Consider the following 57,671-nt stretch of genomic DNA (forward strand, 5'->3'; position numbering starts at 1 on the left):
ATGCGGCAAGGGCAGCGCACAGCAAGAGGGCCGCGCCTGTTCCGGCTGCCACGCGAATGACGCTCATGCCACCTCCCATCTGGTGTCCACGTCTTTGTGTGTTTGCGCGAAACGAGAGCAGCCAGCGTCTCTCGGAAACGCAGCCGAGCTGGCCGATTTGGAGCCGTGGATTGCCTGAGCCGGCGGCCTGCCGCCCCACCGCTTTTCCGGCGTCTGTCCCATTCCCGAATGATCCTCCCCCGAACCGGTCTATGCGGCTTTGGAATAGGAGCATATGCTATTCAAACGCGAACACAAGACGGGCCACCGCACCACGCGGCAGGCCGGCATGGGGGAGAGAGACTTGTTCGAAAGCGGGGATCGCGCACGTTTCACGGCGCCTGCGCGGGTGCGCAACTGCGGGCTCGCGCTCCTGACCCTGACCGTTCTCGGCGCCTGCGTGGCCGCCGGCCAAATGGCTGAGGCCCCCGCGGGGGAAACGCTGACAACGCAGGTCGACGCCGCGACAATGCGCGAAGTCGATGCGTCCGCGCAGGCGGGCGATTGGCTGAGCCACGGACGGGACTGGGGCGAACAACGCTTCAGCCCGCTCAGGCAGATCAATGACAGCAATGTCGGCGAACTGGGCCTTGCCTGGTTCGATGATCTGGAAACGTCGCGCGGCGTGCAGGCGACCCCGCTGGTGGTGGACGGGGTGCTGTATAACGAGAGCATCTACAACGTCGTCACCGCCTATGATGGGGCGACGGGCGAGAAATTGTGGACCTTCGATCCGCAGGTCGGCCGCGAATGGGCACGGCTCGCCTGCTGCGGTCCCTCCAGCCGTGGGTTGGCGGCATGGGAGGGCAAGCTTTACATCGGTGCGCTCGACGGGCGGCTGATCGCCCTGGACATGGCGACCGGCAAGGAAGTCTGGACCACCCAGACCTTCGAGCGCGAAGGCCGCCTCAACGCCTATTCGATCACCGGTGCGCCGCGCGTCTATGATGGCAAGGTGGTGATCGGCAATGGCGGGGCCGACTACGGCGTACGCGGCTTCGTGTCCGCCTATGATGCCGAGACGGGCAAGCGCCTGTGGAAGTTCTATACCGTGCCCGGCAACCCTGCCGATGGACCGGACGGCGAAGCATCGGACAGCGCCATGAAGATCGCCCTGCCCACATGGCACGGCGAATGGTGGAAATATGGCGGCGGCGGCACGGCGTGGGACAGCTTCGCCTTCGATGCCGAGCGCAACCTTGTCTATATCGGCACTGGCAACGGATCGCCGCATATGTGGAAATTCCGCAGCGATGGAGCGGGCGACAATCTGTTCCTGTGCTCGATCGTCGCAGTCGATGCCGATACGGGCGAGTATCGCTGGCACTACCAGATGGTGCCCGAGGAAGAGTGGGATTACACCTGCACCCAGCCCATGATCCTTGCGGATATGCAGATCGACGGGCGGAAGCGCGACGTGATCATGCAGGCGCCCAAGAACGGCTTCTTCTACGTGCTCGATCGCGGCACGGGCGAGCTTATCAGTGCCAAAAGCTATGTTTCCGAGAACAGCTGGGCAAACCGGATCGACATGAAGACAGGCCGCCCGGTGCTGCAGCCGGGCGCGCACAACACCACCACGCCGCATCTGATGAATCCCAGCTGGCTCGCGGCGCACAGCTGGCACCCGATGAGCTGGTCGCCCCTTACCGGGCTGGTCTATTTCGCCGCGCAGGAACAGCCGGACATCTACGCCCGAGCGCAGGATGGCGAGTTCGACTTCGTCTATCACCGCTCCAACAGCGGGCAGCAGCGCCGCAACCAGCCCGATCTGCGCAAGCGCTTGATGGAAGAGGCGCGAGCAAAGGAGAAGGGTTACCTGCTGGCCTGGGACCCGCGAACGCAGAGGGAGGCGTGGCGCGTGCCCTATCCGCATCCCGGCTCGGGCGGCGTTCTCACCACGGCAGGCAACCTGCTGATCCAGGGCACGATCAATAAGACTGTTGCAATCTACCGCGCCGACACTGGCGAGAAGCTGTGGGAGATGGGCATCGACCAGGCACCGGTCGCCGGCCCCATCACCTACATGGCCGGCGGCCATCAATATATCGCGGTTAACGCCGGCTGGGGCGGATCTCCGGTGTACAATTTGAACAACGACGGGCCGTTCCGCACCGCCTCGGCCAAGCTGCTGGTGTTCCGGCTCGGCGCCAAGGGCGTGGAACTGCCGCCGATGGCGAAAGCCGCCAACGTGCCCCGCCCTCCCTTCCTGACCGCCACCGAGCAGCAGGTCTCGCGCGGACGCGACCTCTATAGTGAGACCTGCATGCGCTGCCATGGCGTGGACGCGATCGGCGGGGTCAAGGATCTGCGCTGGATGACTCCAGAGGTGCACGATCGATTCCTCGACATCGTCATCGGGGGAGCGCTGGAGGACAAGGGCATGGCGAGCTTCGCCGGTGTGCTGTCGGAAGAGGACGCCCGGGCAATCCACGCCTATCTCATCGCGCGCGCAAACGAAGACTGGCAGGACGCCGGGGGAGGACATTGAGAATGACACCGCATCGCCTGCTGCTTGCCACCCTTTCGGGGGTTTCCGCCCTTGCGCTCGCGCCCTCCGCCGCCGCGCAGGCACCGGGAGAGCCCAGCGCGGTCATCGCGCCCGAATGCGCGCGCGAATGCCTGATCGCGCTTGTGCGCCAGCATATGGCGGCGCTCGAACGGCGCGATGCGTCGGCCTTGCCGCTGACGCGTGATGTGCTGTTCACCGAGAATAACGTCCCGCTCGCACCGGGCGAAGGGCTGTGGGCAACCGTCACCGATGTCGACGATAGCGGGCTCGAGGCAGCGGACCCAATCACCGGGCAGGCTGCCTGGTTCGGCTCGGTCCGCGAGAACGGCAACCCGGCCTTCTATGCCCTGCGCATGCATGTGACGTCCCAGGGCCTGATCGACGAGATCGAAACGGTGGTGCACCGCAAGACCGCCCTGCCCGCCCCCTTCGGTGACTGGCAAAACATGGAGCACTTCCCCGAATACAACGCGGTCCTGCCCGAGACGGAACGCCGCCCGCGCGAGCGGATGCTGGCCATTGCCGATGCCTATTTCGACACGGTGGAGCTGAATGACGGGCAGGTGTTCGCCCCCTTTGCCGAGGATTGCTCACGCCTGGAAAACGGCATCAGCACCACCGCTGCACCGCAAGGCGGCAAAGGGGGCAATGCCGCCGCCATCGCCCAGGGGTGCGAGGAGCAGTTCCGGCTGGGCATCTACAAGATCAACAAGCGGATCCGGCGCCATCTGCCGCTAGTAGATGTCGAGCGAGGCGTGGTGGTGGCATCAGGCTTCTTCGACCACGCCAACGAGTTCGACAGGTATCGCCTGACCAACGGGCGCGAGATGCGCACTGTGCTCAAATGGCCCAATTCCATCACGCTCCTGGAAGCCTTCCGCATCCGCAATGCCGAAATCCAGCGGATCGAGGCGGTGTTCACCTATGTCCCCTATTTCATGCACAATCCCTTCTGGGGGCCGGGCTCACAGCCGCCCGAATATGCCGCGCGCCCGCGGGAATGCGATAATGGCTGCCTCAACGGGAATGTCCGCGCGCTGGTCAACGCAATGGCAGGCAGCGACGACTGGCGCGGGCTGAACTGGTCGGATCGGGTGGGCTATGCGGAAAACAGCGTGGGCATCCGCGTGGGTGAAGGCATCTGGGCGGCAGTCGATTCCGTGGATCGGAACCCGCTCGTGGTTTCGGATGCCCAGACCGGCAGGGCCGTCTGGATCGGCCGGATCGAGGAGCACGGCCAGCCGGCGTGGGCCGCGATCACGATGGAGGCCGATGGCAAGGCGATCGGCAATGTCGATGCGCTGATCCGCCGCTCCGAATACGGCCCCCCTTATGCGGCGCCGGATGAGGCCCCTGCCTTCGCCGCCCTGCCCGCGCCGCGGCGCACAAGCCGCGCCGACATGTCCACGGTCGCGACGCAACTCTTCGCGTCCATCGAGGCGGGCGATGCGCCGGATGTGTTTGCCAGCCAGTGCCGCTGGCATGTCAACGGGCAGCAAGTGGCGCAATGCGGGGAGGTGGCGGGTATGCCCGGTCTGCCGCGGATCGGGGCGGTGCGCGATCGCCGTCTCCTCGCCATGGACGAGGAAAGCGGCCTGGCGGTCTATCGCACGTTCGAGGATGCGCCCGCCACGCAGGGCCAAGGTTATCCCGCGAGCTTTCAAGTGGTGAATGTTCTGCGCTTCGAGAACGGCAAAATCGCTGAGGTACACGCCTTCACCTCGGAACTGCCCTACGGCATGCGCCCGCCAGGCGAGGCCGCCCTCCGCTAAGCAACGCACCCACCTCTGCTTTAGCTCGATTGCCGTTATCGGAGCAGCGCGCGCACGCTTCCGGAAAGGAAGGCGAGCCAGTGGATCAGTCGGGCTTGAAACGCGGGGGCACTGGCGAGCCGCCCCGCGTCGCCCCGGGTAGCCGCCAAAGGGGCGGCGACGGGGTCGGGGGGGAGCAGGCAGTAGCCCTCACCATAGATCGAGCGGATCAGCGCCCCGTCCTCTCCCAGAGCGGCGCGGAGGCGACTGATAGCCTTAGCGAGCGAGTTTTCGTGCACGATCTGGCCTGGCCAAGCCGTTTCGAGAAGGCGATACTTGCTCACTGGTCGGCCGCCTGCTTCGAGCAGGGCGATAAGCACAGCGAAGCTGCGCCGGTCGATCTGAAGCCGCTCTCCCCGATATAACACCGTGGCTGTACCGCGCTCGTAGGCAAGCGGGCCGACGACCAGCATTGCCGCTTGGCCGCGCTGCGGCTCCCCGTCGCACCCGGCATTCGCGGCGTGATATCCACCGGCGCGCGGCCTGTCTGCTCCGGTTCCCGCGCCACCACCGCCACCGTTCCCCCGGACACGCAGAGCGGAAAGGGCGGTGGGCCGCTCGCTTGCAGGAAAATAATATACGGATACATTCATGCGACCACGTCCCTCTTTGGTGCGAAGGGCTGGCCGTCTGACCCGCGCTGGGAGTTGCTTACGGACACCCGATCGCTCCGGACCGTGGTGCTAAGACAGAATTGGGTCGCGTCGCGACTACAATATTGTAGATATTGGCCGGTCGCCCCAGCCGGCAGCGGCAGCGTCAGCGGGAAGTCAGGTGCAGAGAGGGACGGGGATTGCCGAGATCGGGTGAACTCATGCAATCTGCAGGCCTCTTTCGGGAGGCGGCGCTCGGCCTCGTGCCTTGGGAGAATGCTCTCAACACCTTCGCCGACGCTCTTAATTCCCGCACCGGACAACTGATCGCCATCGGGCGCCGCTCGCTAGTGCCGCTCAACATCATGACTCGCTTGCCCAGCGAAGCGACCGGTGAGTTCCTCGCAGTGGGCGGCGGCGATCCGCACATCAATTCTCGCGTACGCGCGGGCCTCGCGGCCGGTGAGATGGAGTTCCGGGACCAAGGCGACTTCACGCCCGAGCAGGACCGGCTGCGCTCGCCCGAATTCGGCGACTGGATCGACCGGAACGGGATCGGCTACACTTGCATCACCAACCTGCGGAAACGCAGCGACGAACTGATCGGGCTGGCCGCTTTGCGCACGGTCGCACAAGGTGAGATGCATAGCGCTGAAAAACGCGCCTTCCGCCTGCTCTCCGGCCACGCACGCGCAGCGGTGATCCTGCGCAATTCGGTGGAGGACCAGGCGCTTCACGTGCTCGCCGCCACGCTCGACCAGTTGGAGACCGCCGCGGCAATCGTCGATATCGCCGGCAATGTGCGAGCACTGACCGAGCGCGGAGAAACGGTGGTGGCGGGCGGACGTTTCCTGCGGCTGGTGCAGGGGCGGCTGCATCCGCAGCGGCCGGAACACCGAGCCCAGTTCGACGCGATGCTGCGCCGCGCACTGCAATCGCGTGAAGGGGTGGATATCCCACCGCCCGGCCCGATGGTGCTGACCGACTGTGACGGGAGGGCGATGGCACTCGAGATCCTGCCGCTGCCGGGCGGACACAGCTTCACCTTCGCCGCCGCGGCGATGCTCGTTTTCCGCGGGGAGAGCCCAACCACACTGCGCCGAATGCAGATCGCCGCCGAGCTTTACGGCCTTACTCCTGCAGAATGCCGGGTGGCCGAACATCTCCTGCAGGGGCGTGCGCCAGTGGAGATTGCGCGTCTCGCGCATGTTTCGGTCGGCACCGTGCGCAATCACGTCCACCGCATCCTGGCGAAGAGCGGCTGTGCCAGCCAAGTGGAGTTCCTCGCCGCGATCGGCCGCTATGGCTGAGCGCGGGTTGCGCCGGCATAATCGAACTCGTTTGCGCTTTTCCTGCCACGCAGCCTGACGCAGACAATCGTCGGCTTCCGGGCACAATCTCCCTCGCGCATCGCGCTTGATCGCAAGAATGAGGATAAGACGATAGATGCTGTCTCGCTTCTCTCTGTATTTCGATGAGGTCGCGCGTTGCGGGTCGATCCGCCGGGCGTCGGATAATCTGAACATCACCCCCTCAGCTATCGATCGTCAGATCCTGTTGATGGAAGAGAAGCTCGGCGTCCCGCTCTTCGAGCGGATGCCCAAGGGTTTGCGGCTGACTGCCGCCGGAGAAGTGCTGGTCGCGGCAGTGCGCCGCTGGCGCCGCGATTTGCGCAACGTCGAGGCACAGATCGACGAGATGCGCGGTCTGCGACGGGGAGAAGTAAGTGTCGCGCTCGTCGAGGGCAGCGGCAATTTCGTCACCCGCAGCCTCGAGGAATTCGCAAGGCGCTATCCGGGGATCGTCTTTCATATGCACCAGATGATCTCGCAGGAGGTCGTCGATAGCGTCCTGAGCGGCGAAGCCGATATCGGTCTGGGCTTCAATCCGCCCGACCGCCATGACCTGCGGGTCGAGCAGGCAATGATTTACCAGGTCGGGGCAATCATGCGCCCGGATCACCCGCTGGCAAAAAAGGCAGAGGTGACACTCTCCGAATGCGGTGAACACCCGCTCGTCGGACCGGACAGGTCAAACGCAATGAGGACAATTCTCAACAATGCATGGTCCGCGAGCGTCGGCGAGCTTCCCCGCTTCAGCGCCGCGGCCAGCTCGGTCACGCTGATAAAGTCGCTCGTCATGCATGGCGCGGGTATCGGCTTTCTCACCCCGATCGAGGTCGAAGCCGAACTCGAGGCGGGAGAGCTCCATTTTGCGATGATCGCCCATACCAAACTACCGCTTTCCGCGCTGACCTTGATCAGCGCATCTGGCCGCGCGCAGTCCGCCGCAACATCCGTGCTCATCCAGCACCTGGCTGCAGCGATGATGAGGGGAAGCGCACCACATCTCGGGTAAGGCTCCCTGTGCAGTTTTTTCGAATGGCACCCCTAGCAAATTAAACTGGATTCGAACGCCTTTGTTGCGCAGCATCATCCCGCGGCAGGACGGCGGTTGGCGGCCGGACTGCACTGGGAGCATCCATTGCTGAATAACACGAGACGAGACTTGCTTCGTAACGCGCCGATGCTGGGCGCGGCGATGGCGTTGGGCGCCTGCGGGGGATCAGGCGCGGCCAAAGCGAAAGGCGGCACGCTTGGTCCCGTCCGCACGGTCACCTGGGCCGTCGGCACCACCGGTTCGGACTTCGTGACGGATATTTCAGTGGGTGCCGCCGATGCCGCGGATATGCTCGGCTGGCGCTTTGACCGGATCCTCAATGCGCTGGCGACACCGGATGCGCATATCAACGCCATTCGCACGGCGGTGACCTCGCGCGCCGACGTGGTCCTCACAGTGGACTGGTATCAGGCCGTGATCGACGAGATTGCTGCCGGGCAGAAGGGCGGCACCCATTTTGCCGTCGTAAATTCTGCCAACAATCCCGCGGAGCTCGAGAAGCTGAATGTGCCCTTCGTGGGCCTGACGCCAAAGATCACTGGCAAGCTGATGGGGCGCCATATCGCTGACGAGCTGGCGGCCCGGGGCATTTCCCAAGGAAGCGTGCTGGTGGGTAATCCATTTCCCGGCTCGCTCAACGTGGAAGAGCGCATTGCCGGCGTGCGCGAGGGGCTCGCGGAAGTCACGGGCGGCTTGCGGATGGTGACCTTCCCCGACAATGCCGCGACCGATTCCGCCCTCGCAGTCGGCCTCTACAAGGCCAAGATCACTGAGACCGCCGATGTGGTGGCACATGCGGCGGCAGGGGGCGAAATGTCCACCATACCCCTGACCAAGGCGCTCGCCGAACTCGGTAAACGAGCGTCCGGCACGGTGGTTGGAGGCTGGGTCAGCAGCCTCAAATCACTCACTCTGCTCAAGAATGGCGAGCTCACCTTCGCGCTCGATGAGAACCTGTATTACCAAGGGTTCCTGGCCGTCCTCGCATCATGGTCGATGCTTGAGCGTGGCATGCCTGCGGGAGACATCTCCCCCGGCTTTCAATGGGTCACACCCAAAAGTGTCGACGCGGTGATCGACAGCTATCAGCGCCGCAAGGCGGCGGCGGAAGCTTATGGCTTATCATGACTTCACCGACCCCGCGGGCGCAGCCGTGGCGAGCGGAGGCCACAGGCTCATGACCCGGTCTTCCGAGCCCATCGTCAGCGTGCGCAATGCCTCGCGCCATTTCGGACATGTCACCGCGCTGGACGACGTTTCGCTCGATCTCCACACAGGCGAAGTTACTGCTTTGCTAGGCGACAACGGCGCCGGCAAATCGACCTTCATCACCATGCTTTCCGGAGTGTTCCCGCCGAGTTCGGGCGAGATCCTGCTGGAGGGGCGCTCCGTGCGGTTCGCCAGCCCCCTGGATGCACGCAATGCCGGGATCGCGACCGTATTCCAGGGCCTGTCTCTCATCGAGGATCGCAGCATTGCCGAGAACCTGTTCCTCGGCTGCGAGCCGGTGCGGTTCGGCTTCCTGCTCGACCGCAAACGAATGGTCCGTCAGGCGCGGGAAATCCTCGCCCAGCTCAAGGTCAACCTTCCGCCCGTCACCACCAGTGTGCGCTATCTGTCTGGCGGGCAGCGGCAGGCTGTGGCCGTGGCGCGCACGATCGTTCGAGGCAGCAAGCTGGTGATCATGGACGAACCGACTGCGGCGCTCGGCGTGCGGGAGACGGCCAAGGTGCTCGATCTGATCCGCCGCCTGCGCGACCAGGGCAATGCCGTGCTGCTGATCAGCCACAACATGGACGACGTTTTCGCCGTGGCTGATCGCGCAGCGGTGCTGCGGCTCGGCCGCAAGGTTGCAGACCTCTCCCTCGCCGACGTCACCAAGGAGCAGATCGTCAGCTTGGTAATGGGCGGGGACGGTGGAATTGCTCCGGCTACGAGCGAGTACGCGCAATGAGCGGTACGACACTCGCCAACTTGCTGAACCGCCAGAGTGCCATGTTCGTGGTTATCGTGGCGCTCTTCATCGCCTTCGCAACGAATTCGCCGCATTTCCTGGACAGCCAGACCCAGTTCGAAATCCTGCGTATCGCAGCCTTTACGCTGATTATCGGCCTCCCGCTGACCTATCTGGTGATCGCCGGTGAAGTCGATCTGTCGATCGGTTCGAATTACGGCTTGTGTAGTGTCGTGACCGCGATGGCGATCGTTGAGTGGGGCTGGAATCCCTGGCTGGCCGCGTTGCTAGCCCTCGCGCTCGGCACTGTGATCGGGTTGTTCAACGGCCTGATGACGGTGAAGCTGAGAGTCCCCTCATTCATCCTCACAATCGGCATGCTAAGCCTGCTGCGCGGCCTGGCGCTGGTTATCACCATGGGGCTTTCGATCGACATTCCCGCCGAATATGCCAGTTCGTTCTTCGATGTGGCGGGCGGCAAAATCGGCCCGGTCCCCGTGCAGGTGCTGTGGGCGCTCGCAGCCTTTACGATCAGCGGTTTCGTGTTGCGCTATACCCTGTTCGGCGCCCGGCTTTACGCCACCGGCGGAAACGTCAAGGCAGCGCTGCAAATGGGTGTTAACCCCGGACGCATCAAGATCTGGACCTTCACCATCCTGGGCACGGCCTGCGGCCTGGCGGGTGCGCTGACAACTGGTTGGCTACGCATCGGTGCTCCTAACACCGGGGCTGGAGGCGAGCTGGCGATCATCGCAGCGGTGATCATCGGCGGCGCGGCCATCACCGGCGGGATCGGAACCGCCACGGGCACGCTTCTCGGCGCGCTCATCGTCAGCATGCTCCAGACCGGGCTCGTACTGGTCGGCGTCCAGGGCAATTGGGTCCAGGTCTATGTCGGCCTGCTGATCGTGCTTGCCGCCGCGCTTGAGCCCTATCTTCGGCCGGACGGCCGGTTGAGCCAATGGCTAGCCGGCTTCGGGCGGCGAAGTAGCGAGCCGGGCTGACCCGCCCGGACCCGCTCCGGCCGCCCAGCGCGGCACACCACATCGTTACATCCATTCACTGCATTGCGAGGTACCTCCCGCCATGTCGAAAGTCGACTTGCGCTACGAAGAAGCCGAAACTGTCCGGGTCGAGGAGATCCCTGTCATCGACTTCGGCAAATTCCTGAAGGGTGGCGCCGAAGATCGCGCTGCGATCGCCGCGCAAATCGGTGAAGCCTGCGAGCGGATCGGGTTCTTCTACATCGTGAATCACGGCGTACCGGATGCGGTGCGGGAAGCCGTGCTGTCGGAAGCCCGCTCGTTCTTCGCCCGCTCGTTTGACGAGAAGATGAAGTCAGCTCCGATAGAGGACGGGCAATGGTGCGGATACGTGCCGCCGCGCGGCGCGACCGAAGGTACCAAGCCGGGCGGCTCCCTGCGACCCGAAGCCGGCAAGTCGCGCGTGTCAGGTGGCACGCTCGAGCAGTTCAACATGATGCGCGTGCTGCTCGCCAGCGATCCGAATTTCGGTAATGGCGATCCGGCCTTCCAGCGCAATCTATGGCCGGCGGGGGCGCCGAACTTCGTGGAGACGATGATCGTCAACCAGCGGGCGCTGCTCGCGCTCAGCCAGGAACTGATGGCCGCCTTCTCCTTGGCCTTGGGGCTGGAGGAGGATTACTTCTCCCGCTTTCACAAGAGCCCGCTCTCAACGTTCGGACTCAACTTCTATCCCGCTCCTCGTCAAGACCTTCAGGGCGGGTCGGATGTCGGCGTGGGTGCGCATTGCGACGCTTCCACCTTCACCGTGTTGCTGCAGGACGATGTCGGCGGTCTGGAAGTACAGGAAGCGAGCGGGCGCTGGATCTCCGCGCCTTATGTGCCCGGCGCCTATATCATCAATATCGGCGACACGATGATGGGCTGGACCAACGGCCACTTCGTCTCGACGCTCCACCGCGTAGTCAGCCGCAAGCCCGTGGATCGCTACTCCGCCACGCTCTTTATGAACCCTGATATCGATGTGACAGTCGAACCGCACAAGAACTTCATCACCGATGAAAATCCTGCGCAATTCGAGCCGTTCAATAACGAAGAATACATGAAACGGTTCTTCGTCAAATTTTACGACAACATGTTCAAATCATAATATTAAATAATTTTATGACCCTGGGGAGGGTTCTGCTGAAGCTTGGGCAGCGAAATAATCAAGTGAGGGAACGTTATGAAACTGAAGATCAATGCTCGGCGCGAAGTCGGTTTATCTGCACTCGCGTTCGCCCTCTTTGCGGCCGCTCCGATCCATGCGCAGGCGACGCCTGGCGTCGACGAGCCTGTCAAGAAAAGCACGGGCGACGAGGAAAGCGAGGGGCTGAATGTCCTGGTGGTGACCGGGCAGCTGCAGAAATCGGCGATTCTCCCCGAAGATACCGATGCCTTCGGGCTGGGGATGAGCCAGCTCGAAACCCCACGTGCGACATCCACCGTGTCGCTGTCGATGATTGACCAGTACAGCCTGACCACTGTGCGCGATCTGATTGCGGTGACGCCGGGCGTGTTTACGGCAAGCTTCTATGGGGTCGACGGCACGGTCAACATTCGCGGCGAATATGCGGACAACTTCTTCCGTGGTTTCAAGCGCGTGGAGAACCAGGGTACCTATGTCACTCCGATCGAGTCCGCACTAAGCCTTGAAATCGTGCGCGGCCCGGCCTCCCCGGCCTATGGCACCGGACGGGCGGGCGGCTACGTAAACTTTACCCCGCGTTCCGAGCGCGCCATGCGGATGAAGAACGGACTCGCCGCGCGGGGTGAGATAGTCGCGTCGGTCGGCACCTACGACTATTATCGCGCCTCCGCCGAATATGGCACGCCTTTCAAGATCGGAGACTATGACGCGGGTGTCGATGTTTACGTCGAGAAGGTCCAGGCGTCGCAATATTTCCGGGGGATCGAACCGCGCCATACGCTGGCGCAGGCCGGCTTCGCCACGGATCTCCCAGGAGGTTGGGACTTTCAGGTCGGCGGCCAGTACTACGACGCCAGCGGAATGCAGGGCAGCACCGGCGTCAACCGCCTCACGCAAGAGCTTATGGATAGCGGCATCTACGTGTCCGGCAGCCCGATCGCCCAGATTGCCCAGCCAGGGGCGGCCTACATAACACCGGCCGACATTGTCGCGATCGGCGGAGTCACCAAATATTTCGGCTTCGCCAGCGACTACAGCCGACTCGATCCGGATACGATCCGAGAGGTCAAGCTCGACCGACGCACCCTGCTGACCTCCTCATACGACTTCGGCGACAGCGAGACCACAACCCTCTATTTCGACCTGGGGCGCCAGGCTGGTCCGGGCAGACTTGCGCTCCAGGGCTTCTTCGATGATCTCAACGCCGATAGCTACAACAGCTACGGCTTCGCCAAGTCGTTGCGCGACCGGGCGGAAGAGCTGCGGCTCTCCTACACTGCTCAGCTAAAGCCCGCAGAATGGCTGGACACCAACTTCGTCGTGGGTGCGGGATACCGTCGTTATGAAGCGGACGAATCCTACGTGTTCGCGCGCGGCTACATGGTGCTGGACCGGCAGGATATCTCGGTGGGCGCTACGGCAGACAGCATCTTCAACCCGGTCTATGTGTCCGGCGAGCCGTTTGATCAGGTCTATCATTCCGAGGTCGACGAATACGCCGGATTCCTGAATGCCGATATCGGCCTGTTGGACAGCCTGAAGTTCACCGGCGGCGTACGCTATGACTGGTACGATGTCGAAGCGATCAACAGGGGCTTCATCGACTATTCTGTCGCGCGCAATACGCTTTACTCCGCAAGCAAGGGCGCGTGGAGTTGGTCGGGCAGCGTCCGCTATGACACGCCGTGGGGCATCGTCCCTTACTTCACCCGTTCGCGCTCTTACGCGCTGGAGACACTGCAGGGTGGTGCGGTCGCGCCAGGCAATGTCGCGAACGACACCTTCCTATCCCCTGCCGATCTGACCGAAGGCGGCGTGAAGGGCAGCTTCTTCGACGGCCGCCTGTTCGCGTCGGCCTCGATCTATCGCCAGCGGCGCACGCAGTCCGAACTCCTCAGCGGCAATTTCGTGGGAGCGACGACCAAGGGTATCGAAGGCGAACTGCGCTGGGCGATCAATCGCAATTTCGGCCTCTCAGCTGTCTATACGCATCAGAAGACGGAGATTTCCGGCAGCTCGTTCCTCGTCGTGACGCCGGAGGATGTCGGTCTCGACTATACCGATGGGTGGGGCTTCATCTACCAGGCGGCAACCGCCGGCTTCGAAGGTCTGGAAGATGGGTATGTCGACCGCACCCAGCCGCGGAACGTCTATGGCCTCTTCGCGAATTACGAAGTAGGCAACGGCTTGGGCGCGACCCTTGGCGGCAACTATGTGGAGAAGACCAGCGGGCATCTCCCCGGCGCGATCCAGTACCCCGATTATGTTCTCCTTCGCGGCTCGCTCCACTACGAAATCGGGCGCTACCGCTTCGCGCTGAACGTGAACAACATCCTCAACGAGCGATATTACGTGCCGCAGCGAAGCACGGACACAGAGGGGTCAGCCTTCCCTGGCGAAGGCCGGACGGCAATCCTGAAAGCGACCGCAAGGTTCTAAGGCACCCAGGCGGGCGGAGGGTACCCTTCGCCCGCACCTTTTCGGAGAATCGCAGTGACCGTTCCCGCAGCCGATTTGCCCATCATCGATTTCGCCCCCGCCCGCTCGGGCGACAAGGAGGGGCTGCGCCTGGTGGCCGGCCAGATCGGCGCGGCGGCACGCGAGATCGGCTTCTTCTATCTTCGCGATCACGGCGTTGCTGAGGAACTGGTGGACGAAACCTATGCCGCCGCCGCTGCGTTCTTCGCCCTCCCCTCATCGGCGAAGGAGGCGCTCTCCATCGCTCGCGTGGGCAACAATCGGGGCTACGCAGGCTTCGGCACCGAGAGCCTCGATCCCGCGACTCTCGCCGACGCGAAGGAGGCCTTCAATCTTGGGCGCGAACCCGAACCTGACGAGCTTCACCGCGAGGTTCAGGATTCGGTCGGCGGCAATCAATGGCCAGAACTGGCCGGCTTCCAACAGACGACAAGCGCCTATTACCGCGCAATGCGCCAGTTGGGGGAAGACCTGCACCGCGCCTTCGCCGTCGACCTCGGCCTCGCCCCCGACTATTTCCAGCCGATGATCGACCGCCCGATGGCGACGCTTCGGTTGCTCCATTACCCCCCGCATCCGGGTCAATTCGATGGTACCCGCTTCGGCGCGGGCGCGCATACGGATTATGGAAACCTCACCTTGCTCACACAAAGCGATGCCGGCGGCCTGGAGGTGCGCAAGCGCAACGGGGAGTGGATCAGTGCACCGCCCCTTCCCGGCACCTTCGTATGCAACATCGGCGACTGCCTGATGCGCTGGAGCAACGACATCTACGTCTCCACGCCGCACCGCGTCGTCAATCGCAGCGGGCGAGAGCGCTATTCGATCGCTTTCTTCTTCGATGCCAATCCGGACGCGCTGGTGGAATGCCTGCCGGGTTGCCAGAGCGAGGACCGCCCTCCCCTCTACCCACCCATCACAGCCGGAAACCACCTGCGCGAACGACTCGACGCCACATACGCGCATCGGCAGAAGCGCAGCTGATTTGCACTGACGGGCAGCGCCCGCGTGGCCGCATCATCTCTCGGAAGAACAACGCGAGCGGCAACGATCCGCCTCGGACGGAGCGAGATCCTGCTGCTTGGCCTGCTGTCGGCGATCGGGCCGATTGGCATCGACATCTACCTGCCCGCCTTCGCGGCGATCGCAGCCGATCTGCAAACCGATATCGGTTCGATCCAGCTGAGCATGGCAGTTTATTTCCTCGCCTTAGGGCTAGGGCAGCTTCCCTTCGGCATGGCTTCGGATCGCTTTGGGCGGAAGGGGCCAATACTGCTGGGGCTGACCCTATTCATCGTGGGGTCGATGGTCTGCGCCACAGCCGAGCAAGTAAGCGCGCTGCTCGCGGGGCGCTTCGTCCAGGGCCTTGGCATCTGCTCCATCCTTTCGATTGTAAGAGCGGTCGTGCGCGATCTGCATGGAGGGAAGGAAGCTGCCCACCTGGCCGCGCGGATCCTCCTCGTCGTCAGCGTCTCGCCAATGCTGGCCCCGCTGGCAGGCTCTGTAATCATCAGTTTTGGCGTCTGGCGCGCCATCTTCTGGCTGCTGGCAGCGCTCGCTGGCTGCCTGCTCTTGGCGAGCATACGCTTCTTGCCCGAAACGGCACGATCCGCGGGCTCACCCGATAAGCATGTGCCTATCGCCCAGCTACGCGCACTCATTCGGGAGCGTGAGTTTCTTCTGCCCACCCTCCTCCTCGCCTGTGCTCAGGCGGGCGCATCGCTATACCTCGCCGGGTCGTCGGCAGTCTATTTGCTTCACTACCAAGCCACGACCTTTGCCTATAGCCTCGCCTTTGCGGCCAACGCCGGAGCGATGATCCTGGCCGCGCAGTGCAATCGCTATCTGATCGGGCGTTTTGGCATGGCGGCGGTGTTGGTATTAGGGACCGGGATCGGAGCCTTCTCCATCGTGCTGTTCATAGCTGCCAAACTGGTCGGCCACGCCGGCTTCCCACTTGCCTGCGTTTGCTTCTTCCTCTTCTTCGCGGCGTTTGGCTTCGTGATGGGGCCGGCTTCGGTGCTCGGCATGGAAAAGCAGAAGCACGCAGCGGGTGTTGCCGCCGGGCTGCAGGGGACAATCCAGTTCGCGGCGGGTGCGCTAGCTGCCGGCCTGCTAGGCCTGCTCGAGCGGGAAGGCTCGCTGGAGCCGCTGTTATCGCTGCTGGGCGTTGGCCAACTCGCCGCCTTTTCCCTGGCACTGCTGTGCAGAAAGATGGGTGAAGGGAATGTCGGCAGCCACGGCCCCGCGCTGCATTACCGCCGCCTGTGCAAAAACCGGAAAGATAGCTGTAAATGACAGCCGAACGGCGGAGCGAAGGGACGCGACAGGTGGCCAACGGCGCATATTGCCGGACGAGCTCGGATCCATCGCGCACGCATTTTTGCAATGATCTGTTCTTGTCATTCTATTTGCTCGGTAGGGTAACGGCGGGCATGGTCGGCTGCATGGTGCGCGGGTGAAACTACCGTTTTCGCTGGATCCGTTTCTCATCGTGCTGGTCGCGGTGGTCGGCGGGGCGTCGCTAGTGCCGGCGCGGGGCGTTGCTGCCGATTGGGTCGGCATGGCCGCGGATGTTGCGATCGCGCTGCTGTTCTTCCTGCACGGCGCCAAGCTCTCGCGCGCTTCAATCCTTCGCGGCATGGGCAACCTGCGGCTGCACTCACTGGTGCTGGCCTCTACCTATCTGGTTTTCCCCGCGCTGGGCCTGTTCGCGGTGTGGCTGCTGGCGGGCCGGGCAGACCCTCTGCTGCTGTCAGGCGTGCTCTACCTGACGCTGCTGCCTTCGACCGTACAGTCCTCTATCGCCTTTACTGCGATCGCCGGCGGCAATGTGGCGGCCGCGGTGTGCAGCGCTTCGCTTTCCAACCTCATCGGAATCGTCCTCACCCCGCTGCTGGTGGGAGCGCTGATGGCCGTTTCAGGCGAAGGTGCGGTATCAACCGCAGACGCAGCAAAGGCCATTGCCCTGCAATTGCTCGCCCCCTTCCTCGCCGGCCATTTCCTGCGCCCGCTGATTGGCAGCTTTGTCGACCAACACAAGGCGATGCTGGGCAAGGTGGATCGCGGCTCGATCCTGTTGGTGGTCTACTCCGCCTTCAGCGCCGCCGTGGTGGAAGGCCTGTGGACCCGCGTCGGTTGGTCCGATCTGGGTCTGCTGCTGGTGATCAGCGCCGTCATCCTGGCACTTGTGATGGGGGTCAACGCTCTCGCCGCTCGCCTGTTCGGCCTTCCGCGCGAGGATGCGATCGTGCTGCTGTTCTGCGGCTCCAAAAAGAGCCTCGCTTCTGGCGTACCCATGGCGGGCGCGCTGTTCGCGCCGGTGCAGGTCGGCATGATCGTGCTGCCGCTGATGATCTTCCACCAGCTCCAGTTGTTCGTTTGCGCGATCCTGGCCGCGCGCTTCCGCCGCGAGGCTGAAACACAGGCAGCGGCGGCGGTCCCCCCCGCGATCCCGTCGACGGAGGCCGAAGTTACCGAAGTCGCGGGCGCGCTGGGCTTGCCTGTGCCCGCATCCTGCATGCCCGGCGTCCTTGCCAATATGGCGCTGCTCCAGCGCCACGCGGACACGCTCCTGGCGCCGCCTGAAACGTCGCGGCCATGATGCAGGCGGTTGAAATCGCGGCGGCGGTTCGCGCCGGAACGCTGCGCGCGCGCGATGTGACCGAGCGCGCGCTCGCTGCGCTCCAAACCGAGGCGCGCCCGCTGGTAGCGGTCACTCGCCTGCTTGCCGAGCGGGCACGGCGCGAGGCCACGGAGGTAGATGCAGCCGTCGAGGCCGGGCGGGATCCCGGGCCGCTCGCGGGAGTGCCTTACGGGGTGAAGGACCTGTTCGCCGTCGAGGGTCTGCCTAACACGGCCGGGTCGAGCCTCTACGCAAGTGCTGCGCCCGAACCGGCAGACGCGCGCGCTATTGGCTTGATGCGTCGGGCGGGCGCAGTGCTGACTGCAACGCTGAACATGGACGAGTTTGCCTATGGCTTCGCAACAATCAATGCACGCCACGGCACGACCCGCAATCCACACGATCTTGCCCGACTGGCCGGTGGCTCGTCCGGCGGCTCTGCCGCAGTTGTCGCAGCAGGACTGCTGCCCGTCTCGCTCGGCTCGGACACCAACGGTTCGGTGCGGGTACCGGCGAGCCTGACAGGGACCTACGGCCTGAAACCGACCCATGGCGACCTGCCACTCGAGGGCGTCTTCCCCTTCGCAGCCAGCTTCGACGACTGCGGACCTTTCACCTCGTCAGCAGCCGACATGGCCTGTGTGTGGGAAGTACTCTCAACCAAGTCTGCGGCGGCCGGCACCGGTGACCCGCCGCGCATCGCCCGGCTGGGTGGTCGTTTCGCGGAAAATTGCGATCCGGACCAGTTGGACGCGATGGACGCCATCGCACCTGACGCGCCGGTGGTCGAGATTCCCGAAATCGCCCGAGCCCGCTCAGCTGCGTTCCTCATCACCGCTTGCGAAGGCGGCCGGCTGCACCAAGCGGCGCTGGCGGAAAATGCAATGGCATTCGATCCCGCCACGCGCGATCGCCTGCTGGCAGGCGCCCTGCTCCCGCAAGACATCTACGCTGCCGCACAGGCCTTCTGCACGAGCTTCCGAGCGCGCGTGCTGGAGCTTATCCGCGATTACGACGTGCTGCTCGCGCCAGCGACACCTTGCGAGGCCCCGTTCGTCGCCGACCCGACGATCACCATCGACGCCCAACGCGTGCCAGCGCGTGCCGATCTGGGTATCCACACCCAGCCGATCACCTTCACCGGCCTGCCGTCATTGGCCGTACCACTGCATCGGCCGGGACGGCTGCCGCTTGGCCTGCAACTGATCGGAAAGCCACATGGGGAGCCCGCCCTGCTGCGCTTGGCCGCCATGCTCGAACAACGCGGTCTCGTCGGATCGTCGCCGCCGCAATGCGCATTTCAGGGGGAAGCCGCACAATGAGCGAAACAGTGGTGCACGCCGAAGTGCCGACCAGACATGACCGGCTGGACCGGTATTTCCGTTTGGCGGAGCGTGGGACGAGCGTGCGGACCGAGGTGCTGGCTGGGATCACCACCTTTCTCACGATGGCCTATATCGTGCTGGTCAATCCCTCGATCCTCGGCGCGGCGGGCATGCCGGTGGCAGCCGTCGCGGCGGCGACCTGCTTCGCCGCGGGCTTCGCCTCGATTTTGATGGGATTGAGTTCCAACACTCCGCTCGCGCTTGCGCCGGGAATGGGCCTTAACGCCTATTTCGCCTATACGGTGGTCGGCCAGATGGGTGTTCCCTGGCAGGTCGCGCTGGGCTGCGTATTCCTCTCAGGCATCCTCTTCCTCCTTCTTACCTTGACCGGCGTGCGACAGATGATTGTCGCCTGCATCCCGCCGCACCTGTTCGCCGCCGTGGCCGGGGGCATCGGCCTGTTCATCGGTTTTATCGGGCTGCAGAATGCGGGAATCGTGATGGCCAGCCCGGCTACGGCTGTCTCACTCGGCGATCTTAAGACGCCCGGCGCCGGACTTGCGCTGTTCGGCCTGCTGCTGATAGCTGTGCTCAGCATCTGGAGCGTGCGTGGTGCGATGCTGATCGGAATAGTCGGCACCACGCTTGTCGGCTGGATGTTCGGCATGGTTGCGATCGAACCGGTCCCCTACACCTTCGCGACGATGACCGAGACGGTCTTCGCACTCGACATTCCGGGCGTCTTCAACCTGTCCGCTACCCATGGGCTTGGCGTGGTGGAAATCCTCTTCGTGTTCATGTTCGTCGACATCTTCGACAATATCGGCACGCTTGTCGCGGTCACGAAGCGCGCGGGACTGATCAACGCCGCCGGCAAGATCCCCGGCCTCAATCGCATCCTTATGTCGGATGCCGTAGCCACCGTGGTCGGCTCTATGGCCGGAACCAGCACGGTCACCTCCTATGTCGAAAGCGCCGCAGGCGTGCAGGCGGGCGGACGGACAGGTCTCACTGCGGTGGTCACGGGCGTGCTGTTCCTCGCCACAATGTTCGTCGCCCCTTACGCGCAAATCGTGCCACTTGCCGCCACAGCGCCGGCGCTGATCGTCGTGGGAGGGCTGATGCTGCTGCCGCTTAAGGAGGTAGAATGGGAAGATCCGATGGAGGCGATCCCGGCCTTCCTGACAGTGGCCATGATCCCCTTCACCTACTCCATCGCCAACGGCCTCGCTTTCGGCATTACCGCCCATGCTGGGCTCAAGCTCCTTCGCGGCCGGGCGACTACCGCCGACTGGTTCCTGTTCCTGCTCGCGGGGGTGTTCGTCCTGCGCTTCGTGTGGATGGGAGCGGCCTGATGAAGCACCTCCTCCTCGCCGTCCTCGCGCTGCTCGCCCTCCCCGCCACAGCATCCGCACAGGTTCGCGACGAGACGCCGCGTACGGTCGTGATGACAGCCTTCGAACCCGAATGGGATGCGCTCGTACCGCATATCGAGCAGCCTAAATCCTATTCGAAAAACGGCGTGACCTTCCTCACCGGCACGCTGGAGGGTAAGCCCGTCGTGCTGATGCAGAGCAATGTGTCGATGGTGAATGCCGCGATGAACACGCAGCTCGTGCTCGACCATTTCAATGTCAGCAGGATCGTCTTCTCGGGCATTGCGGGTGGGATCGACCCCGCACTCTCTATCGGTGACGTGGTGGTTCCGACAGACTGGGCGCAGTATCTCGAAGTGAGCTTTGCGCGCGAAACCGACAAAGGCTGGGTCGTGCCGGAACCGGTCGACGAGATCGCCCCGCCTAACTACGGCATGATGTTCCCGCGGGGGGTCCGGGTGGGCAATGCGGCAGAGCCGGTGCAGCGGCATTACACGCTGAAGGTCGATCCCGACCTGGTCAAATTGGCCGGGGAAGTGGCCCGCAAGGTAACGCTGAAACGCTGCGTTGAGGCGACCCCCCGGGTGCCCGCCGCCTGCCTTGAGCACGAACCCAAGATCGTGATCGGCGGCACCGGTGTCAGCGCCGGCGTCTTCGCTGACAATGCGGAGTTTCGCGACTATTTGCAGCGTGCGTGGAAGGCCAACGTCCTCGACATGGAAAGCGCGGCGGTGGCGCAGGTCGCCTATGCGAACCAGGTGCCGGTGATCGTCTTCCGCAGCCTGTCAGACCTCGCTGGTGGCGATGCGGGCAAAAACCAGATGTACACTTTCATGGCGCTCGCATCGATTAACTCTGCCGATGTCGTGCGCGCCTTTGTTGCGGCGCTGCCGAATTGATGGCGCCGGACTGACCGCCATGAAGCTTGCAACAGTCACTGGCATGCAGGGCATGGTCACCGCCCCGCATTTCCTCGCCTCCGAGGCTGGACTCTCCGTGCTGCGCGACGGCGGCAATGCCGTGGAAGCGAGCGTGGCGGTCGCTGCGACGCTTGCGGCGGTCTACCCCCATATGACCGGCATCGGCGGCGACGGGTTCTGGCTGGTCGCCGAGCCTGGGGGGCGCGTGCATGCGGTCCATGGCTGCGGCGGCGCAGCGGAGGCGGCCGACTTGTCCTTCTACGAAGGACTGGCGGAGGTGCCTTCGCGCGGGCCGCTTGCGGCGAATACGGTCGCCGGAACCGTCTCTGCCTGGGCCGCCGCGCTCGAGAGCAGTGGCGGCGCGCTGCCGTTGACCCGTCTGCTGCACGATGCGATCCGGTATGCCGAGGCGGGCGTGGCACTCACCGCAGGCGGTGCGAGCATCGCTTCGGGCAAGGGAGACGAATTGCGCCGCCAGCCAGGCGCCTATGCCGAGACCTTCGAACCCGGCGGAGTGCCGCTCCGTGAGGGCGACACGCTGCGGCAACCGGCGCTCGCCGAGACCTTCCGACGGCTTGCCGAAGATGGACTGGACAGCTTTTACAGCGGTGCGCTGGCCGGCGACATCGCAAGTGACCTGCAAGCGTTGGGCAGTCCTGTAAACGGCGCCGACCTGGCAGCGCATCGGGCGACCCGGCCCGATCCGCTGCACGTATCGATCGACGGGGCCAGGCTGTTCAATTCCGCGCCGCCGACACAAGGCTTCGCGTCCCTGATGATTTTGGCGGTGTTCGATCGACTTACCGCGGACGAAGCAGACGACTTCGCGCATGTCCACGGGCTGGTCGAAGCGACCAAGCAGGCCTTCCTGTTGCGGGACCGGCATGTGGGCGATCCGGCCTTCCACCAATTCGACTATCAGGCTGCGCTCGCCGACAGCGCCGCGCTTGACGAGCTAGCCCGACGCATCAGCCCGATACGCGCGCTGCCCTGGCCGCAACCGTCACATTCGGGGGATACATGCTGGTTCGCCGCGGCCGACGCCGATGGACGCGTCGTCAGCGCGATTCAGTCGACCTACCACGAATTCGGGTCGGGTGTGGTGCTGCCGCGCACCGGGATTACTTGGCAAAACCGCGGCAGTTCCTTCCGCCTCGCGGAGAGCGGCTGGAACACGCTCAAGCCGTTTCGGAAGCCGTTCCACACGCTCAACCCCGCACTCGCCCAGTTCCATGACGGCCGAGTCATGGCTTATGGTACGATGGGCGGCGAAGGGCAGCCGCAGACACAGGCGGCGCTGTTCACCCGCTACGCCCGCTTCGGAATCGACTTGCAGGAGGCGATCAGCCGTCCGCGCTGGCTGCTCGGTCGGACTTGGGGCGAGCAGAGCACCACGCTCAAGCTGGAGGACGGTTTCGATGAGGCGCTCTATGGCGATCTCGGTGCCGCCGGGCATGATGTCGAGCGGGTCGGCCCGCTGACCGCGATGATGGGCCACGCCGGCGCAATCGTGCGCCATCGCGACGGGCGGCTGGAGGGCGCGACCGATCCACGCAGCGATGGTATGGTCGCGGCATGGTAGGCGACCTGCCCGCTGGCGGTGGACGAGCCGTGGCACGCTGCGATGCGCTGGGCGTGGCGCCCTATAGCGACATGCAGGGCGGTCTCTATCGCGGCTATCTTATGCCGGCCTACATGGCCGCGCAGCAGGCGCTGGCCGGCTGGATGGAGCAGGCGGGCATGGCCGCAGCACGTGATCCGGCCGCCAATCTGATCGGCCGCTATGAAGGCACCAGGCCCGATGCTCCCGCGTTGATCATCGGCAGCCATCTCGACAGCGTGCGCGACGGCGGACGCTATGACGGACCGTTGGGCATCATGCTGGGTGTGGAATGCATCGCAGCGCTGCATGAGAGCGGCAAGCGCATGCCATTCCCAATCGAGGTGATCGCCTTCGGAGACGAGGAAGGCTCACGCTTCCCCGCAGCCATGCTGACCAGCCGCGCGGTGGCCGGAACGCTGGCGGCGGACGCGCTGGATCTGACGGATGCGGAAGGCGTCCCGCTGGCCAACGCCGGGGTCGATGTCGCGACCTATCTGCAGGCGGTGCGCGAGCCAGGTTCCGCTCTCGCCTATCTCGAAGCGCACATCGAACAGGGCCCGGTGCTGGAAGCGGAGGGCCTTGCCGTCGGCACTGTCACCGGCATCGCCGCGCAATTGCGCTACGAAGTGAGGGTGACGGGTATGGCTGGGCACGCCGGCACGACGTCGATGCCGCTGCGACGCGATGCGCTCGCCGGTGCCGCGGAGATGATCCTGTTGGTCGAGCGCCTTGCCCGCGCCGATGAATCCGATCTGGTCGCCACCGTGGGCAAGATCGCGGCGCGGCCGGGAGCGGCCAATGTCATCTCCGGACAGGTTTCCTTCATGGTCGACATCCGCTCCGGCGATCCGGCACGGCGCGACCGCGTAGCGCAGGCGACCCTCACCGAATTCGACCGGATTGCCACGGCACGAGGCCTCGCATTGGCTAGCACGCTGATCCACGACCTGCCCGCCAGCCCCTGCAACGGCGATCTGATGGAGCTTATGGATGCCGCAATCGCCGATGCCGGGCAGCGGCCGTTCCGGCTGGTTTCCGGCGCGGGCCATGATGCGATGGTGATGGCAGCGCTTTGCCCCACCGCCATGCTGTTCGTCCGCTGCCGGGGCGGCATCAGTCATCATCCGGCCGAACATGTCGAGCCCGCCGACGCCGAGACGGCACTGCGGGTCATGCTCGGCTTCATCACACGCCTGGGAGAGAATTTTGGCCGTGCCTGACACCAATCTGTTCGGCGAGATCGACCCGCCCCAGCGGCTTCTGATGGGCCCCGGGCCGGTCAACGCCCATCCGCGCGTGCTGCGCGCGATGTCCGCTGACCTGCTGGGCCAGTTCGACCCGGAGATGACCGGCTACATGAACCAGGTCATGGAACTCTATCGCCCGGTCTTCGGGACGGAGAACCGCTGGACCATGCTGGTAGATGGTACGGCTCGCGCGGCGATTGAGGCTTCGCTGATCAGTCTCGTCACCCCGGGGGATACTGTGCTGGTGGTCGATTTCGGCCGATTTGGCCTGTTGTTGCAGGAAATCCTTCAGCGGATCGGGGCTAAGATCGAGGTTGTGAGCGTGCCCTGGGGTGAGGTGGTCCCGCTGGACGCAGTCGCCGCAGCGATCGAACGCACGGGTCCGAAGGTCGTCGCCACGGTCCATGGCGACACGTCCACCACGATGGCACAGCCACTCGAGGGGCTTGGTGACCTGTGCCGCGCAGCGGGCGCGCTATCCTATGTCGATGCCACCGCCACGCTGGGGGGAATGGAGATCGCGGCGGATCGCTGGGGCGTCGATATTGTCACCGGCGGGCTGCAAAAATGCCTCGGCGGCCCCTCCGGCTCAGCGCCGATCACGATCAGCGACCGCGCCGCCGAGCATATCTTCGCACGTCGCCACACCGAAGCGGGTATTCGCATGGCCGGGCTCGACGACGGCAGTGGGCCGCGCATCCCGTCCAACTACTTCGACCTGGCGATGATCATGGATTACTGGTCGGAAAAGCGGCTCAACCACCATACCGAAGCGACCAGCATGCTCTACGCCGCACGCGAATGCGCCCGTGTGGCGCTGGGCGAAGGGCTGGATGCGCGCTTTGCCCGCCACGCTGCGGCCGGCCGCGCGATGACCGTGGGCCTACGCGCAATGGGCCTTACCGTATTCGGCGACGACGCTCACCGCATGACCAATGTCACCGGCGTTCATATTCCCGACGGCGTCGATGGCGAGGCGGTTCGCTCCATGATGCGCGAGGAGTTCGAGATCGAGATCGGCACCGCTTTTGGACCCCTGCAGGGCAGAGTCTGGCGAATAGGCGCGATGGGCTACAACGCCATGAAGCACAAAGTGCTGATCACGCTCGGCGCACTTGAAGCCTGCCTGCGGCGGGAAGGCTTCAGCCTGCCGGCGGGCGAGGCGGTGGAGGCCGCGATGACGGCGTGGGAGGCATGACCGGTCCGCGCGATCTCGTCGGCTATGGCGCCAATCCCCCCGCGGCGAATTGGCCCAACAACGCGCGGATTGCCGTGCAGTTCGTGATTAATTACGAGGAGGGCGCGGAGAACAGCATCCTCAACGGCGATGCCGGCTCGGAGAGCTTCCTATCCGAGATGGTCGGCGCGGGCAGCCATCCGGCGCGCGCAATGGCGATGGAAAGCCTCTATGAATATGGCAGCCGCGCGGGATTCTGGCGGCTATATCGGCTGTTCAAAGAACGCGATCTCCCACTGACTGTGTTTGGCGTTGCCAAGGCCATGGAGATGAATCCTGCCGCGGTCGAGGCGATGCTGGAAGCGGACTGGGAGATCGCCAGCCATGGCTTCCGTTGGATCGATTACCAATATGTGCCCGAAGAGGTCGAGCGAGAGCATATCGCCCGCGCGATCGAGCTGCAGACGAAGCTAACCGGCAGCCGCCCGCTGGGCTGGTATCAGGGCCGAACCTCGCCCAACACAGCGCGGCTCGTGGTGGAGGAAGGGGGCTTCGTCTACGACGCGGATTCCTATGCGGACGACCTGCCCTATTGGGATCGCCAGCACGGCAGGCCGCAGCTGATCGTGCCCTATACGCTCGACGTGAACGACATGAAGTTCGTAGCCTATAACGGCTTCGACGAAGGCGATGCCTGGCTGCGCTACATGATCGATACGTTCGAGCAATTGCGCGCCGAAGGAGGGCGGATGATGTCCGTCGGCCTGCATGGCCGCATCGCCGGCAAGCCAGCCCGCGCCCGCGCGCTGGCCCGGTTCCTCGACTACATCGTCGCGGCCGGCGACGTATGGGTCGCACGCCGCATTGATATTGCCCGCCACTGGCTGGATGAGCACCCCGCATGACGATCGACGATCCCGAACTGCTGCGCGAAGTGACCACGGCCTTCTATGAGTACGAACGGGCACTGATGGAGGATGATATCGCGGCGATGGATGCGCTGTTCCACGATGCGCCGACGACCAACCGTTATGGCGTTGGTGAAACGCTGTACGGAATCGAAGAAATCCGGGAATTTCGCAACGGTCGCGGCGGGTCGCCGCAGCGCAAGCTGGGGCGCGTGTCCATCACTGTCTATGGTGACAGTTTCGCGACCTGCGACGCGGAATTCCACCGCGAGAACAGTGCGGCCAAGGGTCGCCAGACGCAGGCATGGGCCAAGTTTCCGAACGGGTGGAAAGTCGTGTCCGCCCATGTCAGCCTGCAGGGGAATACGCACTGATGAGCGCAGCTCTGTTCGAACACAGCCCTTGGGTCGAGCAACGCGCTGATGCGGCGCCCGCCACCGGCAACCGACATGCCGATCTGATGGCGGTGCTGCGGGCCGCTTCGCTCGAAGAGCAACTTGCCGTGATCCGTGCCCATCCCGAACTTGCGGGCAAGGCGGCGGTTGACTGCACGCTGACCGAAGCAAGCGCCGCCGAACAGGCCTCGGCCGGACTCGACCGGCTGACCCAGGAGGAATTCGGCCGCTTCCATGCGCTCAACGCCGCATATCGCGAGCGGTTCGGCTTTCCATTCATCATCTGCGTGCGGCTGAACGACAAGGCTGGGATCCTCGCGGCGATGGAAGCGCGGCTCGCAAACGATCGCGAGGCAGAAATCGCCGAAGCACTGCACCAGATCGGGGAGATCGTGCGCCTGCGGCTGGAGGATCTCGCCCGATGAATTCGCTTTCCACCCATGTGCTCGATACGATGCACGGCCGTCCGGCAGCTGGCATGGAACTGACGCTGCACGATGCCGCAGGCGCAATGCTGTTTTCGGGCACCACCAATCAGGATGGGCGCTGTCCTGACCTGCCAACGGTGGGGACGGGGCGCTATCGCCTTGAATTCGCGGTTGCCCCCTATTTCGCGGCGCTTGGTATCGAGCTACCTGCCCCTCCCTTTCTCGACCTCGTGCCGATCATGTTCGGAATCGCCCACAGCGGCCATTACCATGTGCCGCTGCTGGTCTCCCCCTTCGCCTATTCCACCTATCGGGGGAGCTGAAGGGGCATGGGGGAATTCACCGAATGGCTTAACCTGGCGCTACGCTGGCTGCATCTGATCACCGGTATCGCCTGGATCGGCTCGTCTTTCTACTTCGTCTGGCTCGACAACCACCTGACCCCTCCGAAGCAAGGCGATGCGTCGGGGGAATTGTGGTCCGTCCACGGCGGCGGCTTCTACCACAATGAGAAATATGTGGTCGCTCCGGCGCATATGCCGGACGATCTGCACTGGTTCAAATGGGAAGCCTACTGGACCTGGATCAGCGGCTTTTCGCTGCTCGTGCTGGTTTATTATGTCGGTGCGAAGAGCTTCCTCATAGATCCGGCGAAGGCCGACCTCAGCCCGCTGGAGGCAAGCGCGATCGGCCTGTCGGCACTGGCAGCAAGCTGGATTTTCTACGACCAGTTGTGTCGCTCGCGACTGAAAAGCAACAATTTTGCCATCGGCCTCATCTGGTTCGCCTTCCTTGTCACAGCGGCGTGGGCGCTGTGCCGAGTGTTCAACGACCGGGGCGCCTATCTCCATGTCGGAGCAATGACCGGCACGGTCATGGTGGCCAATGTGTTCTTCGTAATCATTCCCAAGCAACGCCAGGCGGTGAAGGCGCTGATGGCGGGAGACGTGCCCGATCCGGCGCTTGGTGCGGCGGGCAAGCAACGCAGCATGCACAACAATTACATGACGCTGCCGGTGCTGTTCATCATGATCAGCCACCATTATCCGATGACCTATGGCGCGGCACATCCCTGGGTGGTGCTCGCGCTGCTGTCCGCCACCGGCGTCGCGATCCGGCATGTGTTCAACCTGCGGCACACAGGCCAGAGCACCGAGGCAACGATAGCAGTCGCGGCCATGTTCGCCGCAGCGACCGTCATATATGTTACCCTGGAAAAGGCTGAGTTGTCGCAGCAGGCGGCAGACGGAGCGGAGGCGGCGAACTATGCCGCCGTCGCCCCGATACTCGCTGAACATTGCGCCGCCTGCCACAGTGCCCGGCCGACGCATGCGGGGTTCAGCGAGCCGCCGCTGGGCGTGGTGCTGGACACATACGATCATGTCCGCGCGCTGGCGCCGCGCATCAAGGCGGTGGCGGTTGATTCAGATGTCATGCCGCTCGGCAACGAAACCGGGATGACCGCCGAAGATCGCACGCTGCTGGGTAGCTGGATCGCGAAGGGAGCACCTCAATGAGCCTGCGTTTCATCCTCGACGGCGCTCTCGTCGAACTCGAAACGGTGGATCCCACCGCGACGGTGCTCGACCACCTGCGCTATGCGATGGGCCGCACCGGTACGAAGGAAGGCTGCGCCGAAGGCGATTGCGGTGCTTGCACGGTGCTGGTCGGCGAACTTTCGGAAGACGGCGACGGTGTCGTCTGGCGGAGCGTCAACGCCTGCATCCAGTTCCTGCCGATGCTGCACGGCAAAGCGCTGCTGACGGTCGAGAGCCTCGCGCGAGGCCGCGCGCTCAACCCGCTGCAGGCGGCGATGGCGGAAAACGGCAGCTCGCAATGCGGCTTCTGCACGCCGGGCTTCGTCATGTCGCTCTACAGCAAGGCAATCGGCGGCGTGGGCAACGACCTGCCGGTGGAGGACGTGATCGCGGGCAATCTGTGCCGCTGCACCGGCTATGGTCCGATCCTGGGTGCCGCCCGCAGCACCGGATCGCTGGAGCGGGACGACAGCGCGCTTACCGAGCAATTGCGCCCACTCGCTTCGGACGACACCGTCAGCGGCGAATATCGCGGTCGCCGATGGTTCGTGCCCCGCAGCGTGACGGCTCTGGCGAGTCTGCTCGCCGATCATCCTGATGCACGCATTGTGGGCGGCGCGACCGACGTCGGCCTGTGGGTCAACAAGGGGCTCAAGACGCTCGAAACAGTAATCTTCGTCGGCGACGTTGCGGAATTGAAGATGATCAAGGAGGCGCCGGAGGGCGTTACGCTCGGTGCGGGGGTTCGCTACGCGGATGCCCATGCCGCATTCGCCCGGCTGGCTCCCGAACTCGGCGAGCTCACACGGCGCATCGGCGGACTGCAGGTACGCAATGCCGGGACGGTGGGCGGCAATATCGCCAATGGATCGCCAATCGGCGATGGCCCGCCCGCGCTCATCGCTTTGGGCGCCACGCTTACGCTCGCCAGCGTGGAAGGATCGCGCACGCTTCCGCTGGAGGATTATTTCATCGATTACGGCAAGCAGGATCTGCGCTCGGGAGAATTCGTTCGCAGCATTCATATTCCCCGCCCCGGGCCGAATGATCTGGTCCATATCTCCAAGCTGTCGCGCCGCTTCGATAGCGACATTTCCGCCGTGTGCGGGTGCTTCAAATTGACGATGAGTGACGGCGCTATCACGGCCGCGCGCGTCGCCTTCGGCGGCATGGCGGCTACGCCCCGTCGTGCCCCCGCCTGCGAAGCGGCCCTCACCGGAAAGCCCTTCGGCGAGATCACAATCGCCGCCGCCGCCGAGGCGCTTCGCGGCGATTACTCACCGCTCACCGACGTGCGCGGCAGCGCCGACTATCGGCTCGACAGCGCTGCGAGCCTGCTCTGGCGGCTGTGGCACAAGGCGCAGGGGACCAAGGTTAGCGTGCTCGATCTGGTGGAGACCGCCGATGGCTGAGCATGACCCCGCCCGTCCCGCTTTCCTCAAGCCGGCCAAACCGCACGACAGCGCGCATCTGCATGTCAGCGGGCAGGCCCGCTATGTCGATGACGAGCCAGAAGCAGCCGACCTGCTCCACCTCGCCTTCGGACAGAGCACCGTCGCTCATGGGCGGATCCTTTCGATGGATCTTTCGGAGGTCGAGGCGGCCGAGGGTGTGGTCGCGGTCTACACCGCCGCCGACATCCCCGGCGAAAACAACGTCAGCCCGGTCCAGCACGACGATCTGCTGCTGGCAGAAGAGGAAGTGGTCTGGCTCGGTCAGCCGATCTTCCTGGTCGCCGCGACCAGTCAGCGTGCCGCCCGCAAGGCCGCGCGGCTTGGTAAGATCGATTATCAAACGCTACCCGGTCATTTCGACATTACCGCGGCGCGCGCGGCGGAGAGCCGGATCGAGGACACGCAACTCATGGCGCAGGGCGATGCCTCCCGCGCGCTGGATGCCGCCCCCCGCCGACTGACGGGCGTGCTGACGATGGGCGGACAGGACCACTTCTATCTCGAGGGCCAGGCAGCCTTCGCGCTGCCGGGCGAGGACGGGCAGGTTCATATCGTCAGTTCCACCCAGCATCCGAGTGAGGTCCAGCATCTGGTCGCCGAGATGCTAGGGCGCAGTTCGGCGGATATCACGGTGGAAGTCCGCCGCATGGGCGGAGCCTTTGGCGGCAAGGAATCGCAGGCGGCGCTGTTCGCCGCCGCAGCCGCGCTGGTTGCCGACACGACGCGGCGGCCAGCCAAGTTCCGCTGCGACCGCGATGACGACATGGTGCTGACCGGCAAGCGCCATGATTTCACCTTCGGTTACGATGTCGGCTTCGGCGAGACGGGAAAGATCGCGGCAATAAAGATCGATCTCGCCGCGCGCTGCGGGGCGACGATGGATTTGTCGCACTCCATCTGTGACCGGGCGATGTTCCATGCGGACAATTGCTACTTCCTGTCTGACGTCGAGATCGTCTCGGAGCGGCTGCGGACGCACACCGTCTCCAACACCGCCTTCCGGGGGTTCGGTGGCCCGCAGGGAATGGTCGGGATCGAGCGGGTGATGGACGCAATCGCGGCCGACCTTGGGCTCGATCCCCTCGATGTGCGCCTCGTCAATCTCTATGGGCCGGGCCGTGACTGCACACCCTACGGCATGACGGTTACCGACAATATCGCTCCCGAACTGATCACCGAGCTGCGGCTCCGCGCCGATTACGACGCGCGGCGGCGGGCGGTAGCGGAATTCAACAAGACGAGCCCAGTGCTGAAGAAGGGCATCGCGCTCACCCCCGTGAAATTCGGTATCAGCTTCACCACCCCCCACCTCAATCAGGCTGGCGCGTTGGTCCACGTTTACACGGATGGTTCGATCCAGATCAATCACGGCGGGACCGAGATGGGGCAAGGGCTCTACGTCAAGGTTGCACAGGTCGTCGCCGATGTCTTTGCCGTGCCGCTGGAGACGGTCCGCATCACCGCGACGCGGACGGATAAGGTGCCGAACACGTCGGCCACAGCGGCCTCCTCGGGTTCAGACCTCAACGGCATGGCCGCTTTCCGCGCCGCCACTACTATCCGTGATCGGCTGGTCGCCTTCCTCGCCTGTGAATACGGCTGCGAGGAGAGCCAGGTACTTTTCAGCGATGGAATGGTATTCGCGGGCGAGCACCAGCTGGCATTCGGCGACGTGTGCCGTGCAGCACAGATCGGGCAGATCTCGCTGTCCTCCACCGGCTATTACGCCACTCCCGACATTCATTACGACAGGGCCGCGCACAAGGGTCGCCCCTTCTATTACTTCGCCTATGGCGCCGCGGTGTCCGAAGTGGCGATCGACACGCTGACGGGCGAGCACAAGGTGCTGGCGGTAGACATTCTTCACGATGTCGGCCGTTCGCTCAATCCGGCGATTGACCTTGGCCAGATCGAGGGGGGCTTCATCCAGGGCCAAGGCTGGCTTACCACCGAAGAGCTCGTCTATCATCCCGAGACCGGCGCCCTGCTCACGCATTCGCCAGCGACTTACAAGATACCCACCGCTTCCGACCGCGCGCGGCATTTCACAATCGAACTGTGGGACGGGGAGAACAGCGAGCCGACGATCAACCGCTCCAAGGCCGTGGGTGAGCCGCCCTTCATGCTCGCAATATCGGTATTTTCCGCACTGACCCAGGCCGTGGCTGCCGCGGTTCCGGGACGCAAATCGCTTCCGGCACTCGACGCGCCGGCCACGCCCGAAACTATCCTTCGGGCTATCGCAGGGCAGCGGCAGGCGTGACAGGTTGGCTCGAATGGTTGCGGGATGCAGCCAGGCGCAAACCGGTCGCCCTAGTCAGCGTGCTTGCGACCGAGGGTTCGGCGCCGCGCGGCGCAGGCACACGCATGCTCGTCACCGCCGGCACGCTTCAGGGCACGATCGGCGGCGGCAAGCTCGAATACAATGCTGTTGAACAGGCGCGCGCTATTCTTGGTCTGCGGCCCGGCAGCTGGCGCATCCAGGACTATCCGCTCGGCCCTTTGCTCGGCCAGTGCTGCGGTGGGCGCGTGCGCCTGCTGGTCGAGCATGTCGATCCGGCAGCGCTCGACTGGCTCGAAGGGGCTGACGCGGACAGCGTGCTCGTCTCCTCTCTCGGCGAGAGCGGGATCGTCCGCACGCTCGCGCCCGATGCCGCGCCCGGGTCGGTCTCGGCGCGAGGCGAGCGGCCGGGACCGGGCGCCGTGCTGTGCGAACGGATCGGCGAGCCGTCCCGCCCCCTTTATCTTTTCGGCGCCGGCCATGTCGGCCAGGCCGTGGTGCGCCACGCATCCGCCCTGCCCTTCCGTCTGGCCTGGTTCGATACGCGCGCCGAGCAGGAGACGATCGACGGCGTGACGCTGGTTGCGACTGAAGCGATCGAAACATGTGTCGCCGAAGCGCCCGCCGAAGCCGCAATCGTGATCATGACGCATGACCACGCGCTCGATTACCGCCTCACGATCGCCGCGCTGTCGCGCAATCCGGTGGCGTTTGTCGGCCTGATCGGCTCCGCGACCAAAAAGGCACGCTTCCTCAGCCGATTGCGCCAGGACGGCCTGGCAGACGAAGTAATCGCCCGGCTGACATGTCCGATCGGGATTCCCGGCCTTAAAGGCAAGGAGCCGGACGTGATCGCGATTGCCACTCTGGCCCAGCTGCTGCAATTGTCGGGCGCGCGATGACTGTCAGGGCTTTTCGCGGGGAGATCCTATCGGTCCCCCACGATCCGCGCGACGAGCCGGAAGCTGTCCGCCACGAGCGAGACGCATTGCTGGTGATCGAGGACGGTATTGTCGTTGCGCGCGGGACTTATGCCGAACTTGCGGAGCGCTATGCCGCTCTTGAGATCGAGCATCTTACCGGTCTGATCGTTCCAGGCTTCATCGACGCGCACATTCACTATCCGCAGACGGACAGCGTCGCCGCCCATGGCGAGCAGCTGATGGACTGGCTGACGCGTCACATCTTCCCGGCCGAGAAGGCCTTTGCCGATCGCGCCCATGCCGATGCGGTGGCCGATTTCTTCCTCGACGAGTTGCTGCGCAATGGCACGACAAGCGCGCTCGTCTTCCCGACCGTGCACGAGCATTCGGTGGACGCGCTGTTCGAAGCGGCGCGAGCGCGGGGCATGCGGATCGCCTCCGGCAAGGTGCTGATGGATCTCGGCCCCGAAGACCTGCGCGACACCGCCGCGTCAGCGCGCAGCGAAAGCGAGGCGCTGATCCGCCGCTGGCACGGCCGTGACCGGCTGAGCTATGCGGTGACGCCGCGCTTCGCCCCGACGTCGTCCGACGGGCAATTGCAGGTCGCCGGCGAACTGCTGGCCGCCCATCGGGACGTCCTGCTGCACACTCATTTGGCTGAGAACGAGCGCGAATGCCGCGAAGTGCAGAAGCGGTTCCCCGACGCCGCGGACTATCTCGACGTCTATGACCGCTTCGGACTGGTTAGCGAACGATCGGTTTTCGCCCACTGCATCCATCTATGCGACAGATCACGCACGCGGCTAGGCGAGACGAATGCTGGCGTCGCCATCTGCCCCAGTTCCAACCTTTTCCTCGGCTCCGGGTTCTTTGACTTCGGAGAGGCGGACAGACACCGGCTGAAGCTGGGCCTCGGCACCGACGTCGGCGCGGGTACCAGCTTCTCGATGCTCCATACCGCCGGGCTCGCCTATCAGGCAGCGCTTGCGCGCGGTGACAGGCTCGATGCGTTCCGTGCGCTCTACCTCGCGACGGCAGGCAGCGCGCGCCTGCTGCATTTCGCCGACAAGGTCGGCGCGCTGGAGGTTGGGCAGGAAGCCGATTTCGTGCTGCTCGATGCACAGGCTACGCCACTGCTGGCGCGCCGCACCGCCGGAGCCGATATCGCCGAGCGGCTGTTCGCGCTGCAGATCCTGGGTGACGACCGGGCGATCGCGCGCACCTATGTGATGGGCCGGTGCGTCTGGCGCCGGTCTTCCGCCGCCCCTGCCTGAATTTTGCAACGCTGCATCAATCCGATTGCGTTTGCTGCGATGCGGCAGCCGCATTAGCCTCCATCTATGTCCGATCTCGCTGCCTATGTCGCCGGCCTGCCAAAGGCCGAACTCCACTTACATATCGAAGGCACGCTCGAACCCGAGCAGATGTTCGAGTTCGCCAAGCGCAACGGCGTCGCCATCCCCTATGCCAGCGTGGAGGAAGTCCGTGCGGCTTATAACTTTTCAAACCTGCAGGATTTTCTGGACATCTATTATGCCGGTGCCGAGGTGCTGCGCACGCAGCAGGATTTTCACGATCTTGCCATCGCCTATTTCGACCGGGCGGCGGCCGACGGAGTGGTGCATGCCGAGATAATGTTCGATCCGCAGACGCATACCGATCGTGGGATCGCCTTCGCGACCGTGATCGAGGGCCTGCTCTCCGCCCAGGCCGAGGCCGAGAGCAAACACGGCATGACCAGTCGACTGATCATGTGCTTCCTGCGCCATTTGAGCGAGGAAGACGCCTTCGCCACGCTCGCCCAGGCCGAACCTTGGCTCGACCGGATCACGGCGATCGGGCTCGATTCTTCCGAAATCGGGCATCCGCCGGAGAAGTTCGCGCGGGTCTATGCCGCAGCGCGTGCAAAGGGGCTGAAGCTGGTCGCCCATGCCGGCGAGGAAGGCCCACCCGATTACGTCTGGCAGGCGCTCGACCTGCTCGAAGTGGACCGGATAGACCACGGTAATCGCTCGCTCGAGGATGCGGCGCTGACGCGCCAGCTTGCCGAACAGAGTATGACATTGACGGTTTGCCCGCTTTCCAATCTCAAGCTCTGCGTAATCGGCGATCTGGCCGACCACCCGATCGACCGAATGCTCGATCTCGGCCTCAGCGCCACAATCAACAGTGACGATCCAGCCTACTTCGGCGGCTATGTCGCGGAGAACTACAGTGCAGTGGCCGAAGCCCGCGGGCTCGATAGGGCCGCTCTCGCCACTCTGGCGCGCAACAGCCTGGAAGGATCCTTTCTTCCCGAAGGCGACAAGGCCGCCCGCCTCGCACAGCTAGAGGACTACCTGGCACAACAATGATCCGCGCTCTCCTCCAAGCCCTGCTCCTCATAGTCGCAGTCGCGCCGGCGGCCGCGCACGCGGAATCCCGCAAGATCATCATCGACGACGAAGGGTTCGGGCTGATGCACCTGATGCTGCTCGAAGCGCCCGATGTCGATGTGCTGGGCATCACCACCGTCTCCGGCAATGCCTGGGCCAATCGCGCCACCGCCATGGTTCTGCGCGGACTGGAGATCGCCGATCGCACCGATATTCCCGTAGTGCCCGGCGCGACTTATCCGCTGCTCAATTCCGAACGGCTGACCGAGCGGTGGGAAGCGCTCTATGGCAAGCTCACCTGGAAAGGCGCCTGGATGAAGCAATGGGTCGAGCCGACCCTGCAGAGCACACCGCGCTATTTCGGGCCTGACGACCCGGTCACCGATCTACCGGAAGGCTTGCCCTCCATCAAGCCGTCGGACGAGATTGCCGCCAATTTCCTCATCCGCATGGTCCACCAGCATCCGGGCGAAGTGACGATCCTCGCCTCCGGCCCGCTGACCAATCTGGCGCTCGCGCAGCGCCTCGATCCCGACTTCGCAAAGCTCGCCAAAGAGCTCATCTACATGGGCGGCAGCCTCAATCCGCATCAAGTGCTCGACAACCAGTCCGCCACCGAGTTCGCTCGCGAATTCGTCAACTCCCCGCGCCGCGAATTCAACGCCCGGTTCGATCCGGAAGCGGCCAGCATCGTGTCGCGCAGCCCGTGGCGGCGGATCGTGATCGTGCCGGTCGATCCCTCTACCGGCACGCAGCGATCGCCCGAATTGCTCGCGCGCATGACGGCAGCGGCGGGGCCTGACCTTGCCCGATATATCGGCGCGATGGAACCGAACCTGCCACTATGGGACGAGATCGCAGCCGGCGTGTTCCTCGATCCCAGCCTCGCGACCGATACGGCCAGCCTCTACGTCGATTACAATTACGCCTTCGGCCCGTCCTATGGCGACATGCTCAGCTGGAGCCCCGGCTATCAGCCGGATCTCGGCGAGCAACGCGCCGAGGTGGTCCGCACCGTCGATGCCGCCCGACTGGGGGATCTGATGGTATCGCTAATGGCCAACAGTGCGGGAAAAGGCCAATAGCGACGTCATGACGATCAAGCTAATCTGCCTCGATGCGGACGACACGCTGTGGCACAATATGCGCCACTTCAACGCCACCGAAGATGCCCTGATCGCCATGCTGGAGCCGTTCGCGGAGGCGCATGTGGCGCGGGAAATGCTGATCTCTCGCGAGACGCGCAACCTGCCGCGCTATGGCTATGGGGCCAAGGGCTTCACGCTTTCAATGATCGAAACGGCGACCGAGCTGGCCGGCGATGCGATCTCCAAGGCGCTGATCCAGGATATCCTGGCTGCCGGACAGCAATTGATGGCGCATCCGGTGCAGCTGTTCGACGACGTGGAGAACACGCTGGCGGAGCTCGCCCGGCTGGGCAAGCTGGTGCTCGTCACCAAGGGCGACCTGCTGCACCAGGAAAGCAAGCTCGCCGCATCGGGCCTCGGCGACCTGTTCCACGGGATCGAGATCGTCAGCGACAAGACCATCGCCACCTTCCGAAAAGGTATCCTCGCGCTACGAAGTCGCGACCGGCCAGATCGTGATGGCGGGGGATTCGCTGCGCTCGGACATTTGGCCCGCTCTCGAAGCGGGAGCATGGGCGGCTTACATTCCGCAGGATGGCGCCTGGGCGCACGAACGAGCGGAACTGCCGGAGGGGCACGAGCAATATACCCGTCTGAATGGTCTTTCGGAACTGCCAGACTGGATCAAAACGATCAACCGGCGCTAGTAGGTACCCTTAAATTCAAGGCTCACCAGCCTCCTTCGGCGAAACGTAGCGCACATCGTGCACGAAGGGCAGCGGTGCCCCGGCGCGCAGCGCGGCGAGCACCGCGGCAAAGTCCGTGCGGCAGCGAAAATTCAGCCGCGCTTCCACCCGTGCGGGATCATACACACGGCCGAGCGAGGCTGGAAGCACCCAGCCGCGCCGGGCGAACAGTTCTTCCGCATCGGGGAAATGCCGCAGGATCACGGCCCGCGCATCGCGCTTGAGCTCTTCCGCTTCCTCGCGCGCGAATGGGGGTGGAGCGGAAACGATGAAGGTGTCGAAGCTCAACCGGGGCGCAGCTTCCAGTGCAGCCATATGCGCTTCGGCCGCATCCTCCACAGTCAGCCGGCGGTGCAGGAATTCAATCGCCTTGAGATTCTCGCCCGGCGGATCGGAACGCGTGTCGTCATCTTCTGGGAAAAAGCGCGAAGTGCGCAGCACCACGCACGGCAGACCATGCTCACGCGCATAAAGCCTGCACAACCCCTCGGCGGCGAGCTTGGTCACACCGTAGATATTCCGCGGCTCAAGCGGCCCGCTGCACTCGTCGAGCCAAACCGCGCGCTCGCCCACTTCGTCACGGATCGCCTGGCTGATCATCAGCGAAGTGGTGGAGGTGAATACGAAGCGGTCGTGCCCCGCAGCCCGCGCCGCCTCCAGCAGGTTAAGCGTCCCGCTAACGTTGACGTCCACGAAGGTCGGCGCCGGATAGCGCACAATATCCGGCTTGTGCAGCGCGCCGCCGTGGATCACCGCCTCTACCCCGCGCGCGAAGGCCTCATCGACGACCTGCTGATCCGCCACTGAACCGACAACGTCGGTGTCCGGCCCCGGCGCGACGTCAAGCCCGGTGACCCGGTGCCCAACGGCGCGCAGGCGAGGCGCGAGGAACCGGCCGAGCCAGCCGGAAGAGCCGGTCAACAGGACATGCATCGTGCCGGCCGTGCTCATTGCCTGCGCGCCGGCTCGATCAGGTCCCAGCGATTGCCGTAGAGATCCTCGAATACCGCCACAGTGCCGTAGGGCGCTTCTTCGGGATCGCGCACGAAGCTGACCCCTGCGGCGCGATAGGCGGCGTGATCGCGGGCGATGTCGTCAGTCTCGAGGAAGAGGAAGACGCGGCCTCCCCCCTGCCGGCCGACAAACCCCGCCTGGTCGGCATCGCTAGCGCGCGCCAGCAGCAGCGCAGCTTCGCCACCTCGCGGCGCGACCACTACCCAGCGCTTTGATTCCGACAGTTTCGTATCTTCGCGGAGGTCGAAGCCCAGCCTGCCGACGTAAAACGCGATCGCTTCATCGTAATCGTGTACAAGCAGGGCGGTGAGGCAGAGGCGCTGTCTAGCCATCGCTTGCTTCCTTCTCAAAGGTCGCGTTCGTCCAGCCAATGCTCGGTGTTGGGCGCACGGTAGGAAAGCATCCGATCGAGCAGGGTGGCGGGGTCTGTGTCGATCAGCATCATCTCGCGATGGCGGGGCTGGAGAAAGCCTTCCTCCACCACCTGGTCGATAAAGCTGGACAGGCCGGCGTAGAAGCCGTTGACGTCGAGCAGGCCGCACGGCTTTTCGTGATAACCGAGCTGGGCCCAGCACCAGGCTTCGAACATTTCTTCGAATGTCCCGATTCCGCCCGGCAAGGTCACGAAACCGTCGGCGAACTTAGCCATCATCGCCTTGCGTTCATGCATTGTCTTTACGACATGCAGCTCGGTTATACCCTGATGATCGACTTCGCGCGCACGCAAAGCCTCCGGGATAATGCCGATCACTTCCCCGCCCGCCTCGCTCACCGCATCGGCGATCACACCCATCAGCCCCACGGCGCCGCCGCCATAAACAAGACCGATGCCGCGTTCGGCCATCAGGTGGCCGAATTCGCTCGCAGCCTTCCGGTAAACGGGTGAACGACCGGGCGAGGAACCCAGGTAGACACAGATTCGCATTCTATCTCCGCAAGGTCAGGCGAGACGTTCGGGTACCGACAGGGCTTCCTCGACAATCGCGTCGCTGGTCGCCATCGCTTCCCAGGGGAAAACGAACCATCGCTTGTCGCTTTCGCGGTCGATCATCTTCGCCCAGAAATCGACTTTCGACTTCGATCGCACGTTGTTGACCATCACCGCAAATCGCAAGTTGTCGTCCGCGCAGCCATCCTGAGAAAGGATGTCGCGGATCCGACCGATGGTGCCGCCGCTGTCGTTGATATCGTCTACGAACAGAAGGCGCTCACCGGCAGCGCTTTTGGCCGCCGCCTTGCGGAGCAATTGTTCTGCGAAGCCGGGCACTTCCGACGAATGATCGATCGATAACATCGGCCGGTCCAGGGCGTGTGACATATAGACCGCAGGCGCGAGACCACCGCGGCCGATCCCGATTACGAAATCGGGCCTCCACGCGCGCAATTCCGGGTTGCCGGCAAGCACGCGAACGTCAGCGACAAACTGATCATGCGAAATGAAATGCAGTTCGGGTTCGTCTTGGATGCTCATCGTGTGCGCCTGGTTCAGTCTTGGCCGAACCGGTGCGGTATCGGCAAATAGGTCCCCTCGCAATCGAGTGACGCGTTTATCCCACGGCCGTTTGCAGCTCGATAGAGGCGGGATAGCCCAGCTGCGCGAAGCCGGATTCTATTTCGCCCAGCACCATATTCGCCGCGTAGGACAGCGTTCGGGTGGATGAGGTGCACAAGGCAAGCGTCATCGGCCGCAGCACCGAATCGGAGATGCGGATGAAGGACAGCAACCCCTGCTGAATTTCGGTAGTAACGTCGATTGAGGTCAGCACGCCGATCCCCACATCCTGCAGGACGAGCGAAGTAATCATCTGGATATTGTCTGAACTCGCCGTGCGATCGATCTCCACCCCGATCATTCCTTCCAGCACCGCGATCTGCTGGCAGACCGCGAGCGGTTCCGCAGGGACGATCAGCGGGAAGCCCACGCAGGATGAAAAGCGCGCCTCCGACGCCCGGGCCAGCGGGTGGCCGGGCGGGGTCAGGAATCCAAGCACCACTTCGACGAAGGAACGCACAGTAATGTCGCGATACGATTGCGGTTCGAAGAAGATACCGAAATCAACCTCCCCGGCGGCGATCGCCTTGCGCACCGCGTCATTGTCCAACACGCGCAGCCCGACAGTCACGCCCGGAAAGCGCTCCTGGATTACGCGGACCTTCGCGGGGATGTAGCCCTTGGCAAGGGCATCAATCACCGCGATCTCGACATGGCCGCGCTTGAGGCCGCGCAAATCGCCAATCTGGTTGAGCACGTCCTCCATATTCTTCTGCCAGCGCCCCCCGGCCGCCATCATGATCTCGCCGGCCGCGGTCAGACGCAGCCCGGTGGACAGCCGCTCGAACAGCGGCATGCCGATCGTGGCTTCGACATTGAGGATCTGCCGGTCGATGGCGGAAGCCGAGACGTTCAGTTCGTCAGCAGCCTTACGGATCGAACCAAGCCGTCCCACGGCCATGAAATAGCGGAGGAATCTCGAAAAGGCCGGCATACCCACCCTAATTTTTGCAACGGTCTGTAGAATTCATTGCGTTTGATAGCATGAGGTCAAGCCCTTTATCATCCGCCCATCCTGGAAACAGGTCGGATCGAGGGAATTCCAGCCGCGGTGCCAGCGCGAGAGCATGGCCTTCCGGTGCCAGATTCCGGGCGGCCCGACCTCTTCGCAACTATCCGACAGAGGGGGTCCATGAATGTTCCACAGTCCGCGTATCACCCCTTGGTCGCCGGAGCGCGAGCTTTCGATCGCACGCTCGCAGGCTAGCTGCGCGGCTAATGCGCGCGCTGCATGAAGCGCAAATTCTTCGCCCTACTCGCAGCATGCAGCGCTTTTCAGGCGGCACCCGCCCTCGCCAATCCAGCGAGCGAGAAGGCCGCAGCCGACCTGTTCGACAGGATCCAGTCTGATCCCAAACTCCTCCGCATGTTCCTGAAAGACATGCCCAAGGGGGCAGATCTGCATAATCATGCGTCGGGCGCTATCTGGGCCGAGGATTATCTTGCCTGGGCGCAGGACGCGGGTTTTTGCGCTGATGAGGAAGGCGTCGCCCTGACGCCGCCGCCCTGCGCGCAGGGGCGCAGCATTGCTGCCCTTGTTGAGAACGACACCTTTGCCTTCGATCGTTTGCTCGATGCGATCTCCACGCGTGGTGTCCAGATTGGTGTCGGGGCTGACGAGCAGAGCGGGCACACCCAGTTCTTTCGCAGTTTCGAGCGCTTCTGGCCCATTGCCGGCCATTCCGAGGTTCAGGTGCTCGCCTCTGTACTGCGCCTGGCGCAGGGCGACCGTGTTTCCTACCTGGAACTGATGGAGAATCCCTCGGCATTCCGCTGGTATGCCGAGGCACCCGATGCGCCGCTGGATACCGGCGGTCTGGCTGCCGCCTATGCGCGCGAAATGGCTGAAGTGCCCGCGGTAATCACCGCGGCGATGGCCGAGATGGACGAGACCGAAGCCGCCGTGCGGGCCGAGTTCGGCTGTGCGAGCGCCACCCCCGACCCAGCCTGCGAGGTGGCGCTTCATTATCTTGCTTCAGGCCTGCGCAACCACTCTCCTGCCCAGGTCTTCAGGCTGCTGATCCTTTGCTTTGAAATGGTCCGGCAGGATCCGCGCTATGTCGGGGTGAATTTTGTCGAGCCCGAGGACTGGCCGATCTCGCTACGAGATTACGACCTCCACATGGCGATGTTTCGCTTCCTCAAGCAGCAATATCCCGAAGTGCGACTTACCCTCCATGCGGGTGAGTTGACATTCGCACGGGTGCCTCCGGCGCAGTTGCGCAACCACATGGCCAAGGCGATCGAGGCCGGCGCTGAGCGGGTTGGCCATGGCACCGGCATCGCGCTGGAAGACGACGCGCTCGCGACAATGCAATACATGGCAGGCAAGGGCATCGCCGTCGAAATCAATCTCACCAGCAACGCCGTTATTCTCGGCGTATCTGGCGCGGATCACCCGCTGACGCTGTATCGCCGTTTTGGCGTGCCCGTGGTCCTCTCGACCGACGACGAAGGCCTTCTGCGCACCGACTTGACCAACGAATATGTCCGCGCGGCGATGGAGCACGGCCTCGGCTACCGTGACCTCAAGGAACTGGCGCGCGCGAGCTTGACCTACAGCTTCCTGCCGGACCGCGAGCGCAAGGTCCTTATCGAGCGGCTGGCGGAAGATTCCGAACGTTTCGAAAAGACGAAGGTGGCGGCGCTTGCCGACGCGATGCGGGCCGGACCTGCAAAAGGAGGTTCCGCACAACTGCTTGCCGACTGACAGTTCCGGCCCATTCGGCCGCAGTCGGCAGCAGTAATATTTGAGAACAAACGAGGAGAGGACGGGACACAATAGCCGGCAAGACCATGCGAAGACACGGCTTTGCCTGCGGAAATGGGGGTTACACAATGACAAACCTGTATCGGTCTCAGGGTCATAGGCACACTGCAAGCGGCAGGTTGGGCCGCGCGCGGACGCTCGGCGCGCTTTCACTCGGGCTGCTTTCCTGCACCGCCCTGTCCACGCCTGCGTCCGCCCAGGAAAGCGAAGACGAAGAGGCGGAGGCCATCGTCGTGACGGGAACGCTGAACGCGCTGCCGATCGAAGACGTCGGCACCGTGTTCGGTTTCGACAAGACGCTTCTGGAGACGCCGCGTTCGGCCTCTTCAATCAGTTCCGAACAGATGGAGCGCTTCGGCGTTACGGACATCTACGATCTCGTCGCACAGGCTCCGGGCAGCTTTACCAACTCCTTCTTCGGAGTGGGTGGCGCGCTGGACATTCGCGGCACACCCGGTGAAGTCTACTTCCGCGGCGTCCGCCGGCTGGATAACCCGGGCAATTACCCCACCCCCATCGGCGCATCCGAACGGATCGACATCATCCGTGGCCCGGCATCCCCAATCTATGGCCCGTCGAAGACCGGTGGCTATATGAATTTCGTGCCGAAATCCGCACGCGTGCAGGGTGGCAAGCTCCTGTCCGGACCGCAGGGCGAGATCAGCTACACCACGGGTAGCTGGAACAAGAGCGTACTGAAGGGCGAGGTTCGCGGACCGGCCGTTATTGGCAGCACCGAATTCGGCTACAGCCTCTACGCGGAGGTCGAGGATTCAGGCAGCTATTACGATAACATGTCCACAAATCAGACCATTCTGCAGGCCGCGTTCGACAATCAGATAACCTCGAACCTGCGGATCGAATTCGGTGGCATGTATCACCGCTTCCGGGGCCAGCAGAACGGTGGCTGGAACCGCCTGACGCAGGAACTGGTCGACAACGGCACATATATCACCGGTACGCCTCCGTCCGTGGATGGTGCGCGCTACGACCCCGTGACCGATTCCGTCGTGTTCGACGGTCCGCGCGACGGACAGGTGTCGCAGGACGAATTCAACGCCTTCGGCGGCACAGATTATTTCAATCCCTTCGGCTCATTCGGCTGCGGCGGCGGCAGCCCCTTCGCCAATGCTTCGATGAACGATGCCTGCTACGCCACCAATTATCCCTTCCTCGGGCTGGAAGACCCCGGGACGACCAAGCTCAGCCGCAGGAAGGTGCTCACCGGCAAGAACGATTTCCTGAACAACACGGCCAAGACGGCCTATTTCGACATCATCTTCGAAGCGGATGATGGCCTGGAGGTGAAGAACCAGTTCTTCTACGACGGTATCGATAACGACAACGAGAATTCCTACGGCTTCTCTCAGTTCCACAATTCGTGGGTGATCGAAGACAAGATTGTCGTGTCGAAGAAGTTCGAGACTACGGCAGGCGACTTCTCTGTTCAGGTCTCGCCGTCGATCCGCCACACGAAATTCCTCCACGGTGACGACTTCAATTACGAATATTTTCACCGCGTCGATCTGACGCAGGGTTATGGCGTCGCGTCGGATCGACTGCTGTCGACGGAATGCGACTGCGACTATTCCAACTATCTGTCCGGCCACTTCACCGATTACGGCATCGCCGGCTTGACCGATCTCGACTTCAACTTCGGTCTCGATGTGCTGCTCGGCCTTCGTTACGACAAGGTGGACGCGACCTCCTCCTACGACGTGTCGAAGATGAACAACACGCCAGATGTCCTCTCGGCGAAGGGCGACGACGATGGCGTCTCGTGGACCGCCAGCGTCTCTTACAAGCTGCCTTTCGGCATCATCCCCTATGCTACAGCCTCGCGCCAAGCCACGGTGATTGCCGGACAGGGTTCAGAAATTGCTGCCGGGGATATCGCGGCGGGTACGTTCATGACGGCGTCAAAGATGTACGAAGGCGGCGTCAAGGGCAGCTTTCTCGACGAGGCGCTCTATGCAGCCGTATCGGTTTACCAGCAGGAACGCACCGACCGTAACATCCAGTCTTCCACGGTTAACCAGTCCGTGAAGACCGAAGGTCTTGAAGCAGAACTGCGCTGGGCGGTGGACGAGCACCTGTTCATCACCGGCGCCTATACGAAGACGAAGGTGGTCAACCTCACCTTCCTCGATGCGGGGTCCACTTTTAGCTTCCTCGGCTACGAAGACCTCAAGGCGTTCCTGACCGACCCGTCGCTGATCTATGGCGGCCAGCCGGGCGCGCTCATCCCGATCCCGGACGAGGATGCCGCACGGCGCGCGGGCATTCCGGAGAACCTCTATTCGGCCACCGCGACCTATGCCTTCGATGCGGGACTGGCATTGAGCGCGAGCGTGGTGCGGGTGGATTCGGTCTATTCGGGCCAGTCACGGGCCGTGAAGCTGCCAGCCTACACACTGGTCGATCTCGGTGCATCCTACGAAATCGACAACTGGATGCTCCGCGTCGTGGTCAAGAATGTGACCGACGAGACCTATTATCGCGCCAACTTCACCGAACTGTTCGGCAGCACCATCGTGCTTCCGGAAAGGCCGCGCAGCTTCCAGGCAACCGTGAGCTACAAGTTCTAGTGAACGGAGGGGGGGCGCCGGTCTTTTGTGGCGCCCCCTACCCCGCCCTTCACGAGGCGATCCCCCGACGACGTGAAAATAACGCCAGGAGCGGCCATTTCCATGCGCTTTACCCGATCCCTGTCCCTTGTTGCCTGCACCTTACTGGCCTGCACCAGCCCGCTTGCAGCTCAGGCGGCAGAGGAAGCCAATGTCCCGGCCCAAATTGCGCAATGCGAGCCCGGCGGTCCATGCGCAACCCCCCTCCCGGTCAGGATGGTGGTCGTCACGCTGTTCGAAATCGGCGAGGACAGCGGCGATACAGCCGGCGAATTCCAACTGTGGAAGGAACGGCGCGGGCTCCACACTCGCATTCCATTTCCGCAGGGCTTCCACGATCTTTATTACGATCCCAAAACCCAGCTGCTGGCCGTCGTGACCGGGATTGGCACCGCCAAATCAGCCACGGCAACCATGGCGCTCGGCCTCGACCAGCGGTTCGACCTGAGCCAGGCCTATTGGCTGGTGGCAGGCATCGCCGGGATAGATCCCGAAGACGCCTCGATCGGCTCGGCCGCGTGGGCCGCCTATATGGTGGACGGGGACCTCGCACATGAGATCGACCCGCGTGAAATCCCCGCGGACTGGAAATACGGTTACTTTCCCCGCCATCTGCAGGGGCCCAACGATCTTACCCCGCGCGAACCCGAGGGCGAGATGTTCGTTGCCAACCTCGCACTCCGCGATTGGGCTTACGAGCTGACCAAGGACGTGGCCCTGCCCGATGATCCGAGCATCGCGGAAGCACGCTCCCACTACATCGATCATCCCAATGCCCAGCGTCCACCCTTCGTCCTCAAGGGCGAGCAGCTGGCGGCGATGACCTTCTGGCACGGCGCGCTGATGAACGACTGGGCCAATCACTGGGTCGATTACTGGACCGGCGGCAACGGCGAGTTCGTGACCTCAGCAATGGAAGAGACGGGTACGTTCCAGGCGCTGACCTATCTCGACCGGATCGGCCGTGTGGATAAGGAAAGGGTGATGGTACTGCGCGCTGGCAGTAACTTCACGATGCCCCCGCCGGGCCGCACAGCAGCTGACAACCTGCTTGCCGAAAACGAAGGCTACGCCGGGCTTCAGGCCTCCGTAGAAAGCCTCTACCTCGTCGGGTCGAAGGTCGTCGACGAGATACTCGGGCACTGGGACAGCTACAAGGACAACGTGCCCGAATGACGCACGCAGGCATCAAGGGCGATATGCGCCCGCGGTCATGACCGTCACGCTCGTCTGCCATGCCGACGTGCTCGTCACGATGGACGACGAGCGGCGCGAGATTGCCGATGGCGCGCTCGCCTGGCGCGACGGGGCTATCGCCGCAATGGGGACCACGGCGGAACTCGCCGCGCTTGCCGACACTGCGGACGAGGTGATCGACGCCGCCGGCTGCGTGGTCACGCCGGGCCTCGTCAACACTCACCATCATCTCTACCAGACACTGACCCGCGCGGTGCCGGGCATCACCTCTGCCTCTCTGTTCGAATGGTTGAGGCGACTCTACCCGATCTGGGCGCAGTTTCGGCCTGACGACGTCTTCGCCGCCACGCAGCTGGGTCTGGCCGAGTTGGCCCTTTCGGGCTGTTCGCTAAGCTCGGATCATCTCTACCTGTTTCCGAATGGCGTGCGGATCGACGACACAGTCGCCGCGGCCGAGGTGATAGGGTTGCGCTTCCACGCGACGCGCGGCGCGATGAGCCTGGGCGAGAGCGCGGGCGGTCTGCCGCCAGACAGTCTGGTCGAGCCGGAAGACGCGATCCTCGATGACGCCATCCGCCTCATCGACGCTTTCCACGACCCTTCAGAGGGTGCGATGGTCCGCATCGGTATCGCTCCCTGTTCGCCGTTTTCAGTTACGCCCGACCTGATGCGCGAGGCGGCGCTTCTGGCGCGCGACAAGGGGGTGATGCTCCACACTCATCTCGCGGAAGATGCGGATGACGTGGCCTTCTCGCTCGCACGCTTCGGTTGCCGGCCAGGCCAGTATGCGGCCGAACTCGGGTGGACCGGTCCCGATGTGTGGCTCGCCCATTGCGTGCAACTGGATGCGGAGGAGATCGCGCTCTTCGCGCAAACCCGAACGGGTGTCGTCCATTGTCCCTGCTCAAATTGCCGCCTCGGCTCGGGCATTGCGCCGGTTCGCGCGATGCGCGCGGCCGGTGTCCCCGTCGGCCTCGGCGTGGACGGCTCCGCGTCGAGCGACAGCGGCAATCTCCTCAACGAGGCACGCCAGGCCATGCTGCTGCAACGGGCGGTCGGCGGTGCCAGCGCACTCGACCCGCGCGAGGCGCTCTATCTCGCCACGCGCGGCGGGGCCGGGATACTCGGGCGGAGCGATTGCGGCATGCTGGCGCCGGGCTTGCGGGCCGATCTCGCGATCTGGGACATGAACGATATCCCCTCACAGGGGGCGTGGGACCGCGTAGCCGGGCTAGTCCTCAGCCCGCCGCGGCAGGTGCGCGACCTGTTCGTCGAAGGGGCGCCGGTGGTGCTTGGTGGGGAGCTTGCGCGTGTCGAGCGCTCCGACGTGCTCGGCGCCGCCGAGCGCTCGCTCTCTCGTCTGCTAGAGGCCGCTTGATGGCCGCCCCACTCTTCCCTCCTGCCGGGAGCTTCGCATGACGGTGCCGAGCCTGCACGATATCGAACAGCCGGTGAAGGCGGGCCTAATGACGGCCGAACAGGCGCGCGATCCGGACTATTTCCCGGGCTTCGCGATCGCGATCCCGCTCGGTATCCAGCACGTCCTGGCAATGTTCGTCAGCAACATCGCCCCGGCGATCATCGTCGCTGGCGCTGCCGGCTTCGGCTACGGCTCGGCCGATCAGCACGAACTGATCTACATGATCCAGATGTCGATGCTGCTGGCGGGGATCACCACGCTGATGCAGACCATTGGCGCAGGCCCGGTGGGCGCGAGGTTGCCCATCGTTCAAGGCACCAGCTTCGCCTTTGTCCCGGTGATGATCGCGATTGTCTCGGGCAAAGGCGTGGAAGGAATGGCCGTGCTCACCACCGGGGCGCTGTTCGGCGGGCTGTTCCATGCCAGCCTGGCGCTGGTGGTCGGCCGCATCCGCTTCGCTCTGCCGCCCATGGTGACCGGCCTCGTCGTGTTGATGATCGGCCTGTCCTTGATGCAGGTCGGCATCCAGTATGCAGCCGGCGGGGTCGAGTTGCAGGGAACAGCGCTCTACGGCACGGCACGCAGCTGGCTGCTGGCGGGCGTCGTCGTGGCAACCACGCTGGGCCTCAGCTTCTTCGGACGCGACATGTGGCCCACAGCTTCGGTGCTGATCGGCGTGCTGGCGGGTTACGCGGTGGCGGCGCTGCTGGGCACGGTTTCGCTGGCCAATGTCGCGCAGGCGAACTGGATCGTGGTGCCGGTGCCGTTCCATTTTGGCTTCGCCTTTTCCGCTTCGGCCGTGCTTGGCTTCTGCCTGATGGGCGTGATCTCCGCGATCGAGACGGTAGGAGATGTCTCCGGCATTTGCGCCGGCGGAGCAAGGCGCGAGGCGACCGACGCCGAGCTCAGCGGTGCCACTTCGGCCGACGGACTGGGAACGGCCCTCGCTGCCGTGTTCGGTGCGCTGCCCAACACCTCATTCAGCCAGAACGTCGGGCTGATCGCAATCACCGGAGTGATGAGCCGGCACGTCGTGACGATTGGCGCCTTGTTCCTCATCGTCTGTGGCTTCGTGCCGAAGATCGGTGCGCTGATCACCACCATCCCGATCGAAGTACTGGGCGGTGCGGTCATCGTTATGTTCGGCATGGTCGCGTCCGCCGCGCTGTCGATCCTTTCCCAGGTCTCGTGGACCCAGCGTAACATGCTGATCTTCGGAGTTGCCCTGTCGATCAGCCTCGGTCTGCAGCTGGAGCCAAGCGCGATACAGCACCTGCCCGAAACCTGGCGCATCCTGTTGAGTTCAGGCTTGCTCCCCGCCGCGACTATCGCGGTCGTGCTCAACCTCGTCGTTCCCGGCCGCTCTGCCCCAGGCGGACCAATCTCCCCTGAACCGCTCCGGTTCGATCACCAGGCACCTGATTTACAAGACAAAGCAGCCCGCCCTGTCCTTGGAGCGAATTTTGGCAACGAGGCTTAGTAGACCTACCTAATTTTTAGCGAGCCACGTTCCCAAAACGGCAATGGACGGCACACAGGACGGCCGATACCCCTGTCCCACAGGTCTAGAGCCTTCGCCGTGGACAACGGCTGTTAGGAATGGCGCCTCCATTCAATCGCCATACTCGGGGAGCGAGCGACAGCATGAGTGAAGCACGGCACAAGCGGCGCCCGGCGCTCGGCAGCTATGCGCTGGCGGCGGGCCTGCTCGCCGCAGGCGGCTCGGTGCTGGCCCGCGCAGAGGACGCTCCCATGCGGTCGGAGGCGGTTTCCGCCGTCCCCGCACCTGTCCAGGCCGCTTTCGAGGGCGGCCCTCCGGCTCTGCTCGACGAATATTGCTCTCGCTGCCACAACGATTTCGATCTCAAGGCGGATTTCTCCGTTGACGATCTGCGTGCCGCCGACTTGCAGGATGGCGTGCACAACGCCGCCTGGGAAAAGATCCTGCGGATGGTCGGCGAAGGGCAGATGCCGCCCGTCGATAAGGAACAGCCCGATCCGGCAACGCGCGCTGCCTTCGTAAATTGGCTGGAAAATTCGCTGGATGCCTATGCCAGCGCCAATCCTGACCCAGGCCGCGCAACGCTGCGGCGGCTCAACCGCGTCGAATACGCCAATGCGGTGCGCGACCTGCTGGCGCTGGACGTCGATTTCAGCAGCGACTTGCCCCGGGACAACTCGGGTTTCGGCTTCGACAATATCGCGGACGTGCTCAGCGTCTCGCCCACGTTGATGGATCGCTATCTCGCCGTGGCAGGCAAGATCGGGCCGATGGCCACCGGCCTCGCGCCCGCTCGCCCCTTTGTCACCACCTATCAGGTGCCCAAGGATGGTTCGGTGATGAATTCAGGCCGCCCGGCCTATAACGAACGCGCCAACCAGTTCCTGCCTCTCGGGTCGCGCGGAGGCGGCGCCTTCCCCTATTTCGCGATCTTCGACGGCACATACGAAATCAGCGGCTGGCTCAACGCCAATACCAACAACGAAACCGATCGCGAGCGGGAAGACCGCGTTAGCGTGCGCATTCCGCTGAAGGCAGGGGCGCATGTCATCGGCATGTCATTCCGCCGTACCCTTGCGCCCGAAGAGACCGTTCAGACCCTGCGCAATACGACCGATTACGTGCCGCTGCCAACGGACGGCCCGGTGATGCTGCCGCTCGATGTCTCGGTCGACGGGAAACGGGTGAAAACGCTGTCCGTCCCATCTTACCGGATGCATCCCCGCTATTCGCAGCAGAACTTCCCGCGCGACGTGCTGCAGATCGACATAGATGGACCGTATGATGCGAGCGGCGTGGGGCAAACGGCCAGCCGTGCGCGCATCTTCACCTGCAGGCCTGCCAAGGCTTCACAGGAAACCGGTTGCGCGCGGGATATCCTCACCGGCCTGGCCCGCCGCGCCTATCGTCGCCCCGTCGGGGTGGCCGATATCGCCCCGCTGATGGGGATCTATGCTCAGGAGCATGCGCGATCGGGCTTCGAACGTGGGATCGAGGCGGCGGTTGAAGCGATCCTTGTCTCGCCACAATTCCTGTTCGTGCTCGAGAGTGATCCGGCCGACGCCGGACCCGGCTCCGTCAGCCGGATCAACGATTTCGAACTTGCAACGCGCCTTTCCCTGTTCCTGTGGAGCAGCATACCCGACGAAGAGTTGCTAGACATCGCGGAGGCGGGTCGGCTCCGTCAGCCAGAGGTGCTCGATGGTCAGATTGACCGCATGCTGGCCGATCCGCGTGCGGAAGCGCTGACCCGGAACTTCGCCGGCCAGTGGCTCTATCTACGGAATCTCGATCAGCAGCGCCCGGACGTCGCGGTTTTCCCCGATTTCGACAATCGTCTGCGCGCGGCCATGGCGAGCGAGACGGAGATGTTCTTCAGCTATATCCTGCGCACCAATCGCAGCGTGCTGGATTTCATCGCCTCCGATTACAGTTTCCTCAACCAGCAACTGGCCGAACATTACGGCATACCCGGCGTGAACGGCACCGCCTTTCGCAAGGTCGCGCTCAAGCCGGAGTGGAACCGCGGCGGGCTGCTGGGCCAGGCGAGTATCCTCACCGTCACCTCCTATGGCAATCACACCTCCGTGGTGAAACGCGGCAAGTGGATCCTCGACAATCTCTTCGCCGCACCGCCGCCCCCGCCGCCGCCCGACGTTCCCGCGCTGGAGGCAGAGCATGACGGCCGCAAGCTCAGCGCGCGCGAGCAGCTTGAACGGCACCGAACGGACCCGGTCTGCGCCGCCTGCCATGTAAAAATGGACCCCCTCGGCTTTGCCCTGGAGAATTACGACGCGGTGGGCGCTTACCGGACGATGGATGCCGGTCAGTTGATCGACGCCTCCGCAAAGATGCCCAACGGCACCGCCTTCACCGGTATCCAGGGTCTCCAGTCGGTGCTGCTCGACAGCAAGGACGAATTTACCCGCGCCTTCACCGAGCGGCTGATGACCTATGCATTGGCCCGCGGCGTGGTCTCGCAGGACATGCCGGCGATCCGCTCGGTTGCCCGCACAGCGGCGCAGGACGATTACCGAATCCGCTCGATCATCAAGGGCATCGTCACGAGCGATCCCTTCACCCTGCGAAAAACCCCAGAAAAGTGAGGCGCGCCCCATGAGAGTTCTCAGCCAGCCGCTCCATCGCCGTACCATGCTTCGCGGCCTCGGCGCCGCCATGGCGCTACCCTTCCTCGAAGCGATGGCGCCTTCCGCCCGGGCGGCCGACATCACCGCACGGCCCAAGCGCCTGCAGATATTCTATTCGCCCAACGGCATGATGATGCAGGATTTCCGCCCCGCCGCAGCGGGCACGGAGCTGACGCTGCCCAGCACGCTCGAACCGCTCGCGCCGTTCCGCAAGCAGCTCACCGTGGTGACCGGCCTCGGCCATCCGCAGGCCGCCGCGATGGGTGACCGGCCGGCTGGGCATGGCCGGTCCTGCCCCGCCTTCCTCACCGGCGTGCATGTCAAGCAGACCGAGGGGCCCGACATTCGTTGCGGCATCTCGATGGATCAGGTCTATGCTAATTATCTGGCCGACGGCTCGGACCAGGCGACGCAGCTCAATTCGCTCGAACTCGGCATCGATCAGGCCAGTTTGCTCGGCAGCTGCGATATCAACTACAGCTGCGCCTATACCAACGGCATTTCCTGGCGGAACGAGACGGTTCCCCTGCCCGTAACCGCCAATCCGCGCGACGTGTTCGAACGGATGTTCGGCGCCGGCTTCGCGCTCGACGAGAAGAGCCGCGCGGCCCGGATAGAGCGTCAGGCATCCATTCTCGATTTCGTCATGGAGGACACCGCCCGCCTGTCAGGCCGGCTTGGTGCGGACGATCGCCACAAGCTCGACGAGTATTTCGAAGCGACCCGCGATGTGGAGAAGCGCATCCAGCGCGCCGCCGCTTCGGGTTTCCAGGATGCCGGCGACCTGCAACGGCCTGCGGGCATTCCGGAATCCTTCGATGAACATGCCAAGTTGATGATCGACCTGCAGGTGCTGGCGATGCAGGCAGACATCACCCGCGTGGGCAGCTTCATGATCGGGCGCGAACTGTCCAACCGCACCTATCCGGAGATCGGCGTGCCCGATTCCCACCACATGCTCAGCCATCACGGCAATGATCCGGAGAAGATCGCCAAGCTGGTGCGGATCAACCGCTATCACATGGAATATTTCGCGTATTATCTGCAAAAGATGGCGGAGGCGAAGGATGGCGAAGGCTCGCTGCTGGACCGCACGCTGGTGATCCGCGGCTCCGCCTTCGGCGATCCCAACGATCACGACCATATGGACCTGCCGATCATCGTCGCGGGCGGCCTTGTTCCGGGCAACCGTCATCTGCAAGTCGAACACGGCACGACCATGTCCAACCTGATGCTGGCCGGGCTGCACGCGCTCGACGTGCCTGCGCAGAGCTTCGGCGACAGCACCGGACCGCTGACGGAGCTGTTCCATGCCTGAGCGCTTCGGGTGGCTGCTCGCTGCGTTCGCGCTAGCGGGGGCACCGCTCGCCCCGGCGCTGGCGGCGGGCGAGGACAGCCCGCTCGGTCGTGCGATCCTGGCCAATGACGTGGCGGGCGCGGCGGCCCTGCTCGCCGACGGCGCCGATCCGGACGAGGCGCTCGATTTCGGCGCCACGCCGCTCAGCTGGGCGGTCAATACGCAGAACCCGGCCATGGTTCATGCACTGCTCCAGGCCGGAGCGAAGGCAGCGACCGCCGATATTGACGGCGTGACCCCACTCTCCCTCGCCTGCGAACTCGGCGGGGAGGATATTGTCGCGCAATTGATCGCCGCCGGTGCCGACCTGCGTGCCGCGCGTCCCGATGGGACCAGCACGCTGGCGATCTGCGCGCGCTTCGGGCCACCGGAAGCGGTCAAGGCCATTCTTGACGCCGGCATCCCCGCCGACGCCGCAGACAGCCGCGGGCAGACCCCGCTAATGTGGGCCGCCTCTGCGGGGCGGACCGAGGCGATGGAATTGCTGCTCAAAGCCGGCGCAGATGCCGATCGCGTTACGCAGGGCGACTTCACTCCGCTGTTCTTCGCTATCAAGAGCGGCTCGGTCCCCGCCACCCGCCTGCTGCTGCAGGCCGGCGCACGGCCCGACCATCTCGGCCCGGAGGATACGACGGCAGCACAGCTCGCGCTCTACCAGAAGAACTACGACGCAGCCGCGCTGATGCTGCCCTTCGGCGTCGACCTGGCCGCGCATGACCGCAACGGCAACCAGCCGCTCCATGTCGCGGCGATGGGCGGCGATCCAGCACTGATCGAGGCGCTCCTGGCAGCCGGAGCCAATCCCGACGGGCTCACCGGCCCTTCGCGCATCACCTGGGTAACGGAGGCCAATTTCGGACAGCCACCGCCGCCCGTTCCGCCCACCACGCCACTGATGAAAGCAGCAGAGAGTGGACAGGTGGCAGCGATGAAACTGTTGGTCGAAGCTGGAGCCGATCCGCATTTCGTTTCCGCGAACGGCACCGGCGTGGTGCTCGCCGCAGCGACGAGCGAAAGCGCGGAGACGCTGGCCTACGCGCTGGATCTCGCGCCCGATCCGAACGTCGCCGATGCCGATGGCTCCACCGCGATGCATCTGCTGGTTGGCACCGGCAACGTGCGCCCCGGCCTGGCGCCGATGCTGCGCGTGCTGGCTGCGCACGGAGCACGTACCGACCTTCCCAACAAGCGCGGCATCACCGCCGCGCAGATGGCCGATGGCGGCCTGACGGAGATCGGCGCGATCTTCCGCAGCATCTTCCCTGCAGAGCCGGAATTCCCGCTCGCCGAAGCCGCCTCTGCCCGCAGCGTCCAGTGATTTTATCAACCAGGTAAGCCCGACATGATCGCATTCCGCACCATCAAGTATATCGCCGCCGCCCTCGCTCTGGTCGGCGTGGTCGGCACCGCTCCGGCTGCCGCCCCCACCGGCAAGGCCGCAATTGCGGCGCGCCAGGCAGGCTTCAAGAAAATGGGCGAGGCGGTGAAGGCGATCAAAGCGGAACTGGCCAAGAGCCCACCCTCGCAGCGCGTCCTGTTGGACAATGCGAAGGTGGTCTCCGCCACGCTGCGCATGCAGGGCGACTTGTTCCCCGCCGGCTCTGGCCCGAGTGCCGGCACGCCTACGGATGCGCTGGCGGGCATCTGGTCCGACCGGGCAACGTTCGATGCCCTGCTCGCAGACAGCAAGGCCGAGGCGGCAAAGCTCGAGGCAGCAATCGCCAGCGGCAGCGTTTCGGCAAGCCAGGCGCAGTTCAAGGCGACCGGCCAGTCTTGCGCCGCTTGCCACCGCAAGTTTCGCGCCGATTGAGCGATGGAGCACAGCGTATGAGGCCGCAGGATCCGCCAGCCGACTGGGATATCGTGACACGGCTGTTCCACTGGCTGCTGGTCGCCCTGCTTGCCTTCTCCTGGTGGAGCGGAGAGCAGCACGAGATGGAATGGCACCGCTATTCTGGCTACGGCATCCTGTTCCTGATCGTGTTTCGGATATATTGGGGATTTGCCGGCAGCCGCACCGCGCGCTTCGGCAGCTTCCTGCGTAGCCCGGCCGCGGTCGGCGCCTATGCTCGTGCACTAGCTCGCGGGGCACCGCCCGCCAGCGCGGGTCACAATCCGCTAGGCGGATGGAGCGTGATTGCCATGCTGGCGGCGCTGTTCGCGATGGTCGGCGCTGGTCTGTTCGCCGTGGATGTGGATGGTTTTGAATCCGGCCCGCTTGCCGATCTGGTCAGCTTCGATCAAGGCCGTGCAGCCGCCGAGGTGCATGAGGTAATCTTCAACGGCCTTCTAGCCCTCGTCGCACTACACATCCTGGCGATCCTGTTCTACCTGCTGCGCTTTCGCCGCAATCTCGTCCGCCCGATGATCGCCGGGCGCGCGGCCGGAGGCTCTGTCTCGGCAGGGGGGCTGTTTCTGCGCCTGCTCGCCGGGATCGCCGCAGCCGGCGCGATTACCTGGATCATCGTCAACGCCGCGCAGATGCTGGCATAGCTCCGAACCGTATGGGGGGCCGCTTCGCGAAGGATAGGCCTGGCGCAGCCGACCGGGCCCTCTGTTGCTCCCGAAGGACCGCGTTTAGAAGCTGTAGCTGAAGCTCAGCTTCAGGCCATGATTCGACCGTCCTACCCAGAGACCGTCGACGCAGCCCGCCTTAGGTCAGGGCGTCAACCGTCAGCACGTCGAAGCCTTTCCGGAGAACCAAGTGGTGGACGACGGCTGAACCCATCAAGCCTGCTCCTCCAGTAACGGTCACAAACAGGGGAAACAGGCGAACCGTGCCTGATGCTTACGCCGACATCGAAAACTCGCCAGCAGTACCATGTATCAGCTTGCCCTGCGCGTGACGCTCGCTTTGGAAATGGAGGAAGTCCTTCTCGCTATTCCTCATCCACTCCGCCCCACTCCGAATGAAGCGGCGCTGCCGCTTCATCCCTTACTCTCCGTGTTGCTCGTAGCCAGATTGCGGTCATCGCCCGTTGGCTGCGAAGTCGTTCCACATGCGGCGATAGGCGTCCTCCAGCGCACGCGTGTAGCTACCGATATCTCCGGCGGGAGAGGCTGCGAGGCGCTGGCGGAGCGAACGCTTTTCCTCGAGAAGGGCGGCGCGGTCGGACGCGAGATCGACAGCGATCCTCACGAAGGCCTCCTCGTCCTGTGCAACCCACTCGGGTCGACCGATCGCAGTCATGAGCCCCGCTCCCATGCGCTGCACGAAGCTTTCGCCGGCGAGCGTGATGACGGGCGCGCCCATCCACAGCGCCTGACAGCTGGTGGTGCCGCCATTATAGGGGAAGCAGTCGAGCGCGATGTCGATGTCGGCATATTCCGCCATCATCTCGTCCAGACTGGATGGACCGCGAAACTCGAGCCGGTCGGCCGAGACGCCCGCGTCCACGAACATATCACCGAAGCGTTGCACTGCCACGGAATCGAGGAAGCTCGGCCCCTTGAGCACCAGCCGTGAGCCGGGGGTCGCCACAATGGCCTTCGCCCATAGCCGGATGGTGTAGGGCGTCAGCTTCGAGACATTGTTGAACGATCCGAAGGTTAGCGGGCGTTCGAGATGCTCGGTGCCATAGGCCGGGAATGGAAACTCTCGCTCGGGAGAATAGCAGAACACGAAACCCGGCACATGCTCCAGCCTCTCTGTGTAGAGATGCGCGTGCTCCGCCGGCGAGGTCACCGGATCGCTGATCAGCCAATCCATGTTGGGAATGCCCGTGGTGGCGGGATAGCCGAGGAACATCGCCTGCACCGGCGCAGCCCGGCGGCCGAACAGCGGCGCGCGATTGCGACCGGTGTGCCCGACGAGATCCACCAGCAGGTCGATGCCGTCATCCTCGATCATTTGCGCCAGGCGAGTGTTGCTGATCGCCGCCGCATCGCGCCAGCGATCCACCCTGCCCCGCGCCCTGCGCGTCATGTCGTCGGTGAGCGGGCTGAGCGAGTAGACCGTGATCTCGAACGCCTCGCGGTCATGTTGGGCCAGTACCGGCCGCATGAACAGGCTGACCGGATGCTCGCCATGCATGTCGGCGGTGACATAGCCGACGCGCAGCCGCCGGCTGCGCTGGGCGGGGTCAGCAGCACCGGCATCGATCGAGAGATCGTTGGCGAAGGACGAGGCTGCGCGCGCCCCCTCCCCCAGCGGGGCAAAAAGCGATCGATGGAAGTCCTTCACCTCCGCGGCGCTCATCGTCTCGCTATACAGCGCC

Annotated in this window: 47 protein-coding genes and 1 pseudogene (2 of these 48 cut by a window edge); 40 read left to right on the plus strand and 8 right to left on the minus strand. The window is 64.0% G+C overall.

Annotation, left to right across the window (positions count from 1 at the left end):
- Window positions 1-67 carry the 5' end (the start) of an SMP-30/gluconolactonase/LRE family protein gene (locus tag AEB_RS14770; RefSeq protein WP_172593115.1) on the minus strand. 911 nt of this gene lie to the left of the window's left edge, so only the first 67 of its 978 coding nucleotides appear in the window; the start codon lies at window positions 65-67; its stop codon lies beyond the left edge, outside the window.
- 207 nt (window positions 68-274) lie between these two features.
- On the opposite strand from AEB_RS14770, the gene AEB_RS14775 reads away from it, so the two are divergent.
- Complete coding sequence (locus tag AEB_RS14775; protein WP_231958761.1) at window positions 275-2,530, plus strand: PQQ-dependent dehydrogenase, methanol/ethanol family; 2,256 nt, start codon at window positions 275-277, stop codon at window positions 2,528-2,530.
- Window positions 2,531-2,532: 2 nt separating this feature from the next.
- Window positions 2,533-4,323, plus strand: a complete 1,791-nt coding sequence (locus AEB_RS14780; RefSeq protein WP_119083819.1) for a hypothetical protein — start codon at window positions 2,533-2,535, stop codon at window positions 4,321-4,323.
- A gap of 35 nt (window positions 4,324-4,358) precedes the next feature.
- Here AEB_RS14780 and AEB_RS14785 read toward each other — a convergent pair whose 3' ends face one another.
- A complete protein-coding gene (locus tag AEB_RS14785) occupies window positions 4,359-4,775 on the minus strand; it encodes a winged helix-turn-helix domain-containing protein (RefSeq protein ID WP_172593116.1) in 417 nt (138 codons plus the stop codon).
- Between the two features lie 401 nt (window positions 4,776-5,176).
- Here AEB_RS14785 and AEB_RS14790 point away from each other — a divergent pair, with 401 nt between their 5' ends.
- The 28 genes and pseudogenes from AEB_RS14790 to AEB_RS14925 all read left to right on the plus strand — a co-directional run bounded on the left by AEB_RS14790 (window position 5,177) and on the right by AEB_RS14925 (window position 37,329).
- Window positions 5,177-6,265 carry a helix-turn-helix transcriptional regulator gene (locus AEB_RS14790; RefSeq protein ID WP_119083821.1) on the plus strand — a complete coding sequence of 363 codons (1,089 nt, stop codon included), beginning with the start codon at window positions 5,177-5,179 and terminating at the stop codon, window positions 6,263-6,265.
- A gap of 136 nt (window positions 6,266-6,401) precedes the next feature.
- Complete coding sequence (locus AEB_RS14795; protein WP_119083822.1) at window positions 6,402-7,313, plus strand: LysR family transcriptional regulator; 912 nt, start codon at window positions 6,402-6,404, stop codon at window positions 7,311-7,313.
- Window positions 7,314-7,409: 96 nt separating this feature from the next.
- A complete protein-coding gene (locus AEB_RS14800; protein WP_145985315.1) occupies window positions 7,410-8,483 on the plus strand; it encodes a substrate-binding domain-containing protein in 1,074 nt (357 codons plus the stop codon).
- Window positions 8,484-8,532: 49 nt separating this feature from the next.
- The gene (locus tag AEB_RS14805) at window positions 8,533-9,309 is read left to right on the plus strand and encodes an ATP-binding cassette domain-containing protein (RefSeq protein WP_119084672.1); all 777 of its coding nucleotides are present in this window, start codon (window positions 8,533-8,535) and stop codon (window positions 9,307-9,309) included.
- Window positions 9,306-10,313 carry an ABC transporter permease gene (locus AEB_RS14810; protein WP_119083824.1) on the plus strand — a complete coding sequence of 336 codons (1,008 nt, stop codon included), beginning with the start codon at window positions 9,306-9,308 and terminating at the stop codon, window positions 10,311-10,313. Before AEB_RS14805 ends, AEB_RS14810 begins: the two co-directional genes overlap by 4 nt.
- A gap of 97 nt (window positions 10,314-10,410) precedes the next feature.
- A complete protein-coding gene (locus tag AEB_RS14815; RefSeq protein ID WP_172593117.1) occupies window positions 10,411-11,442 on the plus strand; it encodes an isopenicillin N synthase family dioxygenase in 1,032 nt (343 codons plus the stop codon).
- A gap of 75 nt (window positions 11,443-11,517) precedes the next feature.
- Entirely contained in the window at window positions 11,518-13,920 is a 2,403-nt protein-coding gene (locus AEB_RS14820; protein WP_119083826.1) for a TonB-dependent siderophore receptor, read from the plus strand.
- A 54-nt stretch (window positions 13,921-13,974) separates the two neighbouring features.
- On the plus strand, window positions 13,975-14,943 hold the full coding sequence (locus tag AEB_RS14825) for an isopenicillin N synthase family dioxygenase (RefSeq protein WP_197714441.1): 969 nt from the start codon (window positions 13,975-13,977) through the stop codon (window positions 14,941-14,943).
- A gap of 24 nt (window positions 14,944-14,967) precedes the next feature.
- Entirely contained in the window at window positions 14,968-16,257 is a 1,290-nt protein-coding gene (locus tag AEB_RS14830) for a multidrug effflux MFS transporter (RefSeq protein ID WP_172593118.1), read from the plus strand.
- Between the two features lie 160 nt (window positions 16,258-16,417).
- On the plus strand, window positions 16,418-17,563 hold the full coding sequence (locus AEB_RS14835; RefSeq protein WP_231958762.1) for a bile acid:sodium symporter: 1,146 nt from the start codon (window positions 16,418-16,420) through the stop codon (window positions 17,561-17,563).
- Window positions 17,560-18,906, plus strand: coding sequence for an AtzE family amidohydrolase (locus AEB_RS14840; RefSeq protein WP_119083829.1), 1,347 nt, complete (start codon window positions 17,560-17,562; stop codon window positions 18,904-18,906). Before AEB_RS14835 ends, AEB_RS14840 begins: the two co-directional genes overlap by 4 nt.
- The gene (locus tag AEB_RS14845) at window positions 18,903-20,264 is read left to right on the plus strand and encodes an NCS2 family permease (RefSeq protein ID WP_119083830.1); all 1,362 of its coding nucleotides are present in this window, start codon (window positions 18,903-18,905) and stop codon (window positions 20,262-20,264) included. Before AEB_RS14840 ends, AEB_RS14845 begins: the two co-directional genes overlap by 4 nt.
- The gene (locus AEB_RS14850) at window positions 20,264-21,184 is read left to right on the plus strand and encodes a 5'-methylthioadenosine/S-adenosylhomocysteine nucleosidase (RefSeq protein WP_119083831.1); all 921 of its coding nucleotides are present in this window, start codon (window positions 20,264-20,266) and stop codon (window positions 21,182-21,184) included. Before AEB_RS14845 ends, AEB_RS14850 begins: the two co-directional genes overlap by 1 nt.
- 19 nt (window positions 21,185-21,203) lie before the next feature.
- Window positions 21,204-22,787 (plus strand): gamma-glutamyltransferase family protein, encoded by a 1,584-nt coding sequence (locus tag AEB_RS14855; RefSeq protein WP_119083832.1) that lies wholly within the window; start codon window positions 21,204-21,206, stop codon window positions 22,785-22,787.
- On the plus strand, window positions 22,781-24,028 hold the full coding sequence (locus AEB_RS14860; protein ID WP_119083833.1) for an allantoate amidohydrolase: 1,248 nt from the start codon (window positions 22,781-22,783) through the stop codon (window positions 24,026-24,028). The genes AEB_RS14855 and AEB_RS14860 overlap by 7 nt, the downstream gene beginning before the upstream one ends.
- 43 nt (window positions 24,029-24,071) lie before the next feature.
- Complete coding sequence (locus tag AEB_RS14865) at window positions 24,072-25,253, plus strand: pyridoxal-phosphate-dependent aminotransferase family protein (RefSeq protein ID WP_197714498.1); 1,182 nt, start codon at window positions 24,072-24,074, stop codon at window positions 25,251-25,253.
- The gene (gene puuE, locus AEB_RS14870) at window positions 25,250-26,137 is read left to right on the plus strand and encodes an allantoinase PuuE (RefSeq protein ID WP_119083835.1); all 888 of its coding nucleotides are present in this window, start codon (window positions 25,250-25,252) and stop codon (window positions 26,135-26,137) included. The genes AEB_RS14865 and puuE overlap by 4 nt, the downstream gene beginning before the upstream one ends.
- Window positions 26,134-26,514, plus strand: a complete 381-nt coding sequence (gene hpxZ, locus AEB_RS14875; protein WP_119083836.1) for an oxalurate catabolism protein HpxZ — start codon at window positions 26,134-26,136, stop codon at window positions 26,512-26,514. The genes puuE and hpxZ overlap by 4 nt, the downstream gene beginning before the upstream one ends.
- Window positions 26,514-26,960: a 2-oxo-4-hydroxy-4-carboxy-5-ureidoimidazoline decarboxylase gene (gene uraD, locus AEB_RS14880; protein WP_119083837.1), complete on the plus strand. Its 447-nt coding sequence runs from the start codon at window positions 26,514-26,516 to the stop codon at window positions 26,958-26,960. Before hpxZ ends, uraD begins: the two co-directional genes overlap by 1 nt.
- Window positions 26,957-27,286 (plus strand): hydroxyisourate hydrolase, encoded by a 330-nt coding sequence (gene uraH / locus AEB_RS14885; protein ID WP_119083838.1) that lies wholly within the window; start codon window positions 26,957-26,959, stop codon window positions 27,284-27,286. Before uraD ends, uraH begins: the two co-directional genes overlap by 4 nt.
- 6 nt (window positions 27,287-27,292) lie before the next feature.
- A complete protein-coding gene (locus AEB_RS14890; RefSeq protein ID WP_119083839.1) occupies window positions 27,293-28,480 on the plus strand; it encodes a urate hydroxylase PuuD in 1,188 nt (395 codons plus the stop codon).
- Window positions 28,477-29,913 (plus strand): xanthine dehydrogenase small subunit, encoded by a 1,437-nt coding sequence (gene xdhA / locus AEB_RS14895; protein WP_119083840.1) that lies wholly within the window; start codon window positions 28,477-28,479, stop codon window positions 29,911-29,913. Before AEB_RS14890 ends, xdhA begins: the two co-directional genes overlap by 4 nt.
- Window positions 29,906-32,218, plus strand: a complete 2,313-nt coding sequence (gene xdhB, locus AEB_RS14900) for a xanthine dehydrogenase molybdopterin binding subunit (RefSeq protein WP_119083841.1) — start codon at window positions 29,906-29,908, stop codon at window positions 32,216-32,218. The genes xdhA and xdhB overlap by 8 nt, the downstream gene beginning before the upstream one ends.
- Window positions 32,215-33,138, plus strand: coding sequence for a xanthine dehydrogenase accessory protein XdhC (xdhC, locus tag AEB_RS14905; RefSeq protein ID WP_119083842.1), 924 nt, complete (start codon window positions 32,215-32,217; stop codon window positions 33,136-33,138). The genes xdhB and xdhC overlap by 4 nt, the downstream gene beginning before the upstream one ends.
- Window positions 33,135-34,433 (plus strand): guanine deaminase, encoded by a 1,299-nt coding sequence (gene guaD / locus AEB_RS14910; RefSeq protein WP_119083843.1) that lies wholly within the window; start codon window positions 33,135-33,137, stop codon window positions 34,431-34,433. The genes xdhC and guaD overlap by 4 nt, the downstream gene beginning before the upstream one ends.
- A 66-nt stretch (window positions 34,434-34,499) precedes the next feature.
- Entirely contained in the window at window positions 34,500-35,513 is a 1,014-nt protein-coding gene (locus tag AEB_RS14915) for an adenosine deaminase (RefSeq protein WP_119083844.1), read from the plus strand.
- Entirely contained in the window at window positions 35,510-36,619 is a 1,110-nt protein-coding gene (locus AEB_RS14920; protein WP_119083845.1) for a nucleoside hydrolase, read from the plus strand. Before AEB_RS14915 ends, AEB_RS14920 begins: the two co-directional genes overlap by 4 nt.
- Before the next feature lie 7 nt (window positions 36,620-36,626).
- Window positions 36,627-37,329 (plus strand): annotated as a pseudogene (locus AEB_RS14925) (HAD family hydrolase).
- A gap of 15 nt (window positions 37,330-37,344) precedes the next feature.
- On the opposite strand, the gene AEB_RS14930 reads toward AEB_RS14925, so the two are convergent.
- The 5 genes from AEB_RS14930 to AEB_RS14950 all read right to left on the minus strand — a co-directional run bounded on the left by AEB_RS14930 (window position 37,345) and on the right by AEB_RS14950 (window position 40,868).
- Window positions 37,345-38,301, minus strand: coding sequence for an NAD-dependent epimerase/dehydratase family protein (locus tag AEB_RS14930; RefSeq protein WP_119084674.1), 957 nt, complete (start codon window positions 38,299-38,301; stop codon window positions 37,345-37,347).
- Between the two features lie 14 nt (window positions 38,302-38,315).
- On the minus strand, window positions 38,316-38,714 hold the full coding sequence (locus AEB_RS14935) for a VOC family protein (protein WP_119083846.1): 399 nt from the start codon (window positions 38,712-38,714) through the stop codon (window positions 38,316-38,318).
- A gap of 14 nt (window positions 38,715-38,728) precedes the next feature.
- On the minus strand, window positions 38,729-39,307 hold the full coding sequence (locus AEB_RS14940; protein ID WP_119083847.1) for a TIGR00730 family Rossman fold protein: 579 nt from the start codon (window positions 39,305-39,307) through the stop codon (window positions 38,729-38,731).
- Window positions 39,308-39,322: 15 nt separating this feature from the next.
- Complete coding sequence (locus AEB_RS14945; protein WP_119083848.1) at window positions 39,323-39,853, minus strand: phosphoribosyltransferase; 531 nt, start codon at window positions 39,851-39,853, stop codon at window positions 39,323-39,325.
- 76 nt (window positions 39,854-39,929) lie between these two features.
- Window positions 39,930-40,868, minus strand: a complete 939-nt coding sequence (locus AEB_RS14950) for a LysR family transcriptional regulator (protein WP_119083849.1) — start codon at window positions 40,866-40,868, stop codon at window positions 39,930-39,932.
- 297 nt (window positions 40,869-41,165) lie between these two features.
- Between AEB_RS14950 and AEB_RS14955 the strand changes: the two genes are divergently transcribed.
- The 10 genes from AEB_RS14955 (at window position 41,166) to AEB_RS15000 (ending at window position 55,947) form a co-directional block, all read left to right on the plus strand.
- A complete protein-coding gene (locus AEB_RS14955) occupies window positions 41,166-42,644 on the plus strand; it encodes an adenosine deaminase family protein (RefSeq protein WP_119083850.1) in 1,479 nt (492 codons plus the stop codon).
- 179 nt (window positions 42,645-42,823) lie between these two features.
- Window positions 42,824-45,292, plus strand: coding sequence for a TonB-dependent siderophore receptor (locus tag AEB_RS14960; RefSeq protein WP_231958763.1), 2,469 nt, complete (start codon window positions 42,824-42,826; stop codon window positions 45,290-45,292).
- A 102-nt stretch (window positions 45,293-45,394) separates the two neighbouring features.
- Complete coding sequence (locus tag AEB_RS14965; protein ID WP_119083852.1) at window positions 45,395-46,507, plus strand: purine nucleoside permease; 1,113 nt, start codon at window positions 45,395-45,397, stop codon at window positions 46,505-46,507.
- Between the two features lie 37 nt (window positions 46,508-46,544).
- Window positions 46,545-47,906: an 8-oxoguanine deaminase gene (locus tag AEB_RS14970; RefSeq protein WP_119083853.1), complete on the plus strand. Its 1,362-nt coding sequence runs from the start codon at window positions 46,545-46,547 to the stop codon at window positions 47,904-47,906.
- Between the two features lie 37 nt (window positions 47,907-47,943).
- Window positions 47,944-49,428 (plus strand): uracil-xanthine permease family protein, encoded by a 1,485-nt coding sequence (locus AEB_RS14975; RefSeq protein ID WP_172593119.1) that lies wholly within the window; start codon window positions 47,944-47,946, stop codon window positions 49,426-49,428.
- Between the two features lie 164 nt (window positions 49,429-49,592).
- Window positions 49,593-52,055: a DUF1592 domain-containing protein gene (locus AEB_RS14980; RefSeq protein ID WP_172593120.1), complete on the plus strand. Its 2,463-nt coding sequence runs from the start codon at window positions 49,593-49,595 to the stop codon at window positions 52,053-52,055.
- Window positions 52,056-52,065: 10 nt separating this feature from the next.
- Entirely contained in the window at window positions 52,066-53,415 is a 1,350-nt protein-coding gene (locus AEB_RS14985; RefSeq protein ID WP_119083855.1) for a DUF1552 domain-containing protein, read from the plus strand.
- Window positions 53,408-54,772 carry an ankyrin repeat domain-containing protein gene (locus AEB_RS14990; RefSeq protein WP_119083856.1) on the plus strand — a complete coding sequence of 455 codons (1,365 nt, stop codon included), beginning with the start codon at window positions 53,408-53,410 and terminating at the stop codon, window positions 54,770-54,772. The genes AEB_RS14985 and AEB_RS14990 overlap by 8 nt, the downstream gene beginning before the upstream one ends.
- Window positions 54,773-54,796: 24 nt before the next feature.
- A complete protein-coding gene (locus AEB_RS14995) occupies window positions 54,797-55,264 on the plus strand; it encodes a c-type cytochrome (protein WP_119083857.1) in 468 nt (155 codons plus the stop codon).
- A gap of 17 nt (window positions 55,265-55,281) precedes the next feature.
- Window positions 55,282-55,947, plus strand: a complete 666-nt coding sequence (locus AEB_RS15000; protein WP_172593121.1) for a cytochrome b/b6 domain-containing protein — start codon at window positions 55,282-55,284, stop codon at window positions 55,945-55,947.
- A 475-nt stretch (window positions 55,948-56,422) separates the two neighbouring features.
- Here the strand turns inward: AEB_RS15000 and AEB_RS15010 are convergent, their stop codons facing one another.
- Window positions 56,423-57,671 carry the 3' portion of a tetratricopeptide repeat protein gene (locus AEB_RS15010; protein WP_119083858.1) on the minus strand. The gene runs 1,181 nt beyond the window's last position, so the window shows 1,249 of its 2,430 coding nt (coding positions 1,182-2,430); its start codon lies beyond the right edge, outside the window; the stop codon is at window positions 56,423-56,425.

Origin of the sequence: Altererythrobacter sp. B11, from assembly GCF_003569745.1 — a bacterium.
Lineage (GTDB): Bacteria > Pseudomonadota > Alphaproteobacteria > Sphingomonadales > Sphingomonadaceae > Croceibacterium_C.

Coding starts and splice junctions, on each gene's coding strand:
- AEB_RS14775 (WP_231958761.1), top strand. CDS start 275: ATGCTATTCAAACGCGAACACAAGACGGGCCACCGCACCACGCGGCAG.
- AEB_RS14780 (WP_119083819.1), top strand. CDS start 2,533: ATGACACCGCATCGCCTGCTGCTTGCCACCCTTTCGGGGGTTTCCGCC.
- AEB_RS14785 (WP_172593116.1), bottom strand. CDS start 4,775: ATGCTGGTCGTCGGCCCGCTTGCCTACGAGCGCGGTACAGCCACGGTG.
- AEB_RS14790 (WP_119083821.1), top strand. CDS start 5,177: ATGCAATCTGCAGGCCTCTTTCGGGAGGCGGCGCTCGGCCTCGTGCCT.
- AEB_RS14795 (WP_119083822.1), top strand. CDS start 6,402: ATGCTGTCTCGCTTCTCTCTGTATTTCGATGAGGTCGCGCGTTGCGGG.
- AEB_RS14805 (WP_119084672.1), top strand. CDS start 8,533: ATGACCCGGTCTTCCGAGCCCATCGTCAGCGTGCGCAATGCCTCGCGC.
- AEB_RS14810 (WP_119083824.1), top strand. CDS start 9,306: ATGAGCGGTACGACACTCGCCAACTTGCTGAACCGCCAGAGTGCCATG.
- AEB_RS14820 (WP_119083826.1), top strand. CDS start 11,518: ATGAAACTGAAGATCAATGCTCGGCGCGAAGTCGGTTTATCTGCACTC.
- AEB_RS14840 (WP_119083829.1), top strand. CDS start 17,560: ATGATGCAGGCGGTTGAAATCGCGGCGGCGGTTCGCGCCGGAACGCTG.
- AEB_RS14845 (WP_119083830.1), top strand. CDS start 18,903: ATGAGCGAAACAGTGGTGCACGCCGAAGTGCCGACCAGACATGACCGG.
- AEB_RS14850 (WP_119083831.1), top strand. CDS start 20,264: ATGAAGCACCTCCTCCTCGCCGTCCTCGCGCTGCTCGCCCTCCCCGCC.
- AEB_RS14855 (WP_119083832.1), top strand. CDS start 21,204: ATGAAGCTTGCAACAGTCACTGGCATGCAGGGCATGGTCACCGCCCCG.
- AEB_RS14860 (WP_119083833.1), top strand. CDS start 22,781: ATGGTAGGCGACCTGCCCGCTGGCGGTGGACGAGCCGTGGCACGCTGC.
- AEB_RS14865 (WP_197714498.1), top strand. CDS start 24,072: ATGGGCCCCGGGCCGGTCAACGCCCATCCGCGCGTGCTGCGCGCGATG.
- puuE (WP_119083835.1), top strand. CDS start 25,250: ATGACCGGTCCGCGCGATCTCGTCGGCTATGGCGCCAATCCCCCCGCG.
- hpxZ (WP_119083836.1), top strand. CDS start 26,134: ATGACGATCGACGATCCCGAACTGCTGCGCGAAGTGACCACGGCCTTC.
- uraD (WP_119083837.1), top strand. CDS start 26,514: ATGAGCGCAGCTCTGTTCGAACACAGCCCTTGGGTCGAGCAACGCGCT.
- uraH (WP_119083838.1), top strand. CDS start 26,957: ATGAATTCGCTTTCCACCCATGTGCTCGATACGATGCACGGCCGTCCG.
- AEB_RS14890 (WP_119083839.1), top strand. CDS start 27,293: ATGGGGGAATTCACCGAATGGCTTAACCTGGCGCTACGCTGGCTGCAT.
- xdhA (WP_119083840.1), top strand. CDS start 28,477: ATGAGCCTGCGTTTCATCCTCGACGGCGCTCTCGTCGAACTCGAAACG.
- xdhB (WP_119083841.1), top strand. CDS start 29,906: ATGGCTGAGCATGACCCCGCCCGTCCCGCTTTCCTCAAGCCGGCCAAA.
- guaD (WP_119083843.1), top strand. CDS start 33,135: ATGACTGTCAGGGCTTTTCGCGGGGAGATCCTATCGGTCCCCCACGAT.
- AEB_RS14915 (WP_119083844.1), top strand. CDS start 34,500: ATGTCCGATCTCGCTGCCTATGTCGCCGGCCTGCCAAAGGCCGAACTC.
- AEB_RS14920 (WP_119083845.1), top strand. CDS start 35,510: ATGATCCGCGCTCTCCTCCAAGCCCTGCTCCTCATAGTCGCAGTCGCG.
- AEB_RS14930 (WP_119084674.1), bottom strand. CDS start 38,301: ATGCATGTCCTGTTGACCGGCTCTTCCGGCTGGCTCGGCCGGTTCCTC.
- AEB_RS14935 (WP_119083846.1), bottom strand. CDS start 38,714: ATGGCTAGACAGCGCCTCTGCCTCACCGCCCTGCTTGTACACGATTAC.
- AEB_RS14940 (WP_119083847.1), bottom strand. CDS start 39,307: ATGCGAATCTGTGTCTACCTGGGTTCCTCGCCCGGTCGTTCACCCGTT.
- AEB_RS14945 (WP_119083848.1), bottom strand. CDS start 39,853: ATGAGCATCCAAGACGAACCCGAACTGCATTTCATTTCGCATGATCAG.
- AEB_RS14950 (WP_119083849.1), bottom strand. CDS start 40,868: ATGCCGGCCTTTTCGAGATTCCTCCGCTATTTCATGGCCGTGGGACGG.
- AEB_RS14955 (WP_119083850.1), top strand. CDS start 41,166: ATGAAGCGCAAATTCTTCGCCCTACTCGCAGCATGCAGCGCTTTTCAG.
- AEB_RS14965 (WP_119083852.1), top strand. CDS start 45,395: ATGCGCTTTACCCGATCCCTGTCCCTTGTTGCCTGCACCTTACTGGCC.
- AEB_RS14970 (WP_119083853.1), top strand. CDS start 46,545: ATGACCGTCACGCTCGTCTGCCATGCCGACGTGCTCGTCACGATGGAC.
- AEB_RS14975 (WP_172593119.1), top strand. CDS start 47,944: ATGACGGTGCCGAGCCTGCACGATATCGAACAGCCGGTGAAGGCGGGC.
- AEB_RS14980 (WP_172593120.1), top strand. CDS start 49,593: ATGAGTGAAGCACGGCACAAGCGGCGCCCGGCGCTCGGCAGCTATGCG.
- AEB_RS14985 (WP_119083855.1), top strand. CDS start 52,066: ATGAGAGTTCTCAGCCAGCCGCTCCATCGCCGTACCATGCTTCGCGGC.
- AEB_RS14990 (WP_119083856.1), top strand. CDS start 53,408: ATGCCTGAGCGCTTCGGGTGGCTGCTCGCTGCGTTCGCGCTAGCGGGG.
- AEB_RS14995 (WP_119083857.1), top strand. CDS start 54,797: ATGATCGCATTCCGCACCATCAAGTATATCGCCGCCGCCCTCGCTCTG.
- AEB_RS15000 (WP_172593121.1), top strand. CDS start 55,282: ATGAGGCCGCAGGATCCGCCAGCCGACTGGGATATCGTGACACGGCTG.